The following is a 57671-nucleotide window of genomic DNA, read 5'->3' as shown; positions in this document are numbered from 1 at the left end:
GCTCCGGTCCCGCTGCTGCCGGACCTGCTCGCCGCGGTCGCAGCCATCGCGGTCGAGCACGACGTCGAGATCCCCACCGTCGCCCACGCCGGCGACGGCAACACCCATCCGATCATCGTCTACGACGCCGCGGACCCCGACTCCGAGCGGCGGGCGCGACTGGCCTTCGACGACATCCTGCGCGCGGCGATCCGGCTCGGCGGGACGATCACCGGCGAGCACGGCGTCGGCCGGACGAAGAAGGGCGCGCTGCCCGAGCAGCTCGGCGAGGACGTGATGGCGCTGAGCCGCCGGGTCAAGGACGCGCTCGACCCGGCCGGGATCCTCAACCCGGGTGCCGTCCTGTGAACCCCGGAGGCTTGGCTACCGTCGGTGCCATGATCCGCGAGCGCCACCTCTTCGGTCCCGGCCCGTCGAACCCCTACCCGGAGGCCACGCGAGCCCTGGCCTCGCCGCTGCTGGGGCACCTCGACCCGGAGTTCCTCCGGATCATGGACGAGACCTGCGAGATGCTCCGCACCGTCTGGGGCACCACCAACGCACGCACCCTGCCGCTCAGCGCGACCGGTTCGGCCGGCATGGAGGCGGCCTTCGTCAACACCGTCCACCCGGGCGACGTCGTGGTCGTCGCGGTCAACGGGCTCTTCGGCCAGCGGATGACTGACGTGGCGGCGCGCTGCGGGGCCGAGGTCGTCGCGGTGGAGCACGAGTGGGGGCAGCCGGTCGACGTCGACCGCGTTCTCTCGGCCCACCCGTCGCCGGCGATCATCGCGGCCGTCCACGCCGAGACCTCGACCGGCGTCCGCTCGGACGTCGCCGCGCTCGGCGCCGGCAAGGGCGACGCCCTCCTGCTCGTCGACGCGGTCACCTCGATCGCCGGCATCGAGCTGCGCGCCGACGACTGGGGCATCGACATCGGCTACGCGGGCACCCAGAAGTGCCTCGGCGTCGCCCCCGGCCTCGCGCCCTTCACGATCGACGACCGGGCGTTCGAGCGCCGCGTCGAGAAGCCGCGGTCGTGGTACCTCGACCTGGGCATGCTCGGTGGCTACGTCGGAGAGGCCAGCGCCAAGGGCGGACAGCGGACCTACCACCACACCGCGCCGACTGCGATGGTCGCGAGCCTGCACGCCGGGCTCACCCGGATCCTCGACGAGGGCCTCGACGCGGTGCACGCGCGCCACCAGGAGGCGGGCGACGCGCTCCAGGCCGGTCTGCAGGAGATGGGGCTCGAGCTGTTCGCCGCCGAGGGCAGCCGGCTTCCGGAGCTGACCACGGTCAAGGTGCCCGACGGGGTCGACTCGGCGGCCGTCCGCAAGGAGCTCCTGGAGCGCTTCGACCTCGAGATCGGCGCCGGCGCCGGGGCATACGCCGCCAGCGTCTGGCGGATCGGGCTGATGGGCCGCAACGCCCGCCCCGACGCCGTGCTCCTCGTGCTCGCCGCGCTGAAGGACGTCCTCGGCCGCTGAACGTCGGCCTCCCGCGCGGGACGGCCGCCCACGGGTAGGGTGGCCCGGACTGCGCTTCCCCAGTTGTCAGTGATCCCGTGCCTGATCCGGTGAGGAGCCCGCGTTGTACCTGAAGAGCCTGACCCTCAAGGGGTTCAAGTCCTTCGCGTCCTCGACGACGATGCAGCTCGAGCCGGGCATCACGTGCATCGTCGGGCCCAACGGCTCGGGCAAGTCCAACGTCGTCGACGCCCTCGCCTGGGTGATGGGTGAGCAGGGCGCCAAGAGCCTGCGCGGCGGCAAGATGGAGGACGTCATCTTCGCTGGCACGTCCGGGCGTCCGCCGCTGGGTCGCGCCGAGGTGCAGCTGACCATCGACAACTCCGACGGCGCGCTGCCGATCGACTACGCCGAGGTCACGATCAGCCGCACGATGTTCCGCAACGGCGGCTCGGAGTACGCCATCAACGGCAACGGCTGCCGCCTGCTCGACGTCCAGGAGCTGCTGAGCGACTCCGGCATCGGCCGCGAGATGCACGTGATCGTCGGCCAGGGCCAGCTCGACACGATCCTGCACGCCACCCCGGAGGACCGGCGCGGGTTCATCGAGGAGGCCGCCGGCGTCCTCAAGCACCGCAAGCGCAAGGAGAAGGCGCTCCGCAAGCTCGACGCCACCGACGGGAACCTCACCCGGCTGGCCGACCTGCTCTCCGAGATCCGGCGCCAGCTCAAGCCGCTCGGCCGCCAGGCCGAGGTCGCGCGCCAGGCACAGACCGTCCAGATGGACGTCCGCGACGCGCGGGCGCGGCTCCTCGCCGACGACCTCGTGACGGCGCGCACATCGCTCGAGTCGGAGATGGCCGACGAGACGCTCCTCAAGGAGCGTCGCGAGCAGGTCGAGGCCGAGGTCACCGCGGGTCGCGAGCAGGAGGCGCGGCTCGAGGCCACGCTGCGCGACGACCTCCCGCGGCTCGCCGCTGCGCAGGAGACGTGGTTCGCGCTCTCCGGCCTCAAGGAGCGGCTGCGCGGCACGGGATCGCTCGCCGACGAGCGCATCCGCAACGCGGCGGGCGCTGCCGACGGCGACACCGTCGACTCGGGGCGCGACCCCGACGACCTCGAGGCGCAGGCCGAGCGGGTGCGCCAGCAGGAGGCCGAGATCGCCGAGCAGGTCGAGCAGCACCGCGTGACACTCGACGAGGCCGTGGTCGCCAAGCGGGGTGCCGAGGAGGCAGCGGTCGCGGAGGACAAGCGGATCGTCGGGCTCCAGCGCGCCGCCGCCGACCGTCGCGAGGGCCTGGCCAGGCTGACCGGCCAGGTCAACGTCCTGAAGTCGCGTTCCGAGGCGGCCGACGCGGAGATCCAGCGCCTCACCGACGCCCGCGAGGACGCCCTCACCCGCGCCGAGCGCGCGCAGCGAGACTTCACCACCCTGGAGACCAAGGTCGCCGGCCTCGACGCGGGCGAGGAGGGCCTCGACTCCGAGCACGAGGAGGCCGTCGCCGCGCTCGACGAGGTCGAGGAGAGGCTGGCGAAGACCCGTGAGGACGCGCAGCAGGCCGACCGCGACCGCGCCGGGCTCGTCGCCCGCCGTGACGCCCTGGAGATCGGCCTCAACCGCAAGGACGGCGCCGGCGCCCTGCTGGCCGCGACCGACACGGTCGGCGGCCTCCTCGGCTCCGTCGCCGCGCTCCTCGACGTCGAGCACGGCTACGAGACCGCGGTCGCCGCCGCCCTCGGCACGGCCGCCGACGCCGTGGTCGTCGCCGACTCCCACGCGGCGGTGGCGGCGATCGGCCACCTCAAGGCCGACGACCTCGGTCGGGCCGGGCTGCTGCTCGGCGGCGCGCCCGCCGTCGACCGTGACTGGCCGACGCTGCCCGACGGCATCCGCTGGGCCGTCGACGCGGTGTCCGCGCCCGACGACGTACGACCGGCGCTGGTGCGGCTGCTCCACCAGGTCGCGGTCGTCGACGACCTCCCGGCCGCCCGCCGGCTGGTCGCAGACCTGCCCGGCGTCGTCGCCGTCACCCGCGAGGGCGACCTCCTCGGCTCGCACTTCGCCGCCGGTGGCTCCACCAGCCAGCCGAGCCTGATCGAGGTGCAGGCGGCCGTCGACGAGGCGACCGAGCAGCTCGCCGAGGCCACGTCCCGGACCGAGCGGCTCGGCTTCGAGATCTCCGGACTCGAGGCCGCCCGCCACGACGCCCTCAAGCGCGTCGACGTCGCGCTCGCCAAGCTGCACGAGTCCGACGCGACCCTGGCCGCGGTGGCCGAGGAGCTCGGCCAGTACGGCTCCCAGGCCCGGGCCGCCAAGGGCGAGGCGGAGCGGCTGGAGCGTTCGATCGCCACGGCAGGGGAGGCCCGCGAGGCCGACCTCGCCGGCCTCGCCGACCTCGAGGCCCGCCTCGCCGCGGCCGAGGACGTCACCGACGAGGAGCCCGACACCACTGAGCGTGAGCGGCTCGCCGAGGCGGCCCGCGAGGCCCGGCAGGGCGAGATGGACGCCCGCCTCGCGCTGCGCACCGCCGAGGAGCGCGCCCGCGCCCTCAACGGCCGCGCCGACTCCCTGCTGCGCGCCGCCCAGGCCGAGCGCGACTCCCGGGCGCGCGCGGCCGAGCGCCGCGAGCGGCTGATCCGGGAGGGTCGCGCCGCGCAGGCGGTCGGGGCCGCCGTCCGGGTCGTGCTCCACGAGCTCGAGCGCTCCGTCATGCAGGCCGCCGACGAGCGGGCCGCCGTCGAGGAGTCGCGCCGGGGCAGCGAGGAGCAGCTCATGAGGGTGCGCACCACGCTGCGCGACCTCGGCCGTGAGCTCGACGAGCTGGTCAGCTCCGTGCACCGCGACGAGATGGCCCGCACCCAGCAGAAGATGCGCATCGAGCAGCTCGAGGAGCGTGCGCTCGAGGAGCTCGGCATGGACCCCGACGGGCTGGTGTCCGACTACGGACCCGAGACGCTCGTCCCCTTCACCGGCGAGGTGCCCGACGGCGAGGAGGCGCCCGAGCCGACGGCCTACGTCCGCGAGGAGCAGGTCAAGCGGCTGCGCACCGCCGAGCGCGCCCTCTCGATGCTCGGGCGGGTCAACCCGCTCGCGCTCGAGGAGTTCTCCGCGATGGAGGAGCGGCACAAGTTCCTCACCGAGCAGCTCGAGGACCTCAAGCGCACCCGCAAGGACCTCCTCGACATCGTGCGCGAGGTCGACACGCGCGTCGAGCAGGTCTTCACCGAGGCCTACGCCGACGTCGAGAAGGCCTTCGACCAGACCTTCGCGCGCCTCTTCCCGGGCGGCGAGGGTCGGCTCGTGCTCACCAACCCGGGCGACATGCTCGCCACGGGCGTCGAGGTCGAGGCGCGTCCGCCCGGCAAGAAGGTCAAGCGGCTCTCCCTGCTCTCCGGCGGCGAGCGCTCGCTGGTGGCGGTGGCGTTCCTCGTCGCGCTCTTCAAGGCCCGGCCCTCGCCCTTCTACATCCTCGACGAGGTGGAGGCCGCGCTCGACGACACCAACCTCGGGCGCCTGCTGGAGATCTACGAGGAGCTGCGCGAGAACTCCCAGCTCCTGGTGATCACCCACCAGAAGCGCACGATGGAGGTGGGCGACGCGCTCTACGGCGTCACGATGCGTGGCGACGGCGTCTCTGCCGTCATCAGCCAGCGGCTGCGCGACGCCGAGTCGGCGTGACCTCGGGATCGTGACCGAGTCCCGCCGGCCCGCGGCCACGAGCCGGGCCGTGGCGATCGTCGGGCTGCTCGTGCTCGCGCCGCTCTGCGCCGAGCTCCTGTCGGCCTACCTCGCGGTCGCCGGCGACGTCGCCACCTCCGCGTTCCTCGTGCTCTTCCTCGGGCCGCTCTACGGCGGAGCGGCGCTGCTCATCCGTGAGGTGGCCGTGCGCACCGGCCGGGGCTGGACCGGCGTGGTCCTGATGGCAGCGGCCTTCGGGGTGGCGATGACGGCCCTGATCGACCTCAGCCTGTGGACGACCGACCGCACGGACGTCGCGGGGTGGTCGGACATCGTCGGAGCCGCACGCGTCCAGGGAGTCAGCGCCTTCGCCCTGGCGTCCTGGGTCGGCGGTCACGTGGCGCTGAGCATCGGCGCCCCGCTCCTGCTCGTCGACGCGGGGGTGCCTGCCGTGCGCGGTCGTCCGGTGCTGGGGCGCCTCGGGATCGGGATCACCCTGCTCGCGGCGCTCGCTGTCGCGGCGGCCGTGCACCTCGACCCCGAACGCAGCGGGATCCTGCACACGTCGCTCCCGCGCTACGCGCTCGCGGCCGCGGCCGTTCTTGCCCTCGTCGCGACCGCGCTCTCCCCGTTCGGGCGTCCACGGCCGCTCGTCGACGGACGGCGGGCGGGACGGCCCTGGCAGGTGTTCCTCGCCGGAGTCGTGCTCACCGCCCTGCTCGACCTCGCCCCGCCGGGCTGGGTCGGTGTCACGTGCATCGTCGTCGCCGCGGTGCTCGCCGTGGCGCTCGTCGGCCGGTCGGTGCGCTCACCGGGGTGGACCCGGAGGCACGCGGTGGCGCTCGCCCTGGGGGTCGTCCTCGAGCGCACCGCGGTCGGTGCGCTCGCGCCTCCGGCGCCGGGGGTCCCGGCCGGCGCCGTCGTCGCGCAGGCGGTCGTGCTGGCGCTGCTGCTCCTCGTCGTCGGCGGCTGGGCCTGGCGCGGTGCCGGACGTCCGGCCGCCGGGGCTGCAGGACCCGGTGCGGGGTCGGCGCCGGCGGTGGTGGAGGGTGGGCGGCGATGAGCACCTCGCGGACCCCTCCCACGCGCTCCGACTACGTCTCGTGGCGCACCGCCACCACCCGCTGGCGCGACGACGACGCCTACGGCCACCTCAACAACGCGACCTACTACGAGCTCTTCGACACCGCCGTCAACGCCTACCTCTACGAGGCGACCGGGCTCGACGTCCGCGCCCTCCCGCAGATCGGGGTCGTCGCCGAGACCGGGTGCCGCTACTTCCGCGAGATCGGCTTCCCCGAGCCGATCGAGATGGGCCTGGTCGTCGACAAGGTCGGGACGAGCTCGATCGTCTACCGGATCGGGTTGTTCCAGGGCTCGTCCGACCAGGCAGCGGCGGAGGGTCGCTTCGTCCACGTGTACGTCGACAACTCCCGCGGTGCCGGTGATCGGCCCGTGACTCCGATGCCCGACGTCGTCCGCGCGGCCGTCGTACGCCTCCTGCGTCCGGCCTGAGCCGACGCGCCCGGGATCACCGGGAGGCCGGGGACCCACCACGTCCGTGCCATGGTGGACGTTCCCCTGCACCGGAACCACCTCGGAGGACCACCGTGCTCGTGATCGTCTCGATGATGGCCCTCGGCCTGCTCGTCGCCGCCGGCGTCGCCGTCTACGTCGCCTACCCGCACCGCGGCCAGGACCTGCCCGTCGTGCCGCAGGTGGGCGAAGCCATGCGCAAGGGCGTGGACGCCCTCCCCGTGCTCGAGGACTCCGAGTCCCGGGTCTGACCACCCGACCTGATCACCCGACATGATCACTCCGGCCCGATCACCCGACTGGTGACCTCACGGCGCGCCGTCGCACGTGATGGTGGTCTCGCACTAGCGTGCGAGACGTGACCGGCGCCCGCCAGGACCTCGTGCGGGGCTACTGCGCGGCCTGCGGCAGCACCGTGTCACGGGCCTTCCGGCCGGGGCCCGACGGTCGGCCCGACGCCGTCTGCCCGCGCTGCGGGAGCCTGGAGCGGCACCGCTTCCTGTCCCTCCTCCTCGGCGTGCTGGCTCCGGACCTGCGTGACCTCGACACGGTCGTCGAGATCGCCCCGTCGCGGCAGTCGAAGGTGCTGCTCGACCGGGTCGAGGCGCGCCGGCGGATCAGCCTCGACGCCGGCTACGACGCCCGCGAGGTCGACGCCCTCGCCAGCCTGACCCAGCTCCCGCTGCGCGACGGCTCGGTGGACCTGCTGGTCTGCTACCACGTGCTGGAGCACGTGCCGGACGACTGCGCCGCGATGCGCGAGATCGCCCGCGTCCTCAGCCCGCGTGGCATCGCGCTGCTCGAGGTGCCGATCAGGACGGGCGTGGTGACCGAGGAGGACCCGTCGGCCACGCCCGACGAGCGCATCCGGCGCTTCGGCCAGCGCGACCACGTGCGGTGGTACGGCGACGACTTCGACACACGGCTCTCGGCGGCCGGGCTGTCCTCGTTGCGGGTGACGCCACCGGCGCTGGTGGGGGAGGCCGCCGTGGCGTGGTTCCGGCTCATGCCCCACGAGGTCGTCTGGGTGGTCCACCCGGGCAGCGTGTGCGTCTCCCCGATGCTGGCCGGCGGAAGCGGGTCGGGGCTCACGGCCGCCTTCGACGCCGTCCTGGCCGACCTCGACCGCACGCGCGACCTGCTCGGACGGGCGCGCGCCCGAGCCGACCGGCTGGCCGCCCAGCGCGACTCGCTCCGGGCGCGACTGGCCGAGGTGAGCGCGCCGCAGGGCCACCACGTGGCCGGGGTGCTCACCCGGCTTCGGCGCGCCACGCACCTGTGATGGGATTGCGCCATGGGTGACTGGATCTATCTCATCGTCGCGATCGCGGTCGTCGGCGTCATCACGCTCGCCGGACTGCTGACCGCCGGGCGCCGCCGCAAGACCGACCTGCCGTCGGGCGGAGCCGCCGACGTCATCGCGCCGCCCCCGACCGAGGGCGAGACCGCGACCGAGGTGGCCCCGGAGCCCGCCCTCGACACGGCCGAGCCCGTTGTCGAGGAGCCGCCGACGATCGAGAGGCCGGAGGGCACGGCGTCGCGGCTGGTGCGGCTGCGCCAGCGGCTCTCGCGCTCGCAGGGCGGCCTCGGCAAGGGCCTGCTGGCCCTCCTGAGCCGCGACCGGCTCGACGAGGACACCTGGGAGGCGATCGAGGACACCCTCCTCACGGCCGACATCGGGGTCGCGCCGACCCAGGCGCTGGTCGAGCAGCTGCGCACCCGGCTGCGGGTCGAGGGCGGCCAGACCCCCGACGCCCGCGCGGTGCTGCGCGAGGAGCTCGTGGCACTGGTCGGTCCCGACATGGACCGCCGCATCCAGGTCACCGGCACGGACGGCAAGCCGGGAGTCGTGCTCGTCGTCGGCGTCAACGGCGCCGGCAAGACCACTACCGTCGGCAAGATCGCGCGAATCCTCGTCGCCGAGGACCTCAAGGTCACCCTCGGTGCGGCCGACACCTTCCGGGCGGCCGCCGTCGACCAGCTCGCCACGTGGGGCGAGCGCGTCGGCGTCGAGGTCGTCCGCGGCCCCGAGGGCGGCGACCCGGCCAGCGTCGCGTTCGAGGCGGTCAAGCGCGGGATCGACGACGGTGTCGACACCGTCCTGGTCGACACGGCGGGACGCCTGCAGAACAAGGCCGGGCTGATGGACGAGCTCGGCAAGATCAAGCGCGTCGTGGAGAAGCAGGCCCCGGTCACCGAGGTGCTCCTCGTCCTCGACGCCACCACCGGTCAGAACGGCCTGATCCAGGCCCGCGTCTTCAGCGAGATCGTCGACGTCACCGGCATCGTGCTCACCAAGCTCGACGGGTCGGCCAAGGGCGGGATCGTGGTCCAGGTCCAGCGCGAGCTGGGCGTGCCGGTCAAGCTCGTCGGCCTCGGCGAGGGTGCCGACGACATGGCGCCCTTCGACGCGAACGCCTTCGTCGACGCGCTCCTCGGCTGACCGGGCACTCCGTCCCTGTCTTCAACCGCGACCGGGCACTTCCTGCCCGTCCTCAACCGCGACCGGGCACTTCCTGCCCGTCCTGAACCACGACCGGGCACTTCCTCTCCGTCCTGACGGGGACGGAGTGCCCGGTCGGCGCGGGTGACGGGGACGGAGTGCCCGGTCGGCGCGGGTGACGGGGACGGAGTGCCCGGTCGGCGAGTGTGACGGGGACGGAGTGCCCGGTCGGCGCGGGTGACGGGGACGGAGTGCCCGGTCAGCGGCGGGCGAGGAGGTGGCGTACGGCGTCGTCGATGAGCGTCTCGGCGCGCTTGTCGAAGCTGTGCTCGGCGATGATCCGGGTCGCGATCCGACGGCGCGCCTCGTTGTCGGGGAAGGCGTCGTAGGGAGGCTGGACCAGGCGCGCGAGCTCGTGCTCGTTGTCGAACGGCACCGCGAGGCCGGAGAAGATCTCCTCGAGGCCGTCGATGCGGTCGCTGAGGATCCGGGCCCCGCAGGCGGCGGCGTCGAAGAGCCGGTTGGAGGCGAAGCTGTCGCGCCGCATGTCGAGGTGGTGGTCGTTGAGGACGATCCCGGCGGAGGCGTAGAGCGCACCCACTTCCTGGTTGGCCACGCCGCTCGAGGTGATCTGGTCGCGCTCGACGAACTCGGTCCAGTCGTTGCCGTGGAGCGTGAGGTCGGCGCCGATGGCGAGGGCGCTGCGCACGGCGTAGCGGTAGACGCCGCGCGAGTTGCCGACGAACAGCAGCGCGGGCCCGGTGTCGGGCTCGGCGCGGTCGGGGTGGAACCACCGGGTGTCGGTGCACTGCAGCAGCGGCTCGACGGGGGTGCCCCACTCGCGGGTGACCCGCTCGGACCAGCTCGTGCTGGCGGCGTAGACCAGGTCGAAGGCGGCGACCTCCTCGGGCGTGATCATGTCGGGGTGGCTGATGATCCACTCGACGTTGAGGAGGCCGGGTCGGGGTGTCACGCGGTCGAGCCCGCGGAGCACGAGGAGCACGTCGTCCTGGTCGCGGGAGTCGCGCTCGCGGGCGTCGCGGCGGTCGATGGCGACGTGCTGGCCGCGTCGTTCGAGGGCCTCGGCGAGTGACCGCGCGAAGTAGGTGTCGCCCCACCGGTCTCCGCGCTGGGCGGCGGGCGCGGCGATGTCGACGGCCCACCGCAGTCGGGGCGGCGACTCGTGGATCCCCTCGATCGCGCGCAGCACGAGCTCGGGCACCAGCACCGACGGAGCAGCGCGGTCCTCGGGGTCGGCGGAGACCCGACGGTTGCGCTGGTCGGTGACCTCGAGGCCCGCCCTCAGGAGCAGCTCCGTCGACCGGTCCGTACCGGGGCGGGCGGTCGTGCCGCGCAGCGACGACATCGCCCCGATCAGCTCGTCGGGAGTGGCGTAGGGCGTGCGCGAGGTGATCACCGTGTCGGGCACGACCACCGAGTGCCCCAGGCCCGCCTGCGCCGCCCGCAGGCCGAGGTCGGTCTCGGCGAGGACCGAGTGGAAGCGCGGGTCGAGCCCGCGCAGCGCGACGACGGTCGACGTGCGCAGCGCGACCAGCGGGGTAGCGGGTGCGGCGACCTCGCAGGTCCCGATCCGGATGGCGTCGCTGGTCGGCAGGCCGGCGAGGAAGAGCTCGGGGTGGGGGTTGTCCGGTGAGAAGCGTGCGCCTGCGCTCAGGACCACGCCGTCGAGGTCGACGACCAGCGGCTGGGCGACCGCGACGCCCTCCTCGCGCACGACGCCGGCGAGCTGCTCGGCGATCGGCTGGCGGGGCGGCATCGCCTCCGGGCGTACGAGCAGCACGGTGGCGCCCGAGGCGACCGCGATGCCGGCGTTGGTGGCGGCCGAGGTCGACACGGTCGCCGGCACGGACACGAAGCGCGCCCCGGAGATGATGGCGGCGATCGACGCAGCAAGGACGTGGTGCGCCCGTCGGAGCCGTACGCCGACCAGGATCAGCTCCGAGCCCTCGCGGGGCACCGAGCTGAGCCACTCGACCGTGCGGCGGGGCTCGATGCCCAGGGGCATCACGTGGCTGACGAGGTCCTCCGAGAGCTCGCGCCCGGACGCGGCGTCCCAGTCGACCAGCTGCCGCTCGAGGACCACCGAGCCCCAGTCGTCGGCGAAGCCCGCGAGCGGGGCGTCGGGCCGCTTGAGCACGGGTACGTCGATGGCGACCGGCTCCTGCTCGCGGGTCAGCCGGAGCAGCAGGTCGCGCTCGGCCGCACCGCCCAGGCCCTCGTCGAACCCGCCGACGTCCTTGATCGCGTCGCGCCGGAGCAGGGCGGTGGTGAGGTCGACGGGTCGGCCGCCGAGGAGCTCGGCCCGCGACCGGCCGACGGAGCCGGCCCCGGCGAGGACCGCCGTCGCCCCGGACTCGTGCGCGTGGCCGAGGAGGTCGGCCAGCATCTCCGGCAGCCACTCGCGACCCAGCGGGAGGAACGCGACGTGCTCGGACGTGCCGTGCTCGAGGGCGACGTTGAGCGCGTGGGCGTGCCCGCAGCGCGACTCGCGCACGAGCGTGATGCGGTCGTCGAAGGCCGCCATGCCCTGGACCACGGCCGCGGTGTCGTCGAGGGACCCCCGGTCGACCGCGACCAGGTGCCAGTCGGTGAAGGTCTGCGCCTGCAGCGAGGCGACGGTCTCGTGGACGAGCGGACCGGCGTCCTGGGTGGCCATGACCACGGTGACGGCCGGGGAGGCGCCCAGGACCGGGACCTCGGGCGCCGGACCGACCAGCTCGGGGCGTTCCAGCACGACCTCGCGGCGCCAGCCGGCGGCCGCCTCGATCGCGGCCGAGCGGTAGGCGCCCCACGAGACCTTCTTGGGCAGGATCCGCGTCGGGAGCGCGGTGCCGGGACCGGTCACCGACAGCCAGTAGGACAGTGCGCCGTAGGGGTGCAACCGCGCCTCGGGGTAGGCGGCGAAGATGATCCGCGGGTCGACCAGGGGATGCGGGGCGATGCGGTTGCGGCGGCGCCGCTCGGAGAGGTACCAGAGGGCCGGGTGCTGGCCCAGCCGCTGCCACGAGCGCCGCCGGCCGATCCACTGCGCCTCGAACAGGGGGTGCGGGGACACGTCGCCGGCGTCGACGGCCGCGCGCGCAGCCTCCTGGACGGTGTCGAAGGTCGTGCCGAGCTGCGCGCCGACGTAGTCGGCGTCGACGAGGCCCGCCTCGACCAGCACCTCGGCCGCGTCGTCGTACCTCACCTGTCCGGGGCGGCGTCGCTCACCGCGCATCGGAGTACCTCACGCGCGGGAAGAGGGGCTCGAGGGCGAGCGGCGTCGGCAGGAGCCGCTCGGTGTCGCGCAGCGGGTAGTACTGAGCGGTCTCGTCGAGGAACTCGCGCACGCCGGCGAAGCGCTGGGGGAAGCGGCGCTCGCACAGCTCGAGCAGGCGCTTGGCGTCGAGGTTGTAGGGGTCGTATCGCAGGGTGTCGATCTTGACGTAGGGGAGCCTCGCATCGTCGAGCACGCGGTCGGCCAGGCTGCGGGCCGGGTTCCACGGCTCGTTGGCCCGCTCGCGCCACTCGCGCACCTCGGTGCGGTTGCGGGGGAACGTCGAGCGGTGCGCGGCCCACCAGCGCATCCGCTCGCGGGCGATCCGGCGGTCCTCGAGGGTCTCGACGAAGTAGGTGTCGGAGCTGAAGCCGGCGTCGTAGAGCTTGCGGGACATGCCGATCTCGTAGCGCCGGATGACCTGGCGCCGCTTGGAGATCGGCTCCATCTCCTCCCAGAACTGCGTGAACGCACGTGAGGCGACCACCCACGGCCGGAACGCGACGAAGAACGACTGGATGTGCGGGGCGAGCCGCTCGGCGCCGGTGAGGCCCCAGAAGTCGCACGGCCGGGTCGCCATCTCCTCGAACACGGGCTCGTAGGAGTCCATCGCGAAGACGTAGGTGTCGTTGCACACGACCACCTCGTCGTAGCGGGTCAGGTCGCCGGCGGCGTCGAGGCCGACCTTGTAGCTGAAGAAGTCGTAGCCGTAGTTGGCGCGCTCGACGACGACCGCGCGCTCGGACAGCCAGGCGCGGGCCGAGTCCTGCATCTGGGCGGTCGTGCAGACCAGCAGCGTGTCGACCGAGGCGGCGAGCGCCTCCACCTGACCCCGCACGTGGGGCCTGAGCTCCCCGGCGACGTCGTAGTGCGCCATCACGGCAAGTCTGGACACGGCCGAACACTAACAAGGGGCGTCCGGCGGCCGGTCCGTTCACACACCTGTAACACGAGGTGCCATTCCGTTGCCTGCCTGCAACATGACCCGTGACGTCGCGAAACCTCGCGCCCACAGGCTTCGGGCAACGCGTGAGCACCGTCATGACAACGCCGTCATGGGCACGGTGCCCACACCCACGCACGTTTCCTGGAGGTCCTGTGGACGGCTATTACGCCTTCATGCTGGTGGCGACTGCCTTCGTCCTGATGATGACGGTGCCCGCGCTGGCCCTGTTCTACGGCGGCATGTCGCGGTCGAAGTCCGTGCTCAACATGATGATGATGTCGTACATCGCAGCAGCGATCGTCGGCATCCTCTACGTCGCTGTCGGCTGGTCGATGGGCTTCGGCGGCGACGGCACCCTGTTCGCCAACCCCTTCGAGCTGCTCTGGCTCAAGGACGTCTCGACCGGTGACTACATCTTCGTGATGTTCCAGATGACCTTCGCGATCATCACCGTCGCGCTGATCAGCGGCGCGGTCGCCGACCGCATGAAGTTCTCCGCCTGGGTGCTCTTCGTCCCGGTGTGGGCGCTGGTCGTCTACTTCCCGATGGCCCACATGGTCTTCAGCTGCACCGACGACTCGCTCATCTGCGGCCGCATCGGCGCGCAGGACTACGCGGGTGGCACGGCCGTCCACATCAACGCCGGTGTCGCGGCCCTCGTCCTGGTCGTCCTGCTCGGCAAGCGCATCGGCTGGCCCAAGGAGCAGATGCGTCCGCACAACCTGACGCTCACCATGCTCGGCGCCGGCCTCCTCTGGATGGGCTGGTACGGCTTCAACGTCGGCTCGATCGTCTTCGGCGACGACCCGGAGACCCAGTTCCCGCTCGAGACCGGACGCACCTTCGCCAACACCACGCTCGCCACGATGGCCGCCATCCTCGGCTGGCTGCTCATCGAGCGGATGATCCACAAGAAGGCCACCTCGCTCGGCGCCGCCTCCGGCATCGTCGCGGGCCTCGTCGCGATCACCCCGGCCGCCGGTGCGGTCAACCTCTCCGGTGCCGTCGCCATCGGCCTCATCGCCGGTGCGGTCTGCGCCTGGGCCGTCGGCCTCAAGTACAAGCTCGGCTACGACGACTCGCTCGACGTGGTCGGCGTCCACCTGGTGGGTGGCATCGTGGGCACCGTGCTGATCGGTGTCTTCTCCACGGCCGAGGGCGCCGGTGGCGTCGACGGCCTGCTCTACGGTGGCGGCGCGGGTTCCCTGGTCGACCAGATCCTCGGTGTCCTCGTGGCCATCGTGTTCTCCGGCGTCCTGACCACCGTGATCGCGCTCGCCATCAAGTTCACGATCGGCCTCCGCCTCGACGAGGAGGACGAGGTCAACGGCATCGACCTCGCCGCCCACGGCGAGTCGGCGTACGACCTGCACAGCGGCACCAGCGGCGGCTCGTCCAGCGTCCTCGCTGCAGCCACCGCGAAGCCCGCCACCACCACTGAAGGAGCGAAGGCATGAAGCTCGTGACCGCGGTCATCAAGCCGCACAAGTGGGAGGACGTCCGCGAGGCGCTGGAGACCTTCGGCGTCGCCGGCATGACGGTCTCCGAGGTCAGCGGCTACGGCCGCCAGAAGGGCCACACCGAGGTCTACCGCGGTGCCGAGTACGACATCGCGCTGGTCCCCAAGATCCGGATCGAGATCGTCATCGACGACGCCGACGCGGAGGACGTGGTCGGCATCATCGTGAAGACCGCGCAGACGGGTCGGATCGGTGACGGCAAGGTCTGGGTCAGCCCGGTCGAGACCGTCGTCCGTGTCCGCACCGGCGAGCAGGACGCGTCGGCTCTCTGATGGCACTCCCTCTCGGGAACGCCGATGCGGACCCCGCATGACCGCAGCACAGCGACAGACCAGGGCCACCGTGGCCGACGAGCTCTGCCGGGAGGCATACGCTGCCTCCTCCGGGCCCGTCGCCGGGGTGGCCCTGGTCGCCGTCGGTGGCTACGGGCGGGGTGAGCTCGCCCCGCACTCCGACCTCGACGTGGTGCTCGTCCACGAGGACGACGTCGAGATCGGCGAGCTCGGCAGCACGCTCTGGTATCCGCTCTGGGACTCGGGCCGGCGGCTCGACCACTCGGTGCGCTCGATGGGCGAGATGCTCGACGCCGCCGCCGACCTACGGGTCGCGCTCGGCCTCCTCGACGCCCGTCACCTCGCCGGCGACCCCGGGCTGAGCCTGCGCCTGCGCACCACGATGCTGGCCGACTGGCGGCGCCAGGCGCGCACCCGGCTGCCCGACCTCAAGGCGATGACGCACAAGCGGCACGAGGTGACCGGCGAGCTGGCCCACGCCTCGGTGCCCGACGTCAAGGAGTCCGAGGGCGGGCTGCGCGACGCCAGCGTGCTCAAGGCGATCGAGGCGAGCTGGCTCGTCGACGCCTCGACGCCGGCGCTCGAGGCGGCCCGGCTGATGCTCCTCGACGTCCGCGACGAGGTGCAGGACCTCGCCGGGCGCCCCAGTGACCGGATCGCGCCGGAGATGTGGGCGCCGCTCGCCGAGCGCCTCGGCCTCGCCGGCGCCGAGGCCGCGCAGCGCCACGTGCGCTCCCTCGGCCGCCGGATCGGGCACCTGTCGCGCCTGGCGTGGCGGCGCACGGACGCCGTGACGGGCCGCAGCGCGAGCGACAAGGGGCGTCGTACGCCGGCCCTGTCCCGCGTCGCGCCCGGCATCGCCCTCTCCCGCGGGGAGGTCGTCCTCGACAAGGGCACCTCGCCCGGCGACGACCCGACCCTGCTGCTGCGCGCCGCCGCCGAGGCCGCGAGCCGCGACGCCGTGCTCGCCCCGACCACGGCCGCACGGCTGGTTCGGGAGGGTGCCGAGCTTCCGGTCCCGTGGCCGGCCAGCGCGCGCAACGCCCTCGTCCGCCTGCTCGCGAGCGGCCCCGGCCTGCTGCCGGTCTGGGAGACCCTGGACGAGATCGACGGCATCGAGACCTTCCTCCCCGAGTGGGAGCAGATCCGGCTGCTGCCGCACGCCTCGGCGATCCACCGCTTCACCGTCGACCGGCACGTCGTCGAGACCTGCGCAGCTGCGGGCTCGCTGATCCGCACGGTGCGGCGCCCGGACCTGCTGCTCGTCGCCGCCCTGCTGCACGACATCGGCAAGGGCTCGCTCCAGGACCACTCGGTCGCCGGTGAGCCGATGGCCCGCAAGATCGTCACCCGCATGGGGTTCACCGACCTCGACGCCGAGGTGGTCGCCTCGCTGGTGCGCTGGCACCTCCTGCTCGCCAACCTCGCCACCACGCGCGACCCCGACGACCCGGCCACGACGGCCGAGCTGCTCACCCACGTGCCCGACGCCGCCAGCCTCGAGCTGCTCCGCGCGCTCACCGAGGCCGACTCCCGCGCCGCCTCGGCGGCGGCCTGGACGACGTGGCGCGCCTCGCTCATCGACCGGCTCGTGTCCAACGCCGGCCACGCCCTCGGGGCGGAGCTCACCCACGACCTCCCGCCCACGTCGCTGCCCGTGCCCGACGTCGTACGACGCGACGCGGGCGCGGTCGCGGTCGACATCTCCCCGCACGAGGTCGGCGCGACCGTCACGGTGATCGCCGCCGACCGGGTCGGGCTCCTCGCCGACGTGGCCGGGGGACTGGCCGCCATGCGGGTGCCGGTCCACGCCGCGCGTGCCTGGGCCCAGGTCGACGCCGAGGGGGAGTGGGGCGTCAGCGCGTGGGAGGTGTCCGACGCCTACCTCGACCCGGCGATCGTCCGTGAGCGGATCCGGCGCGTCGTCGAGGGCACCCAGCGGATGCCCGACCTCCCGGCCCGGCGCGACGACGAGCTGCCGCCGATCGTCGAGGTCCGCCCCGACGCCTCGCGCGCCTCGCTCGTGCTCGAGATCCGCACCTCCGACCGGCCGGGGGTGGTGCACCGCGTGCTCACCACGCTCGCCGGCCTGGGGCTCACCGTCGCCTCGGCGCACGTCTCCACGCTCGGCCCCCAGGCCGTCGACGTGTTCTACGTGCAGGAGGTCGGCGGGGTGCGCCCCACCGAAGAACGTGCCGCGGCGGCCGCACACGCCGTGCGCACCGCCCTCGGCGGCTGAGCCACGGGAGTGTCTCGGCCGTCGAGGAAGGCTGGTCGGGCCTCGACGGTTAGGCTGGGCAGTCGCCACACCCATCGATGCGAGGGACAGCCCACACCGTGTTCGCCACACTCTCCGACCGCCTTGCCGACACCTTCAAGAACCTCCGGGGCAAGGGTCGGCTCTCCGAGGCCGACATCGACGCCACCGCGCGCGAGATCCGCATCGCGCTGCTCGAGGCCGACGTCGCGCTGCCGGTCGTCAAGGAGTTCGTCAACGCGGTGAAGGAGCGGGCCCGCACCGACGAGGTCAGCGGCGCCCTCAACCCCGCGCAGCAGATCATCAAGATCGTCCACGAGGAGCTCGTGACGATCCTCGGCGGCGAGACCCGCCGGCTGCGCTATGCCAAGTCCGGGCCGACCGTCATCATGCTGGCCGGCCTCCAGGGTGCCGGCAAGACGACCCTGGCCGCCAAGCTCGCGCTCTGGTTGAAGGACCAGGACAAGACGCCGATGCTCGTCGCGGCCGACCTGCAGCGCCCCAACGCGGTCCAGCAGCTCCAGGTCAACGGCGAGCGGGTCGGCGTGCCCGTGTTCGCCCCCGAGCCCGGCAACGGCACGGGCAACCCGGTCGACGTCGCACGGGCGTCGATCGAGGAGGCGAAGCGCAAGCTCCACGACGTCGTCATCATCGACACCGCGGGCCGCCTCGGTGTCGACGAGACGCTCATGCAGCAGGCCAAGGACATCCGCGACGCGGTCCAGCCCGACGAGGTGCTCTTCGTCGTCGACGCCATGATCGGCCAGGACGCCGTCACGACGGCGCAGGCGTTCCTCGACGGTGTCGGCTACGACGGCGTGGTGCTCACCAAGCTCGACGGTGACGCCCGCGGTGGTGCCGCCCTGTCGATCCGCCAGATCACCGGCAAGCCGGTCATGTTCGCCTCCAGCGGCGAGAAGATGACCGACTTCGACCTCTTCCACCCCGACCGGATGGCCTCGCGCATCCTCGACATGGGCGACATGCTCACCCTGATCGAGCAGGCCGAGAAGGCGTTCGACTCCGACCAGGCGATGAAGGCCGCGGAGAAGCTCGGCACCAAGGGCGGCTTCACCCTGGAGGACTTCCTCCAGCAGATGCAGCAGATCCGCAAGCTCGGCTCGATGACCAAGATCATGGGGATGCTGCCGGGCATGGGGCAGTTCCGCGACCAGCTCGAGAACTTCGACGAGAAGGAGATCGACCGGCTCCAGGCGATCATCCAGTCGATGACGCCGGCCGAGCGCGACAACCCGAAGATCATCGACGGCTCGCGCCGCGCCCGCATCGCCAAGGGCTCCGGCCGCCAGGTCTCCGACGTCAACCAGCTCGTCGACCGATTCTTCGAGGCGCGCAAGATGATGGAGTCGATGGCGCGTGGCGGCGGGATGCCGGGCATGCCCGGGCTGCCGGGCGCGGGCGGTGGCAAGCGCTCCGGCGCCCGCCAGCAGGCGCAGTCCAAGGGCAAGAAGGGCAAGCGCGTCTCCGGCAACCCGGCCAAGGCGGCCCAGCAGAAGGCAGCCCAGGACGCGGCGGCCAAGGAGAAGACCGGCAACCCCTTCGGCAACCCCGACGGCGCCGACATCGACTACGAGAAGGCCGCCGAGCAGCTCAACCTCCCGAAGGACTTCTCGCAGTTCCTGAAATAGCGTTGGCTGGGTCCATGACCGAACCGTTCGACCACCTCCTGGAGAAGTACGCCCGCCTCGTCGTCCGGGTCGGGGTCAACGTCCAGCCCGGGCAGGAAGTCGTCATCGGGGCCCTGCCGGAGCAGGCCGACGCAGCCCGTGCGATCGCCGAGGAGGCCTACCGGGTCGGCGCGTCCCGGGTGAGCATCGAGTACGGCGACCCCCACGTGACGCGGGCCGCCGTCGAGCACGGTCCCGAGGAGGCCCTCGGCTCCGTGCAGGAGCACCAGCTCGTGCAGGCCCGTGCGTGGCACGAGACCCGGCCGGCGATGATCAACCTCTCCGGCAACCCCCATCCCACGCTGATGGACGGGCTCGACCCGGCCCGGCTGGCGAAGTCGGCACCGATCGAGCTCATCCAGGAGCTGATGCCGCTCACGACGACCAACAAGGTGGCCTGGACCGTGGTCGGCGCGCCGACCAAGGGGTGGGCCGACAGCGTCGGGGTCGCCGACCTCGCCACGCTGTGGGACGCCGTGGCCACCTCCATGCGGCTCGACCAGGCCGACCCGGTCGCCGCCTGGCAGGCCCACGTGGCCAAGCTCGGCGCCCGCGCGGCCGTCCTCAACGGCCACCGGTTCGACCGGATCCGCTACCGCGGACCCGGCACCGACCTCACCCTCGGCCTCACCCCGCAGTCGCGGTGGGTGGGCGGCTCGGTCGAGAACGCCGCGGGCGTGGAGTTCGTGCCCAACATGCCCACCGAGGAGGTGTTCGTCTCCCCGGACTGGCGCCGCGTCGAGGGCCACGTGCAGACCTCGGCCCCGTTCTTCCTCGCCTCGATGGGCGCGCTGGTGGAGGATCTCGCCCTGGAGATCTCCGACGGCACGATCACCGGGGCGACCGCGGCACGCGGCGAGGAGGCCGTGCGCGCCCAGTTCGAGCTCATCCCCCGCTCGAGGCACTTCGGCGAGGTCGCGATCGTCGACAAGGACTCCGCCGTCGCGACGACCGGCCTCGTCTACAAGAACATGCTCTTCGACGAGAACGTCGGCTCCCACATCGCGTGGGGCAACGGCTACACCATCGGCATGGACGGCTCGCTCGACCGCACGCCCGAGCAGCGCATCGACGACGGCCTCAACCAGTCCAACACCCACGTCGACATCGTGATCGGCAGCCCCGAGGTGCAGATCGACGGCATCCACGCCGACGGCAGCGTCGTGCCCGTGACCCGCGGCGACGAGTTCGTGCTGCAGGACTGACGTGAGCACGCTCATCGTCGACGGCGCCAACGTCGTCGGGTCGGTCCCCGACGGCTGGTGGAAGGACCGCGCCGGTGCCGCGCGCCGCCTCCACGAGCGGCTCCTCGTGGCCGACACGTCCTACGACGAGATCGTGCTGGTGCTGGAGGGCGGGGCGAAGGCCGGCGTGAAGGCGGGCCGCGACGCGCACGTGCGCACCGTCCACGCACCGCGCGACGGCGACAGCGCCATCCGCGAGCAGGCGAGGCAGGCGCTCGCCGTCGGCGGCCGGGTCGTCGTGGTGACGGCCGACCGGATGCTCGCCGCCAACGTCTCGCCGGCCCAGGTGCTCAGCCCGTCGTGGCTGCTGGACCAGCTCTAGCCGGGCCGGGCGTGGTCAGTCACCCGCCGTCACCATCGCCACGGCCATCGTCACCGCTCCCATGATCTCCGCGCGCTCGCGCAGCTGTCCGGAGGTGACCTCGACCGCCTCCGCGGTCGCCGGCTGGGCGTAGCGGTCGACCGCGTGCCGCACGCCCCGGATGACCGAGCCGGAGCTGCCGAGGGGGCCGCCGATGACGATCATCGACGGGTTGAGGTGGTTGCAGAGGTCGGCCAGCGCGCGGCCGATCGTGGTGCCGGCGTCGGACAGCACTCGGCGTACGCCGGCGTCGCGGGCCTCGTCGAGCGCGAGCAACCGCGGGAGCGTCAGCTCCTCGTCGTGCGCGGGCTGGAGGGAGGCGAGCAGCTGCCGGGCCGAGACCCGGGTCTCGAGGCAGCCCCGGTTGCCGCAGCGGCACACGTCGCCGTCCTCGCCGATCTGCACGTGCCCGAGCTCGCCGGCCATGCCGGTCGCACCACGGTGCACCCGGCCGCCGAGCACCAGCCCGGAGCCGACCCCGCTGGCGAGCTTGACGTAGACCACGTCCTGGTGCCCGTGGGCCGCGCCGTGCCGGACCTCGGCGAGCGCACCGAGGTTGGCGTCGTTGTCCACGATCACCGGCGCCTGGATGCGCTGCTCGAGCTCGCGGGCGGGATTCACCCCGCGCCAGCCCGGCAGGATCCCGGTGCTCACCATGCTCGTCTCGCGGTCGATCGGCGCGGGCACGCACATCCCTGCGGCATGCACGTCGTCCGGGTCGAGGCCGGCGGCCGCGAGCGTCTCGCGGATCATCGTCGCCGCCACGTCGAGCGTGGACGGGCCGGCGGTGTCGACGTCGAAGCGGCGTACGTCCTCGGCGAGCACGCCGCCCGTCGGCCCGGCAGCAGCCACCCGGACGTGCCCGTGCCCGATGTCGACGCCCACCACCCCGCCCGGGGGCGTGGCGAGCTCGACCAGCACCGGCGGACGCCCGGAGCCGCCCTTGTGCGGGCGGCCGGTCGTCGTCTCGCGCACCTGGCCGCCGGCGATCATCTCGTTGACCAGGCTCGACACCGTGGTCGCCGACAGGCCGCTTGCGCGGGCGAGCTCGGCGCGGCTCTGCGGCCCGTCCGTGACGAGGTGGCCGAGGATCAGCCGACGGTTCGCGCGACGCAGGTCCTCCAGCGAACCACCGCGGGCCCGAGCGGGCGGGGGAGTCGGCACGAGCGCTCTTTTCTGCGGGAAGCGGATGAAAGTTCGGCGTGCGGGCCGGCATTCGACATTGACGCGCACGATAGCGGGTTCCTACGTTCGATTGTGACGGGCGTCACTCGACGCTCTCGACCTCGGGTAAGGGAGCACCGCCATGCCACGACCACGCCTCACCGATCGCACCAGCAGTCGCAGATCCGGCCACCGGCCCGGCCGGGCCGCCGTCGGCGCCCTCGCGGCCGCCGCCCTCTCCGCCGGCCTCCTCGCCGCGGTGACGGCCCCCTCCGGCGCCGACGTGCAGGAGACGTCCGCGGCGCCCACCGACGCGGCGTACCGCAACGCGAGGCTCCCGGTCGAGAAGCGGGTCCGCGACCTGCTCGGCCGGATGACGCTCGCCGAGAAGATCGGCCAGATGACGCAGGCCGAGCGGATCGACGTCGACGCCGACACCTCGCTCATCACCACCAACGGCCTCGGCAGCATCCTGTCCGGCGGCGGATCCACCCCCACGCCGAACACCGCGGAGGCCTGGGCCGACATGGTCGACCGCTACCAGCAGGCGGCGCTCGACAGCCGTCTCGGCATCCCGCTGCTCTACGGCGTGGACTCCGTTCACGGGCACGGCAACCTGGTGGGCGCCACGATCTTCCCGCACAACATCGGCCTCGGCGCCACCCGTGACCCCGGGCTCGTCGAGCGGGCCGCGGAGATCACCGCCGAGGAGACCCGTGCCTCCGGCCCGCAGTGGGCCTTCGCCCCGTGCCTGTGCGTCGCCCGCGACGACCGGTGGGGCCGCACCTACGAGTCCTTCGGTGAGGACCCGGACCTGGTGACCCGGATGACCACCGCGATCCGCGGCCTCCAGGGCAGGCCGGGCCAGCTCGACGACCCGACCCACGTGCTGGCCTCGGCCAAGCACTTCGCCGGCGACGGGCTCACGTCCTACGACGAGGAGGCCGTCGGCACCGGCGCCTACCCCATCGACCAGGGCATCACCGAGGTCGACCACGCGACGTTCGACGAGCTCGCGCTCGCGCCCTACTGGCCGGCGATCCGCAAGTACGACGTCGGGTCGGTCATGCCGTCGTACTCCAGCGTCGACTGGACCGAGGACGGCCTGGGCAACCCGACCAAGATGCACGCCAGCGAGGAGCTGCTCACCGGCGTGCTGAAGGGCGACATGCGCTTCGACGGCATCGTCATCTCCGACTGGCGCGCGATCCGGCAGCTGCCCGGTGACTACCGCGCGCAGGTCAAGGCGTCCGTGCTCGCCGGGGTCGACATGTTCATGGAGCCGATCCAGGCCCCGAACAACCCGTCGGGCTGGGACGAGTTCATCCCGACCCTGACCGACCTCGTCGACAGCGGTGAGGTCCCGGTCTCCCGGATCGACGACGCGGTGACCCGGATCCTGACCAAGAAGTTCGAGCTCGGTCTCTTCGAGCACCCCTTCACCGACCGCACGCACCTCGACGAGATCGGCAGCGCCCAGCACCGGAAGGTCGCTCGCGAGGCCGTCGCGAAGTCGCAGGTGCTGCTCAAGAACGAGCGCAAGGCCGTGCCGCTGGCACGCAGGAAGCCGGTCTACGTCGCCGGCGCCAAGGCCGACAGCATCGGCGACCAGGCCGGTGGCTGGACCGTCACGTGGCAGGGCGGCTCGACCAACCAGGTCCCCGGCAACACGATCCTCGACGGGGTGCGCGGCGAGGCCACGCGCGTGACGTGGAGCGCCGACGGCTCCGCGCCGGTGCCGAAGAACGCGTCCGCGGTCGTCGTGGTCGGCGAGACGCCCTACGCCGAGGGCTTTGGTGACGTCGGCGGCCCCCAGTGGGCCTACGACCCGGCCGACAACGGCACGCCGCGCCCGGCGCAGACCATGGAGCTGTCGCAGTCCGACCAGGACCTGGTCCGCACGGTCTGCACGAAGGTCGAGACGTGCGTCGTGGTCCTGCTGTCGGGCCGCCCGCTCGTGATCGAGCCGTCGCTCCTCTCGCAGGTCGACGCGCTGCAGGCCGCCTGGCTGCCCGGCAGCCAGGGTGAGGGCGTGACCGACGTGCTGTTCGGCCGCACGCCCTACACCGGCAAGCTGCCGGTGAGCTGGCCCCGCAGCGTCGCGCAGGAGCCGATCAACGTCGGTGACGCCGACTACGACCCGCTGTTCCGCTACGGCTGGGGCCTGCGCGCCAAGCGCTGACCCGCCACAGCCGGTCGTCCCCTAGGGTCGGGCCATGCGAGCCCAGCGCTTCCATGGCCCGGCCCTGCCCGACGGCGAGGTGGTCGACCTCTACGTCGTCGACGGGAGGATCACCTACGAGCCGCAGCCCGGCGCAGACACGGTCGCCGCGGGCTGGATCGTCCCGGGACTCGTCGACGCCCACTGCCACCTCGGCCTCGACGACTTCGGCGCCACCGACGACGAGGCGACCGAGCAGCAGGCGATCGACGATCGCGACGGGGGAGCGCTGCTCATCCGCGACGCCGGCTCGGCTGCCGACACGCGCTGGATCCACGACCGCGACGACCTGCCTCGGCTGATCCGCTGCGGACGCCACATCGCCGCCACCAGGCGCTACATCCGCGGCTACGCCCACGAGGTCGAGCCCGCCGACCTGGCGTCGTACGCCGCCCAGGAGGCCCGCAACGGCGACGGCTGGATCAAGCTGGTCGGCGACTGGATCTCGCGCGAGGAGGGCGACCTCGCCCCGTCGTTCCCGGCGCAGGCGTTCAAGGACGCCATCGACGCAGCCCACGCCGAGGGCGCGAAGGTCACCGCCCACTGCTTCGGCCACGGCGTCCTGCCGGGCCTGATCGAGGCGGGCATCGACTGCATCGAGCACGGCACCGGCCTCACCGAGGACGTCATCGACGCGATGGTCGCGCACGGCACCCGGCTGGTCCCGACCGTGATGCAGCTCGACAAGTTCCCCGAGCACGCGGCCGCCGGGCAGGAGCGCTTCCCCGCCTACGCCGCCACGATGACCGACCTCTACGCCCGGATGCCGGCCACGATCATGGCCGCCCACGAGGCGGGCGTGCCGATCTACGCCGGCTCCGACGGCGGCGGGATCAGCCGCCACGGCAACATCGCCGGCGAGGTCGAGGCGCTGGTGCGGATCGGGATGTCGGCCCACGACGCCCTGGGCGCCGCCAGCTGGCGCGCGCGGGAGTGGCTCGGTGCCGACGGGCTCGAGGAGGGCGCCTCGGCGGACTTCGTCGTCTACGACCGCAACCCGGTCGACGACCTGTCCGTGCTGCGTACGCCGTCCGCGATCGTGCTCCGCGGACAGCAGGTCAGTCCACGTCGATGACCTCGACGCCCGGTGCGGGCTCGTAGACGACCAGCGCGCAGTTGGTCTTCAGCAGCTCCTCGCCGACCTGGTCGCCCGTGCGGCGGTCGATCACCCGCCGCCAGACCTGGTTGCGGCGGAAGACCTGGCCGTCGCGCCGCAGGAACTGCTCCCCGCGGGCCTCGACCTTGTAGGACCGGGCCGGGCGCCGGTCGGTGCGCAGCTGGCCGTGCAGGTAGCGGTCGCCCACCCACGTCCGGAGCTGGAAGGGCTGGTCGGTGTCGTTGCGGACCACGAGGTCGACGTAGTTGTAGACGATCGAGCAGCCGACGCCCCACGGCAGCACCCGGCCCTTGTCGGGGAACGGGTCGAAGGAGTGCTCCGAGCGCTCGACCACGGTCAGAGGCGAGTGCAGCACCATCCAGTGCACGAGGTTGGCGATCTGGCAGATGCCGCCGCCGACGCCCGCCTCGGCCTCGCCGTTGGAGAGCTTCATCCCGTCGACGTAGCCCTTGCGCCTCGTGCAGTTGCCGACGACGCGGTTGAAGGAGAAGGTCTCGCCCGGCGCGATCACGATGCCGTCGATGCGGCGTGCCGCGAGCCGCAGGTTGGTCACCTTGTTGTGCTGCAGGTGCATCTGGTCGGCCGACAGCTCGCGCAGCAGCAGCGAGCCGTGCTGCTTGAGCCGCACCGGCAGGTCGTCGGTGGTGTGGTGGGACGCCCAGACGACGCGCCCCGACCACGCGTCGCGCACCCACTGCGTACGCCGTCTCGCCCGGTGCGCCGCCATCGCCGCGGGCAGCAGCCAGGGGTGCCGCTGGGTCAGGCGCGGGGGAGCGGTGAGCCGGGCCGGCAGCTCCAGCGGCTCGACGTGGACGGTCGTCATGCCCGTAGGACGCCGTGGCGCGACGGTCGGTTGCGCCGAAACCGGTTTGTGGTCGGCACGGCCGACGGGATGGGATGGCCTGCGTGAGCAGCCTCGTCGACCTCTACCCGCCCTTCGGCCTCCACGTGGTCGCCGGTCCGCTCGAGCTGCGCGGGCTGACCGACGACCTGCTGCTCGAGCTGTGCGACCTGGCCGAGCGCGGCATCCACGACCCCGGGGCGATGCCGTTCTTCTTCCCGTGGACCGACGCGCCCGCCGGGCAGCTGTCCCGCAACACCGCGGCCTACCACTGGGGCAAGCGCTCGACCTTCTCGCCCGACGACTTCGCCCTCGACCTCGCGGTGCTGCTCGACGGCAGGGTCGTCGGAGCGCAGGGCGTGGCGGCGAGCAACTTCCCGGTCACCCGCACCGGTGAGACCGGCTCGTGGCTGGGGCGGGAGTTCCAGGGGCGCGGCCTCGGCACCGAGATGCGGCGCGCCTTCTGCGCGCTGCTCTTCGACCACCTCGGCTTCGAGGAGATCACCTCCGCGGCGTTCGTCGACAACCCCGCCTCGCTCGGCGTCTCCCGCAAGGTCGGCTACGTGCCCACCGCCGTGCGGAGGCTGGAGCGCCGCGAGGGAGAGCTGGCGCTCAACCAGGGCCTCGTGCTGACGCCGGAGGCCTTCGTGCGAGGCACCCCGATCGAGGTCACCGGGGCGGCTGCGGTGCGCTCCTTCATCGGGCTCGACGACGCCTGACCGGGCCGGCGGCGCCTGCCCGGGTGCCGGATTGGTCGCACGGGTGCGGTGTCTGGCAGAATCTTCCCTCGTGTCCTGCGCGCCCGGACCCTCTCATCCGAGCGACGCAGAGCCCTTCGAGTGACCAGACCCGGTGACCCCACCTGGCGAAGGTCCCTCACCACGACAATTTCTGAGGAGACACCACAAACGTGGCCGTCAAGATTCGCTTGAAGCGCCTGGGCAAGATCCGGGTGCCGCAGTACCGCATCGTCGTCGTCGACTCGCGCAAGAAGCGCGACGGCAAGGTCCTCGAGGAGATCGGCAAGTACCACCCGAAGGAGGACCCGTCCTACATCGACGTCGTCTCCGACCGGGCGCAGTACTGGCTCGGCGTCGGCGCCCAGCCGTCCGAGGCCGTCGAGGCGATCCTCAAGGTGACCGGCGACTGGCAGAAGTTCAAGGGCCTGCCGGGCACCGAGGGCACCCTCAAGGTGAAGGAGCCCAAGCGCGCCAAGCTCGACATCTTCAACGAGGCCCTCAAGGAGGCCGCCTCGGAGCCCAAGGGCGCCGCGACGACCTCCAAGAAGAAGGCCGAGAAGAAGACCGAGGAGCCTGCCGCCGAGGCCCCCGCCGCCGAGGCCCCCGCCACGGTTCCCGCCGACGAGACCCCCGAGGTCGCTGCCGAGGCCGCTGAGGCTGCCGAGACCGTGACCGCCGAGGACGCCGGCAAGAGCGAGGCGTGACCGACGTGCTGGCCGAGGCACTCGAGCACCTGGTGCGCGGCATCGTCGACCACCCCGACGACGTCACCGTCCGCGACAAGCAGCTGCGTCGTGGCTCGATCCTCGAGGTCCGGGTCCACCCCGACGACCTCGGCAAGGTGATCGGCCGCAACGGCCGCACCGCGACCGCCTTCCGCACCGTCGTCTCGGCCCTCGCCGGCCGTGGCGGTGCGCGGGTCGACTTCGTGGACACCGACCGCCGCCGCTGAGCACTGCACCGTCCGACGGGCGCCACCCCACCGGGGTGGCGCCCGTCGTGCATTTCCGGGTGAGCCCGGGGGCGGCGATAACCTCACCCGGTGAGTGAGGACATCGAGGTCGTGGTCGGCCGCATCGGCAAGCCCCACGGCATCCGCGGCGAGGTCACCCTCGACGTACGCACCGACGAGCCCGACCGACGTTTCGCCCCCGGTACGACGCTGCGCGCGCAGGCCCCGGCCGGTGCGGACCGCCGTCCCACGGCCCTCACCGTCGCGCGCGCCCGCTGGCACCAGAGCACGCTGCTGGTCACCTTCGAGGAGCTCGGCGACCGCAACGCCGCCGAGGCCGCGCGGGGCACCGTCCTCCACGCCACCCTCGCCCACGACGAGGTCCCCGACGACCCGGACGAGTACTACGACCACCAGCTCGTCGGGCTGGCCGTCGTCGACGTCGACAACACCCCGCTGGGCACGGTGAAGGCGCTGGTCCACGGCTCGGCCCAGGACCTGCTGACCGTCCGGACCACCGACGGCCGCGACGCGCTCGTGCCGTTCGTGAGCGCGCTGGTGCCCGAGGTCGACCTCGGGGCCGGCCGCGTGGTCGTCGCCGACCGACCGGGCCTCGTCTCGCCCTTCCCGGACGAGCGCAGCGCCGACGGCGTCACGGAGGACGAGGCGTGAGGATCGACGTCGTCACGATCTTCCCCGACTACCTCGCCCCGCTCGAGCTCAGCCTGCCGGGCAAGGCGCGCGACAAGGGCCTGCTCGACGTCGCCGTGCACGACCTGCGGCGGTGGACGACGGATCGCCACCACACCGTCGACGACACGCCCTACGGGGGCGGTGCCGGCATGGTGATGAAGCCCGAGCCGTGGGGGCAGGCCCTCGACGAGGTGGCGCAGGGCGCCACCATCATCTTCACCACGCCCAGCGGCGAGCCGTTCACCCAGCGCACCGCGGAGGAGCTCAGCACCCACGAGCACCTCGTCTTCGCGTGCGGGCGCTACGAGGGCATCGACCAGCGGGTGGTCGAGCACGCGGCCACGATCGGCACCGTGCGGGAGATCAGCCTCGGTGACTACGTCCTCAACGGCGGCGAGGTCGCCGCGCTCGCGATCACCGAGGCGGTCGTGCGGCTGCTGCCCGGGTTCATGGGCAACGCCGAGTCGCTCGTCGAGGAGTCGCACGCGGACGGCCTCCTGGAGTACCCCGTCTACACCAAGCCCGCCTCGTGGCAGGGCCGCGACGTCCCCGACGTGCTGCTCTCGGGCGACCACGGCCGGATCGCCGCGTGGCGTCGCGCGCAGGCCGAGGCGCGCACAGCGGAGCGCCGGCCCGACCTGCTGCCGCGCACCGGCGTGGTCGCGGGCCTCGACGACCTCGACGTACGTCCCGCCGTGCCAGCCGACGCGGGCGAGGTCTTCACCCTGCAGAAGGCCTGCTGGCTCCAGGAGATGGAGGCCAACCCGGGCGTGGAGATCCCGGCGCTGCGCGAGTCGCTCGACGACGTACGACGCGGGCTGGGGGAGTGGACCGTCATGGTCGCTCGCGAGCCGTCGACCGGGCGCCTGGTCGGCGCCGTGCGCGGACGGGTGGATCACGGGGAGTGGGACATCGGCCGCATCATGGTGGCGCCCGACCTCCAGGGACGCGGGCTGGGTCGGGCCCTCCTCGAGCTCGTCCAGGAGCTCGCGCCCGACGACGTCGAGACCTTCGTCCTCTTCACGGGTGCGGCGTCGATCGACAACCAGCGGATGTACAAGAAGGCCGGCTTCCGGATGCGGCCGGACCGCAAGGCGCCTCCCGGAGCCGTCGTGCTCACCAAGAAGGTCCAGCGTCGGATTTCACCCTGACGGCACGCTCTGGCAGACTTCGTCCCTGGTCTGCTCGTGACCAGGGTCGCCCGGACGCACCGATGGTGCACCGCCCCGGGGTCCCGCCGAACCGCACCTGCCACAGGGGGCGCGCCGGCCCGGTCTCCCCGAGCTCAGACAGGCACGACCACCACCCGATCACCACCCGATCACCACCTATGTCCGCGGCTGACCTGTGGCACTCGCGAGGAGCATCATGAGCAACGTCATCGCCGACCTCGGCAACTCCCTCAAGCGCGACGACGTCCCGGACTTCCGCGCCGGTGACAACGTCAAGGTCCACGTGAAGGTCATCGAGGGCAGCCGCTCGCGTGTCCAGATCTTCCAGGGCGTCGTGATCCGCGTCCACGGCTCGGGCATCGGCCGCACCTTCACCGTCCGCAAGGTCTCCTTCGGCGTCGGCGTCGAGCGCACCTTCCCGGTCAACTCCCCGATCTTCGAGAAGATCGAGGTCGTGACCCGCGGTGACGTCCGCCGCGCCAAGCTCTACTACCTGCGCAACCTCCGCGGCAAGGCCGCGAAGATCAAGGAGCGCCGCGAGTTCTGATCCCGGCCCTTTCCAGTGGAGCGACCAGACACTGGTTAGTCTCTGCGGGTGACTTCCGATGACCGCGGTTCCTCGTCCCTCTCGATGGACGAGGAACCGCGGTCTTCGCGTTCCGGCGGCACCGGGGACGGCCGCAAGGCCGGCAAGGCGAAGCGCAAGCAGCTTCCGCTGTGGCAGGAGACGATCCTGCTGCTCGGCGTCGCGCTCGTGCTCGCGATCGTCATCAAGACCTTCTTCGTCCAGGCCTTCTACATCCCGTCGGAGTCGATGGAGCCGGGCCTGATCCTCAACGACCGGATCCTCATCCAGAAGGTCTCCTACTGGGGCGGGGGCGAGCCCGAGCGGGGCGACGTCGTCGTGTTCAAGGACCCGGGCGGCTGGCTGCCCCCGGAGGACTCCGCCGGACCCACCAACCCCGTCGCCCAGGTTATGGCCAAGATCGGGCTCTACCCGACGGGCGGCCACCTCGTGAAGCGCGTCATCGGCGTCGCGGGCGACACGATCGAGTGCTGTGACGACCAGGGCCGGCTGATGGTCAACGGCAAGGCGATCGACGAGACCGCCTTCGTGCGCCGCGGCACCGGCAAGTGCGACGGACCGATGCCCACCGACGGCAGGTGCGACGAGGAGTGGAAGACCGGTCCGATCCCCGAGGGCCACATCTTCGTGATGGGCGACAACCGCTCCCGCTCGGCCGACTCCTCGCAGAAGATGTGCCGCCCCGACGAGACCGAGTGCGTGCCGGGCGACGAGTTCGTCCCCGTCGACCTCGTCGTCGGCAAGGTCTTCGTCCTGCTCTGGCCCGCCGACCGGTTCCGCTGGAACACCCGCCCGGACGTGTTCGAGGACATCCCGGACCCGTCGTGACGCTCCCGCCCCAACCCGTGCCGGGCGGCGTGACCGTACGCCGTGACGCCGGGATCTACGGCTACGAGCGCGCCCTGCGCCGGGCGGGTCTCGATCCCATCGCCGGGGTCGACGAGGCGGGTCGCGGCGCCTGCGCCGGTCCCCTCGTGGCCGGCGCGGTCGTGCTGCCTCCCGGCAAGGCCGGCATCGTTCCCGGCCTCGCCGACAGCAAGCTGCTCACCGAGGCCGCGCGCGAGCGCGTCTACACCCAGGTCGTGCGCCGCGCCCTCGCGTGGTCGGTCGTGGTCATCGACAACGACGAGTGCGACCGGCTCGGGATGCACGTGGCCAACCTCGAGGCGCTGCGGCGGGCCGTGGCCCGGCTCGCGACGCGGCCGTCGTACGTCCTCACCGACGGGTTCCCCGTCGACGGCCTCGGCGTGCCCGGCCTCGCGGTGTGGAAGGGCGACCGCGTCGCCGCCTGCATCGCCGCGGCGTCGGTGATCGCCAAGGTGACGCGCGACCGGCTGATGGTCGCGATGGACGGCGACTGGCCGGCCTACGACTTCAAGACCCACAAGGGCTACATCACCGACGTCCACGAGGCGGCGCTGGCCGAGCACGGTCCCTCGCCGGTGCACCGGATGCGCTTCGTCAACGTCCGGCGCGCCGCGGGCCTCGAGCCGGTGCCCGAGGTGGAGCCGGCCACTAGTGTCGGCGCAGGAGCAGACGGCACTGGGCTCGATCGGCACGACGGCACGGAGGAGGGCGCATGAGCGCGGAGGATCTCGAGAAGTACGAGACCGAGATGGAGCTCACCCTCTATCGCGAGTACCGCGACGTCGTCGGCATCTTCAAGTACGTCGTGGAGACCGACCGCCGCTTCTACCTCTGCAACCAGGTCGACGTGAAGGCGCGCTCGGAGAGCGGGGACGTCTTCTTCGAGGTGTCGATGACCGACGCCTGGGTCTGGGACATGTACCGCCCCGCCCGCTTCGCCAAGAACGTGAAGGTGCTGACGTTCAAGGACGTCAACGTCGAGGAGCTCGCGCCGCAGGAGATCGACCCCCTCAAGGACTGACCCGGCCGCGTTCGCGGGCCACTTTCCGTCCACAGGCGACCCGTTCCGACCGCTCTCCACAGGCGGTACGACGACCCGGTCCGCGCCGTCGGTGGACCGCGGTGTGCTGGTGCTTCCCGATCCAGCACCTCCGGAAGGCCAGCGCCGTGACCCGACCGACCGCACCACCCGTCGTCCCTGATCCGTTGGCCGAGCACAACCGTCGCCTCGGCCGCCGGGGCGAGGCCATCGCCGCGCGCCACCTGAGCGGGCTCGGGATGGTCGTGCTCGACCGCAACTGGCGCTGCGACGCGGGCGAGATCGACCTCGTCCTGCGCGACGGCCGGGTGCTGGTGATCTGTGAGGTGAAGACCCGCACCTCGACCGACTTCGGCGCGCCCCTCGAGGCGATCGACCGGCGCAAGGCCGACCGGCTGCGACGCCTGGGCGCCCGCTGGCTCCGGGTCCACGACTGCCACCCCGACGACGTGCGCGTCGACCTGGTCGGGGTGCTAGCGCCGCGCGGTGGCCCGGTCGAGATCGAGCACGTCGAGGGGGCCGGCTGATGGCGTTCTCGACAGCGCGCTCATTGGCGCTCAAGGGGGCGGACGGCCACGTCATCGACGTCCAGGTCGACGTGTCGCCCGGCGTGCCCGGCACCGCGATCATCGGCCGGGTCGACAAGGGCTTGTCCGAGGCCCGCGACCGGGTGCGGATGGCGATCAACAACGACTGCGGCCGGTGGCCGGCCACCAAGCGGGTCACGATCCTGCTCGCGCCGGCCGACCTGCCCAAGGGCGGCACCCACTACGACGTGGCCATCGCGGTCGCGGTGCTGGCCGCCGACAAGCAGCACCAGGACCTCCAGCCCGAGCACCTCGCCGGGTGGGCGTTCATCGGGGAGCTGTCGGTCTCCGGTGGGCTGCGCCCCGTGCCGGGCATCCTGCCGATGGTCATCGCGGCCGCTGCGCACGGCATCGACCGGGTCTTCGTCCCGGAGCCGCAGGCAGCCGAGGCAGCGCTCGTGCCCGGCATGACCGTCTTCGGTGTCCGCTCCCTGGCCCAGGTCTCGGCCGTGCTCCGCGACGTCGAGGTGCCCGAGGCCGACCCGGTGGTCGCACCGTCCGCCAGCCCGCTCGCCACCTGGCGAGGGGAGGACCGGCTGGCCGAGCTCGACCTCGCCGACCTCGACGGCCTGGACGACGTCCGCTACGCGGTCGAGGTCGCCGCGGCGGGCGGGCACCCGACGATGCTCATCGGACCGCGCGGGACCGGCAAGACGTCCGTCGCCGAGCGGATCCCGTCGATCCTGCCCGACCTCACCACCGAGCAGGCGCTCGAGGTGACCGCCCTCCACTCCGTCGCCGGCACCCTGCCCGAGGGCAGCGGGCTGCTCCATCGGCCGCCGTGGTTCGCCCCGCACCACTCCGCGACCGCCGCGAGCGTGCTCGGTGGCGGCACCGGGCGGGTGCGGCCGGGGCAGGTGAGCCTGGCCCACCACGGCGTGCTGTTCCTCGACGAGTTCCCGCACTTCCGCGCGGACGTGATCGAGGCGATGCGCCAGCCGATGGAGTCGGGGGAGGTGACCATCGCCCGCGGCGAGGAGTCCGCGACCTACCCGGCGCGCTCGCTCGTGGTGCTCGCGGCCAACCCCTGCCCGTGCGGCAACTTCCACGGCCTGTCCGGTGGCGGCTGCGACTGCACCGAGCAGCAGCGCGCCCACTACCGGCGCAAGCTCACCGGACCGATCCTCGACCGCGTCGACATCTGGATGGAGGTGCGGCCCCAGGAACACCGCCGCTCGACGTTCCTCCCCGAGCCGGAGACCTCCGCCGACGTCCGCCTCCGCGTGGCCGAGGCCCGCCTGCGGCAGGCTCGCCGCTACCGCCACTGCCCCTGGCTGCTCAACGCCTCGTGCCCCGGCCCGGTCCTGGCGGAGCACTGGCCGCTGGAGCCCGACGGCCAGCGCCTCGTCGACGAGGCGCTCTCCGCGGGCACCCTCACCCGGCGTGGCATGACCCGCGTCCAGCGCCTCGCGTGGACGGTCGCCGACTGCGCCGGCGTCGATTGCCCGGGCGTGCGCGAGGCCGACATCGCCCTCACCCTGAGGTCCGACGACTCCTCGCGCTCGCTCCCCGCCCACGTCGTCCGGATGGCGTCGTGAGCGCCGCACACCTGCGGTCGGGGTCGCCGGTGGGAGACCCGGCGCACCCGGTCCCGGAGGCGGACCGGCTCGCCCGGGTGGCGTTGAGCTGTGCGGTCGAGCCGGGCGACGGCACGACCTCGGCGCTCGTGCTCGCGATGGGAGCCGAGCGCGCGCTGGAGAAGTCCCTGTCCGCAGGCCCGGGCGACGTCGGCGAGATGCTGGCGCAGCGACTGGCCGAGGTCGACCCCGCCCGCCAGCTCGACCAGGCCGCGCGGTGCGGCATCCGGTTCCTGGTGCCGGGCGACCCCGAGTGGCCGACCGGCCTCGACGCGCTCGACGACTGCATCACCGCCGACGGGTTCGGCGGCACGCCACCCGGGTTGTGGGTGAGGGGGCCGATGCCGCTCACCGAGCTCGCGACCTCCGTGGCCGTGGTCGGCTCGCGCGCTGCCTCCGTCTACGGCGTCGAGATGACGCGGTCGGTCTGTGAGCACCTCGCGCTCGCCGGTGTGCCGGTGGTGTCGGGCGGTGCGCTGGGGATCGACTTCGAGGCGCACGACGCGACCCTCTCGGCCGACGGCGTCACCGCAGCGGTGCTGGCCTGCGGCGTCGACCGGGTCTATCCCGCCCAGAACCGGCTCCTCCTCCAGCACCTCGCGGCCGAGTTCGCCGTCGTGTCCGAGCAGCCGCCCGGGTCGGCGCCGACGCGTCCCCGGTTCCTGGCCCGCAACCGGCTGATCGCCGCGATGACCGCCGGCACGGTCGTGGTCGAGGCCGCCCTGCGCAGCGGCGCCCTCAACACGGCCGGCTGGGCCGAGAGCCTCAGCCGCCGGGTGATGTGCGTGCCGGGACCCGTCACGAGCTACACCTCGAAGGGCGTCAACAACTTCCTGCGCGAGGGTCGCGGCACGGTGGTGACCCACGGCGCCGAGGTCCTCGAGCAGGTCGGTGCGGCGGGGGAGCACCTCCTCGATCCGCCGCGCGGCGAGTCGCGTCCGCGCGACGACCTCACGCCGACCGAGCGGCAGGTCGTGGAGTGGGTGCCCGTGAGCGAGCCGGCGCCCGTCGACTCGATCGCACGGCGGTGCGGGCTCCCGCTCCGCACGACGCAGGGTGCGCTGCGCCGGCTCGAGGCGAAGGAGTTCGTCCGCCAGACCGACGAGGGGTGGCGCCTCGTGCCTGACGGATGACGGCCCTCCGGCCCTCTACGCTCGGTCGGGTGAGTGAGGCAGCGAGCGACCCGGGTCCTCCGGAGGCGGGTCTGTCCGAGCCGATGGTCCGGCTGCTGGGTGACTACGAGCGTCACCTCGTCTCCGAGCGCGACCTCGCCCCGCACACGGTGCGCGCCTACCTCGGCGACGTCTCGTGCCTCCTCGACCACTGCGGCCGGCTCGGGATCCACGACGTCGCCGAGCTCGACCTCCGCACCCTGCGCAGCTGGTTGGCGAAGATGCAGACCACCGGCCGGAGCCGTACGACGATCGCGCGCCGCGCCACGGCAGCCCGGGTCTTCACCGCGTGGCTGCACCGCACCGGCCGCATCCCGACCGACCCGGGCGCGGCGCTGGGCTCGCCGAAGAAGCACAAGACCCTGCCGCCGGTGCTGCGGGCCGACGAGGCGGAGGCGCTGATCCGCTCGGCGGCCGACCTGGCCGACGACGGCACCCCCGTCGGCATTCGTGACGTCGCGATGCTCGAGCTGCTCTACGCCACCGGGATCCGGGTGGGTGAGCTCGTCGGCCTCGATGTCGACGACATCGACGACGGCCGCCGCGTGGTCCGGGTGCTCGGCAAGGGACGCAAGGAGCGGTCGGTGCCCTACGGCACCCCGGCCGGCCGCGCGCTCGACCGCTGGCTGGACGTCGGGCGGCCCGGCCTGCGGGTCGAGGGGTCCGGTCCGGCGCTCTTCCTCGGCGTCCGCGGGAGGCGGATCGACCAGCGGGCCGTCCGCGACCTCGTCCACCGCCGGATCGCCGACGTCCCCGGCGCCCCCGACATCGGACCGCACGGCCTGCGCCACACCGCTGCCACCCACCTGCTCGAGGGCGGCGCCGACCTCCGCTCGGTCCAGGAGCTCCTCGGTCACGCCTCGCTCGCGACCACGCAGCTCTACACCCACGTCACCACCGACCGGCTCCGCAAGGCCTACCAGCAGGCCCACCCCCGGGCGTGACTCAGGCGAGGAAGTCCACCGGCCGTGTCCAGCGCGAGAGCGGGGGAGCCCACTCCTCGAGCAACGGCAGCCGACCGGTGGCCGGCTCGTCGCGCCACAGCGGCAGCAGCCGGACCGGGCCGCCGCCGACCAGCGTGAGCGGGTCGACGTACACCTGGTCGTCGCCGGTTCCCACGATCAGGCCCCAGTGCAGGCAGGCCGCCGGGAAGCAGTGGCTGTCGGTCACGACCAGCCGGCCGAGCACCGTGCCGGCCGCGACCTCCTGGCCGACCTCGACCGAAGCCACCACCGGTTCGTAGGTCGTGCGGCGCCCGCCGTGGCGGATGGTGACGACCGGCTTGCCGCCGATCGACCCGGCGAAGGCGACCGTGCCGGGCAGCGCGGAGCGGACGGCCTGACCGGGTGAGCCGGCGAGGTCGACGCCGCGATGCCCGGAGGCGTACGGCGAGGGCGGCGGCTCGAAGCCCCGGACGACCTCCGGCTCGGGGTCGAGCGGCCAGACGCCCGTCGGCTCGTCCGGCGCGGAGGCGGGTGCGGGGGTGCCGACGGACAGGCTCACGAAGCAGGCCAGGAGGACGACGAGGAGGGCTCGCATCCCGCGAGGGTCCCTGCGCCGGAGGCGTCCGCGCGAACGGCGTGCGACGGCCCTGTGGACGACGGCCCCCGGCGGCCGGTTGTGGACGGTTCGCGGCCCGCGATCGACGGGTGGTGGCCACGCCCGGTCCATGCCCGGTCCACGCTCGCAGCGATTCGCCCGCGTGGGCCGTCTGGCCTACGATGTGCGGAGCAGCCCTCATGGGCTGACTTCGCACGCTCGAAGACCGCGTCGGAATGCATCCCTGGTTCCGAGTCGTCCGTGGGCGTCGGTCCTCAGTTCCCACCAGCCCCAGGTCGATCGGGGTGGGTGCGGATCGGACCGGCGTGCGAGCGTCAGGGCACCCGGCACCCGCCGGGCGCAGCAACTGAAAATCAACAGGAGTCACGCTCCCGGCCCGACCTGCTGAAGGTCGGGCACGTCGGCCAGTGCCGTCGAAGAGCGGGCCTCCGCCACAACAGGAGAAAACATGGCAGTCGTCACCATGCGCCAGCTGCTCGAGAGCGGCGTCCACTTCGGTCACCAGACCCGTCGCTGGAACCCGAAGATGAAGCGCTTCATCATGACCGAGCGCAACGGCATCTACATCATCGACCTGCAGCAGTCGCTCGCCTACATCGACCGCTCCTACGCCTTCGTCAAGGAGACCGTCGCCAAGGGTGGTGTCGTGATGTTCGTCGGCACCAAGAAGCAGGCCCAGGAGGCCATCGCCGAGCAGGCGACCCGCGTCGGCATGCCCTACGTCAATCAGCGCTGGCTCGGCGGCATGCTCACCAACTTCCAGACCGTGCACCAGCGGATCAACCGCCTCAAGGAGCTCGACGAGATCGACTTCGACGACGTCGCCGGCTCCAACCGCACGAAGAAGGAGCTCCTGCAGATGAAGCGGGAGCGCACCAAGCTCGACAAGACCCTCGGCGGCATCCGCGACATGACGAAGGTTCCTTCGGCCGTGTGGATCGTGGACACCAACAAGGAGCACCTGGCCGTCGAGGAGGCCCGCAAGCTGCGGATCCCGATCATCGGCATCCTCGACTCCAACTGCGACCCCGACGTCGTCGACTTCCCGATCCCGGGCAACGACGACGCCATCCGCGCGGTCGGCCTGCTGACCCGCGTCGTCGCCGACGCCGTCGCCGAGGGCCTCATCGCCCGCTCCGGCGTGAAGGCCGGCGAGGCCGTCGGCGCCGAGGAGCCCCTCGCCGAGTGGGAGCGCGAGCTCCTCGCCGGTGACGCCGAGAAGACCGCTGCTGCCGCCACCGGCGACGCGGCCGCCGAGACCCCGGCCTCCGAGGCCACGGGTGCTGCGTCCGAGGCCCCCCAGGCCGAGGCAGCTGCCGAGGCCGCGACCGAGATCAAGCCGCTCGCTGCCGTGGCGACCGAGGAGAAGCCCGACGCCGAGCTCGGCGAGGACTCCGCCCCGGCCAACGAGGACGGCTCGGCCCCCGAGGGCTTCGAGATCAAGGGCAACAAGGACTCGATGAAGTTCCACGCCCCGAGCAGCCCCTGGTACGACCGCACCAAGGCCGAGGTCTGGTTCCGCACCGCCGACGCCGCCGAGGCCGCCGGCTTCGTCAACGCGGAGACCAAGAAGGACTGATCGCGTGACGCCGGTCGCGGGCACCAGCTCGCGGCCGGCGCTCCGTGCTGTCCCACCCCCTGCACAACCGCCCGCCTGGCCCCCTCGCGACGGCCAGGCCACCTGAACCGAAGGAAGAAGGACATGGCCGACTTCACCGCCGCCGACGTCAAGAAGCTCCGCGACCTGACCCAGGCCGGGATGATGGACTGCAAGAAGGCGCTCACCGAGACGGACGGCGACTTCGACAAGGCTGTCGAGCTGCTCCGCGTCAAGGGTGCCGCCAAGGCTGCCGCCCGCGGCGCCGAGCGCGAGACCGCCGCCGGTCTCGTCGCCACCTCCGGCAACGCGCTGGTCGAGCTCAAGAGCGAGACCGACTTCGTCGCCAAGAACGAGGACTTCATCGCCAAGGCGCAGCAGATCGCCGACGTCGCGAACGCCGTCAAGGCCACCGACACTGAGTCCCTCAAGGCTGCCGAGCTCGACGGCAAGACCGTCGGCGAGGTCGTCGAGGACCTCGCGATCACCATCGGCGAGAAGATCGAGCTCGGCGAGGTCGCGTACTTCGAGGGCACCACGGTCACCTACATGCACAAGCGTGCCGCCGACCTGCCGCCCGCCGTCGGCGTGCTCGTCGAGTTCGAGGGTGACGAGGCTGCCGCCCGCGCCGCCGCGATGCAGATCGCCGCGATGAGGGCCCAGTACCTCACCCGCGACGAGGTCCCCGCCGACGTCGTCGAGTCCGAGCGCTCGATCGCCGAGCAGAAGACCCGCGAGGAGGGCAAGCCCGAGCAGGCGATCGCGAAGATCGTCGAGGGTCGCCTGGGCGGCTTCTACAAGGAGATCGTCCTGCTCGAGCAGGAGTCGGTCACCGAGTCCAAGAAGACCGTCAAGGCCGTCCTGGACGCCGCCGGCACCACCGTCACCCGCTTCGCCCGCTTCGAGGTCGGCGCCTGACGCATCCCGGATCGCCGGGAGACCGAGCGACCCGCAGCACGCAGACCGGGGCCCGTACGCGTCGTCGTACGGGCCCCGGCCGCATTTCGTCGCGGGTCGCCCGGGGCGCACCCCTCGCAAGGGTGTCCGGGTTCGACCGGCGACCCCGCTGCCGGTAGGTTTCTCAGGACCCACCCAGCCGTGTGAAGGGATCAACGTGACGGCCTACAACCGTGTCCTCCTCAAGCTCTCGGGTGAAGTGTTCGGTGGTGGCGAGGTCGGGCTCGACCTCGACGTGATCAACGCACTGGCGGGCGAGGTCGCCGAGGTCGCCAAGTCGGGCGTGCAGATCGCGATCGTCGTCGGCGGGGGCAACTTCTTCCGCGGCGCCGAGCTGCAGCAGCGCGGCATGGAGCGCGCGCGGGCCGACTACATGGGCATGCTCGGCACCGTCATGAACTGCCTCGCCCTCCAGGACCTCATCGAGAAGCACGGGGTCGAGACCCGCGTGCAGACCGCGATCACGATGGGCCAGGTCGCCGAGCCCTACATCCCGCGCCGCGCGATCCGCCACATGGAGAAGGGCCGCGTCGTGATCTTCGGAGCCGGCGCCGGCATGCCGTTCTTCTCGACCGACACGGTCGCGGCGCAGCGTGCGCTGGAGACCCGGTGCGAGGTGATCCTCATGGGCAAGCAGGGGGTCGACGGCGTCTACGACTCCGACCCGAAGCAGAACCCCGACGCGGTGAAGTTCGATCGGCTGACCTACGACGAGTACCTCGCCCGCGACCTCAAGGTCGCCGACGCCACCGGCATCGCGATGGCCCGCGACAACCAGATGGACATGGTCTTCTTCAACCTCTCCACGCCCGGCACGATCGGGCTCGCGGTGCGGGGTGAGAGGATCGGCACGCTGGTGACCAGCTCGGTCTGAACTGCTCCGAGCCCCAGCCCCACTCCGTACGAAAGAGAGCAACTCGTGATCAACGACGTCCTGAACGATGCCGACTCGAAGATGAGCAAGTCGGTCGAGGCGACCCGTGAGGAGTTCGCCGCGATCCGCGCCGGACGCGCGAACCCGGCCATGTTCTCCAAGATCACGGCCGAGTACTACGGCACCCAGACCCCGCTCCAGCAGCTCGCGAGCTTCACCTCGCAGGACGCCCAGACCATCCTGATCGCTCCGTTCGACGTCACGGCCATGGGCAGCATCGAGCGCGCGATCCGCGACTCCGACCTGGGCGTCAACCCGGCCAACGACGGCAAGGTGCTGCGCTGCGTCTTCCCCGCGCTGACCGAGGAGCGTCGCAAGGAGTACATCAAGCTCGCCCGGGGCAAGTCCGAGGACGGCCGCGTCTCGGTGCGCAACGTGCGCCGCACGGCCAAGCAGGCGCTCGAGAAGCTCGAGAAGGACGGCGAGGTCGGCAAGGACGACGTCACCGGTGCCGAGAAGCGTCTCGACGCGATGACCAAGACCCACACCGACAAGATCGACGAGCTCCTCAAGCACAAGGAAGCCGAGCTCCTCGAGGTCTGAGCGCCCCTTCATGACGACCCCTGACAGTCCGCCGGCCCCCGAGCCTGTCCAGCCGAAGGACCACGGCCGCGCGGGCCGCGACCTGCCGGCCGCCATCGGCTCGGCCGTCGTCCTCATCGGCGCGATCCTGCTGTCGCTCTTCTTCTGGAAGACCGCCTTCATGGGCATCGTCGCCGCCGCCGTGGCGGTGGCGGTGTGGGAGCTCCACCGCGGGTTGTCGGCCAAGGAGGTCGACATCCCCGAGCAGCCGCTGATGCTCGGCGGGGTCGTGATGGTGGTCGTCGCCTACTTCTGGGGTGCGCCTGCGCTCGTCACCGCCACGGCGGTCACCGCCCTGGTCGTGATGCTCTGGCTGCTGCGACGCGGCGTCGACGGCTACGTCAAGAACGCGACCGCGTCGGTCTTCACGCTCGTCTACGTCCCGTTCCTCGCCTCCTTCGTCGCGCTCCTGCTCGGCGAGGGCGGCACGAACCCGGCGCTGGGCTTCAGCACCGACGACCCGGGCGTGCGCGGCGTCATCACCTTCATCGCGATCACCGTCGCCTCCGACACCGGCGGCTACATCGCCGGCGTGCTCTTCGGCAGGCACCCGATGGCTCCGGTGATCTCGCCGAAGAAGTCCTGGGAGGGCTTCGCCGGGTCGGTCGTGGCCACGGTCGCGGTCGGCGTCTTCCTGGTGACCTCGTTCCTCGACGGCGACTGGTGGGTCGGCGTGATCCTCGGCCTGATCGCCGCCGCGATGGCCACGCTCGGCGACCTGTGCGAGTCGGTCATGAAGCGCGACCTCGGCATCAAGGACATGAGCCAGGTCATCCCCGGCCACGGCGGCCTGATGGACCGGCTCGACTCGCTCCTCGCCACGGTCGCCCCGATCTGGCTGGTGCTCTACTACCTCGTCTTCTGACAGGGCCCCGTACGTCGCCGTGGCTGGCACCCCGACGGAAATTCCGCAGACCGCGTGCCGACCGCCATGGTGGCGCCCCCAACGCCTACTCTGGTGCCGTGGAGACGGACGAGATGCGGCACGACGAGGTGGAGCAGGACTCCCCGCTCGGGTGGTGGCACCACAGCCACCCGACGTTCGCCGGGATCACCGGGTTCTTCGCTGGGATGCTCTTCGTCACCGCGGTCCCGGGAGCGTTCATCGGCGTGCTGAGGCTGCTGTTCAGCTACGAGACGGCGAGCAACCTGTTCCCGCTCGTCCTCATCGCGCTGGCGGTCCCGATCACGATGCTGGTCAAGCGCAAGACCCGTCGGTTCGCGCAGTTCATGTTCGTCGGCATGCTCGTCACCGCGCTCGCCACGCTGGGCGTCGCGTCGCTGGTGCTCTACTTCATGGTCGACGCCTGATCCGCTGAATCGCCCCGCAGCCGCCGGGATGGGAGAATCGGCTCACCATGTCCGAGACCGTTGAGCCCATCAAGACCCTGCCCCTCGTCATGAAGGAGCCGCGCGGGCGCAAGAAGCCGCCCGCGCACCTCGCCGACCTCGACGAGCCGGGTCGCAAGGTGCTCCTCGAGGAGATGGGACTGCCGGGCTTCCGCGCCAAGCAGCTCTCGACGCACTACTTCGGCCGGCTCGTCGACGACCCGGCCGAGATGACCGATCTCCCCGCCGGTCAGCGCGACGACCTGGTGAAGGCGCTGCTGCCCGACCTGATGACGCCGCTGCGGACGATGGAGGCCGACAAGGGCACCACCCGCAAGACGCTCTGGAAGCTCTTCGACGGCGCGCTCGTCGAGTCGGTGCTGATGCGCTACCCCGACCGCGCCACGGTCTGCGTCTCCAGCCAGGCGGGCTGCGGCATGGCCTGCCCGTTCTGCGCCACCGGCATGGGCGGTCTCGAGCGCAACATGTCGACCGCCGAGATCGTCGAGCAGGTCGTCGCCGGAGCCCGGTCGATGGCCCGCGGCGAGGTCCCCGGCGGACCGGGACGCGTGTCCAACGTCGTCTTCATGGGCATGGGCGAGCCGCTCGCCAACTACAAGGCCGTCATTGGCGCCGTGCGCCGCCTCACCGACCCCGCCCCCGCGGGGCTCGGCATGAGCGCCCGCGGGATCACCGTCTCCACGGTCGGCCTCGTGCCGCGCATCAACCAGCTCGCCGACGAGGGCATCCCGGTCACGCTGGCCCTGAGCCTGCACGCGCCCGACGACGAGCTGCGCAACGAGCTGGTCCCGATCAACACGCGCTTCTCCGTCGCCGAGACCGTCGAGGCGGCGTGGAACTACGCGTCGAAGACCAAGCGTCGCGTCTCGATCGAGTACGCCATGATGCGCGGGATCAACGACCAGGCGCACCGCGCCGACCTGCTGGCCGACGTGCTGAACTCCTACGGCGACTGGGGCTGGGTCCACGTCAACCTGATCCCGCTCAACCCGATCGAGGGCTCGAAGTGGACCGCCTCCGACCCGGCCGACGAGCGCGAGTTCGTGCGCCGGCTCGAGGCGAAGGGGATCCCGACCACGGTCCGCGACACCCGCGGTCGCGAGATCGACGGTGCCTGCGGCCAGCTGGCCGCCAAGGAGTAGGCGGATGGCAGCGGTCGCCGACGAGGGATGGCCCGCCGACCTCGTCGGTCGGGTCGACGAGCTCATCGACGACTACCGCGCCGCCCTCCGCGCCAGCCTCGACGGCCTCACCGAGGAGCAGGCACGCGCGCGGCTCGTGCCGTCGAAGACGACGCTGCTCGGCCTCCTCAAGCACGTGACCTACGTCGAGGGCGTCTGGTTCGACCAGGCCGTCACCGGGCACACCGCGAAGGAGGCCGGGATCGCGACCGGTCCGGACCGCTCCTTCACGTTGCGGAAGTCCGACACCATCGAGTCCGTGCTGGCCACGCACGCCGACCGCGTCGAGCAGTCGCGGCGGGCGATGGCCGGGCTCGACCCCGGCGCCACGGTCACCGGCAGGGGCGAGCGTGCCGTCTGGGCGCTCAAGCTCCAGGTGCTGCGCGAGTTGGCCCACCACGCGGGCCACGCCGACATCCTGCGCGAGCAGCTGCTGGCAGGGGCCGACCCCGCTCCCTGAGCGTCGGGGACCGTTCACGTGTCCTTTGCATGGACCTGTGCGTCCGTTGCGGCGCGATTCCTAGCGTCCGTGCCATGGACCTGCTCGAGAGGCGGCGTCGCAGCCGCACCGTTCCGGCACACCGTCGATCCTCGGTCGTCCCCCTCCCGCTGACCCGTCCCGGAGGCGCCCGCCGCCTCCGCGTCCTGGTCGTCACCGAGTCGTTCCTCCCCCAGGTCAACGGTGTCACCAACTCGGTGCGCCGGGTCCTCGAGCACCTCGCCGCCGAGGGGCACGAGGCCGAGCTGATCGCCCCCACCGGCCCCGCGACGTACGCAGGCTTCCCGGTCACCCACGCCCGTGGCGCGAACCTGCCGTTCTACGCCGACTTCCGGATCGGCCTGGAGACGCGCCGCCGGCTCCGTGCCACGATGGAGCGCTTCCGTCCCGACGTCGTGCACATCGCCTCGCCCGCGACGCTCGGCTACCAGGCCGCCAGGGCCGCCCGCTCCCTCGGCATCCCGACCGTCGCGATCTACCAGACAGACCTCGTCGGCTTCGCCGACCGCTACGCCATCCCCGGCGGCGCCCGCGCGATGGAGTCGCTCACCCGCCGCATCCACCTCGGGGTCGACCGCACCCTCGCGCCCTCGAGTGCGAGCATCCAGCAGCTCGACCGCCTCGGCATCGACGCGGTGGCCCGCTGGCCGCGAGGCGTCGACCAGGTGCTCTTCGAGCCGGCCAGGCGCGACGAGGCGTTCCACGCCGAGCTCGCGCCGCACGGCGAGCTGCTCGTCGGGTACGTCGGCAGGCTCGCGCCCGAGAAGGAGCTCGAGCTCCTGACCCACGTCGGCCGGCTCCCGGGCGTCCGCCTCGTGCTGGTCGGCGGCGGGCCGGAGGAGGAGCGGCTCCGGGCCCTGCTGCCCGATGCCGCGTTCCTCGGCGTGCTGCACAGCGTCGAGCTCGCCCGCGCCTACGCCACCCTCGACGTCTTCGTGCACACCGGCCGGCACGAGACGTACTGCCAGTCCGCGCAGGAGGCGCTGGCCAGCGGGGTGCCCGTGGTCGCGCCCCGGGCCGGGGGTCCGATCGACGTCGTGGACGACACGGTGGCGGGCTACCTCTACGAGCCCGGCGATGCCGGCGAGCTGGTCGCGCACGTCGAGCGGCTCCTCACCCAGCCGGTCCTGCGCCGCCGGATGTCGCAGGCCGCGCGTGCGAGCGTGCGCGACCGGACGTGGCAGGCGGTCAACGAGCTGCTGGTGTCGCACTACCTCGACGTCAGCGCGCCCGCGGTCAGCCGCCGTCGGGCCGGCTGAGCAACGCCACCACCTCGTCGACGGTGTCGACGAGGTGCAGGTGGCCCTCCATGGCCCGGCCTCGGGCGAGGGACTGGAGCAACGGCCAGACCGGGAGCTCCTCGGTCCAGTGCCGACGTCCGACGAGCACCATCGGCGCCACGGAGGACTCGTCGGCGTAGTAGTTCTCGCACGCCTCCTGGAAGACCTCCTGCACGGTTCCGCCCGCGCCCGGCAGGAACACGATCCCGGCGTCGCACACCTCCAGCAGCACGGCCTCGCGGGGCGCGTTGCGGAAGAACTTCGCGATCGCGGTGGCGAACGGGTTCGGCGGCTCGTGGCCGTAGTGCCAGGTGGGGATGCCGAGCGACTCGCGTCCATCGGACGTCGACGCGACCTCGTCGAGGGCCACCCGCGCCCACGCCCCGATGTCGGGCCGGAACGACGGCACCCGCGCGACCGCGGCCAGCGCGGCGTCGAGGTCGCCCGGCACGAACGCGCCGAGGTTGGCCGCCTCCATCGCGCCCGGCCCGCCGCCGGTCGCGACCGTCAGCCGTGCCCCGAGCGCGTGCCCGAGCCGGGCGGCGTCGTCGTACGCCTCACTGCCGCGCTCGACCGCGTGGCCGCCCATCACCCCGACCAACCGACGGCCGTCGACCCACTCGGCGAGCGCGGCGTCGACGTGGTGGTCGTGCAGGGCCTTGGCCAGCGAGTCCTCGGGCGTGGCGGGTCGACGCGACCAGGCGTACGCCCGGGCGTCGAGGCTGTCGACGTAGTCCTCGGTGTCGTAGAGGTCGGTGGGGGAGTAGAGCCGCGAGCGGTAGGGGTCGACGGGGATCCCGGGGATCTCGTGCAGCACGATCCCGCCCGCCCGGCGCACGGCGTCGTCCTCGCCGTCGGCGAACGTGCAGCCCAGGAACAGCGACTGCGCCAGCGAGCACCGCAGCAGGGCGTCGCCGCGCCCGGTGAGGTCGAGCCCGAGGACCCGCCAGCCCGCGAGCGAGCGCACGCCGCTGGCGAGGCGGCGGTCGAGGTCGGCGAGCGAGGTGACGTCGAGGACGCGTCCGCGGGTGTGCTTCACGTCCCCAACCTAGGGTGCGAGAGTGGGCTCCATGGCGCCGACGGACCATGAGCACGTCTACGCAGCGGCCACGCGCAACCGGCTGCTCGCGGCCGACATGTTCGCCGGGCTGACCGCCGAGCAGTGGACCACCCCGAGCCTGTGCGAGGGCTGGACGGTGCGTGAGGTGTGCGCACACATGGTCCCGCGCGACGGCGGGTTCGAGGTGCTGCCCCTGCTGCGCATGGTCGTCAAGCACCGCGGCAACCTCGCACGGATGGTCGACGTCACGGCGCGCGAGGATGCGCAGCGGCCCACGGGCGAGCTCGTCACGGCCCTGCGCGACCGGGCCGGTGAGCGCTTGAAGGCACCGGTCGTCGGACCCCACGGACCGATGGTCGACACCGCGATCCACCTGCGCGACGCGGCCCGACCCCTGGGCCTCGACGTCTGTCCGCCACCGGACGACTGGGACCCGGTGCTCGACTTCCTCCTCACCCGGCCGGCCGAGCGCGGCTTCGTCGGCCGCGGACGCACGGCCGGACTCCGGCTCGAGGCGACCGACTCCGGCTGGTCGCACGGCGACGGCGACCTCGTGCGAGGCCCGGCCGAGGCGCTCGCACTCGGGATCGCCGGTCGCCCGGTGGCCTACGACGACCTCGCGGGCGCCGGTGTCGAGGTGCTGCGGTCGCGCGACCGGTGAGCGCCGCTGGGCCTTGAGTCTCCAGGAGACTCAAGACCCAGTGCCCGCTCAGTGCCCGCTCAGTGCCCGCTCAGTGCCCGCTCAGTGCCCGCTCAGTGCCCGCTCAGTGCCCGCTCAGTGCCCGCTCAGAAGGCGTGCGCCATGAGCTCCCCGAAGAGCTCCTGCTCGTCCACCTCGAGCCCGCGCGAGCGGAACCAGGCGCACATGTTGGCGCAGTCGCGCAGCAGGAAGTCCATGCCGCGCGGGTTGCCGACCAGGTCGACCACCTGCGGGAGGTCGATGATCACCAGCCGGTCGCCGGCCGCGAGGGTGTTGTAGGGCGAGAGGTCGCCGTGCACGATCCCGGCCTGGACGAGCGTGGCGAGCGCGTCGCGGAGCTGCTCGTAGTAGCCCTCGACGACCTCGCGCGAGGGTCGTACCTGGGCCACTCGCGGCGCCGTCTCGAGCTGCCCGTCGACGGTGACGGTGATCCACTCCATCAGGATCTCGGTCTCGTCGATCTGGACCGGGTAGGGGACCGGCAGGCCGAGCTCCCAGCAGCGCCGCAGGGCGCTCCACTCCGAGATCGCCCACTCGCCGGCGGCGACCTGGCGCCCCCAGGTGGACTTCCGCTTGAGGGCACGCTCGTCGCGCGAGCGCTTCATCGAGCGGCCCTCGGTGTAGGCGGCCGCGCGGTGGAAGGTGCGGTGGTCGGTGTCGCGGTAGCGCTTGGCGGCCATCACGACGGCGGACTCGGGCCGGTGCGGGTCCTCGCGCTCGAGCAGGAAGACGTCGGCCTCCTTGCCCGTCTTGAGGATGCCGAGCTCGGTGTCGATGGCGCCGCTGGAGGTCACGACCCAGTCGGGGCGCGGCTCGGGCCCCCGCATCAGGGCCTCGAGGTCCTCCCAGCGCGACCAGCGCTGACCCTCGCCGAGCTCGTCGGCGTAGGTGTCGTAGGTGAAGACGAACGACTCGTCGATGCCCTCGACGGGCGAACGGTCGTCAGGCCGGAGGAAGTCCTCGGGGAAGGCAGGTTCGAACGGGTGAGTCAACGTGGGTGCTCCGTGTGTGCGAAAGGTGGTCGGCGGGCAGGCCGAGGACAGTGATGGACATGTCACGGCTCCTTTCGGGACGGGCACCGGAGTGCTGGCAGCACCCAGTGTGGCGGAAGGCCGCGCCCATGGTGGGACACGCGAGCCGCCGGGTGCAACGGATTTAGCCGGCGCAGTGGACCGCGTGCTCCGCGTGGGCCAGCGGAGCGCGGTCGAGGTCGTCGTCGACGTGCACGACCGAGCGTCCGGCGCGCGCGAGCAGCCCGGCGGCGACCGCTGCGCGGTAGCCGCTGCGGCAGTGCACCCACACCTCGCCCGGCGGCACCTCGGAGATCCGGGACGCCAGCTCGGGCAGGGGGATCGCCAGGGAGCCGGGCACGCGGTCCTCGGCCACCTCGTGCGCGTGGCGCACGTCGAGCAGCACGCGCGGTCCGCGGGGCCACGGCAGCTCGTCCCACCGGGCGCGTCGGTAGGTCACGTTCGGCTCGGTCGCGGCCGATGGAGCGAGCACGTGCACCGCGACCTCCTCCACCCCGATCTGGGCGAGGTCCGAGGCCGCCGTCTCGAGGGTGACCGGGTCCTCGCCCAGCAGCACCAGGCGTCCTCCCCACGGCGTGACCCAGGCGGCCCACAGCGCGAACTGGTCGCCGTGCTCGACGTTGATGCTGCCGGGCACGTGGGCGGCGGCGAACTTCTCGCGCGGACGCAGGTCGAGGAGCCAGGCGCCGTGGGTGCGGGCGTGCTCGAGACCCTCGTCGTCGAGCTCCACGGGATCGGCGGGCCGCCGCGCCCCCGCGCCCGAGCGGTTGAGCGAGGCCATGAACCGGTAGTGCCTCGGGATCGGCCCGAAGCCCGCGACGAGCTGGTCGACGAAGGCGTCGCGCTCGGTGGTGAGCGCCGGGTTGAGCACCGCCTGCTCGCCGATGGTGAGCCCGCTGTCGCTCGGCGCGCCGCCGGCGCAGAAGCTGCCGAAGCCGTGGGTGGGGTGGACGGTGGTGGCGGGCGGGAGCAGCCCCAGGTGCCGCACGCTCGCCCACTGGGCTCGGGCGAGGTGCCGCGCGAGCGCGGGGTCGACGAGATCGGTGCGCCCGACGGTGCCGGCGAGCAGGCTGCCGCCGGTGAGGACCGCGCCGGTCCCCGAGCCGGGGTCCTCGGGGGTCACGTGGAAGGCCTGGTGGTGGAACGTGTGACCGGGGGTGGCGACCACCTCGACGCGCAGCCCGCCGACGTCCACGGTGTCGCCGGGACGGGTCGCGACGTGCTCGAAGGACACCCGCTCCTCGGCCGCCACGAGGTAGTCGGCCCGGTGGCGACGCGACAGCGCCAGGCCGCCCGACACGTAGTCGTTGTGCACGTGGGTCTCCGCCACCGCGACGATGCGGACACCCGCGGCGTCGGCCGCGGCCTCCACCTCGACGAGCGACCGGGGCGGGTCCACCACCAGCGCGGAGCGGCCGTCGTGGACGAGGTGGGTCCGGTTGCCGAGAAGCGGCAGGTCGAGCGCGATGATGTCCAAGGATTCCCCCAAGCAACCAATGACTACTGACTTACTTGAGTATTGCAGACACGCTAGGTTCGACCGGTGACCACACCTGCCATCTCTCGGACCCTTCTCGTCGGCGCGCTGAGCGCCACCCTCGCCGTCGGCGTCGCCGGCGCGAGTGCCACCGCGGAGGCGCCCGCCTCGGCCCCGGTCGACGGGTCCTCGGGGATCGGAGACCCCTACTGGCCGCTCGACGGCAACGGCGGCATCGACGTGTCGTCGTACCGGATCGACAACGACTACGCGCTCGGGTCCAAGCGGCTCAGCGGGAGCACCACCGTGCGGCTGACCGCCACGGAGGACCTCGCGAGCTTCTCCCTCGACTTCCTGCTCAAGGTCGCGAAGGTGACCGTCGACGGGCAGAAGGCGACCTTCAGCAAGACCGGCGGCGGCCACGAGCTGCGGATCACTCCGGCGGAGCCGCTCGCCGCGGGCACGAAGCACTCCGTCGAGGTGACCTACGACGACCACCCGGCGAAGTACTCCTACGCCGGCGAGAGCAACTGGCTGGCCAACCGGTCCGAGGTCGTCGCGATGAACGAGCCGCACATGGCGCCGTGGTGGTTCCCCTCCAACGACCACCCGCTCGACAAGGCGATCGTCGACGTGAAGGTCACCGTCCCGAAGGGCCGCGAGGTGATCTCCAACGGAGAGCTCAAGGGGCGTACGACGGGCAAGCGCGGCACGACGTGGCACTGGCGCGCCGACGAGCCGATGGTGCCCTACCTCGCCTTCTTCGCCGCCGGTGACTTCACCATCGCGAAGGGCAAGGAGCGCGGGCTGCCGTGGCTGGTCGCGGTCTCGCAGCAGCTCAGCGACGCCGACCAGGCCTCGAGCATGCGGCTGATGAAGAAGACCCCGACCGTGATCAACGCGCTGGAGAAGGACCTCGGCGACTACCCGTTCTCCGTCGTCGGCGGCCTCACCACCGGACTCGACCCGGGCTTCGCGCTGGAGAACCAGACCCGCCCGACCTACCCGTCGGTCGGCGGCAGCTACACCAGCCTCGTCGTCCACGAGCTCGCCCACCAGTGGTTCGGCGACGACATCGCCGTGCACCACTGGAGCGACATCTGGCTCAACGAGGGCTTCGCGAGCTTCATGGAGTGGCGCTGGTCCGAGACCCACGGCGGACGCTCGGCCGACGCGACCCTGCGCAGCTACTACGGCAACGTCGCCGCCTCGGCCGACCTCTGGAAGGTCGTGGTCAGCGACCCGGGCGCGGCGAAGGTGTTCGACTCCGCCGTCTACGGCCGTGGCTCGATGACGCTGCAGGCGCTGCGCAACCGCGTGGGCGACGACGTCTTCTGGAAGATCCTGCGCACCTGGATCGCCGAGCAGAAGGGCGGCAACGGCTCGACCGACGAGTTCGAGTCGATGGCCTCGCGCGTCAGCGGCCAGGACCTCTCGGGCTTCTTCCAGGTCTGGCTGCGCACGCCGTCGAAGCCGGCGAACACGGTCGAGAACGGGCTCGGCTGATCGCAGCGATGGCTGGTCCCACCTGGTTCCGGGCGCCCGCGGACGACGATCCCGGCACCCTCAACGCCTGCTACGACGCGCTCGACCTCCACGTCATCCGCGGCCGCGCCGACGAGGTCGCCCTGTCGCTCGACGGCGCCGACCACACCTTCGCGTGGCTGCTCACCGAGGTCGCCGCGTGCGCCGGGGTGATGCGTGCCTTCGGGGTCGCGCTGGGTGACCAGGTCGCCCTGGGCGCGGTCCCGCGCCAGGAGGGGGCACTCGTCGTGCTCGCCGCTGCCCGCATCGGCGCCGTGGTGCAGCACGACGACTCGGCGGGCGCCGAGGGCAAGGTCGTCGTCCGCACGGGACCCGACGGCGTCGTCTTCAGCTCCGACGGCCAGGACGTGCCGTGGGACGTCGCGATGCGGGCCGGCCGCACGGACCCCGCCGGCACGGTCGACGTACCCGGCGACGCGGTCCTGGCCCGGCACGCGGGCGAGGAGCTGACGGTCCTGGCCGCCCTCGGCGCGTCGGAGGTCCACAAGCCTCCGACGCCGGACGGCGCGACCGTCGTCGAGGTAGGCGGGCTCGCGTTCTGGTCGTTCGGCGCTCCGTAGCCGTGCCGACACCACCTGAGAGACTGCTCCGGTGACCGTCCGCGACATCGTGATCCTCGGCTCGACCGGGTCGATCGGCACCCAGGCCATCGACCTGGTGCGAGCCAACCCCGACCGGTTCCGGGTGGTCGGGCTGACCGCCGGGGGATCCAACCCCGAGCTCTTCGAGGCGCAGGTCGCCGAGTTCGCACCGGCGTTCTCCGGCCTCGGCGAGGAGGCCTCCACCGAGGCCGCCGGCCGGGAGTGCGACGTCGTCCTCAACGGCATCACCGGCGCCGTCGGCCTGCGCCCCACGCTCGCCGCGCTCGACGCCGGCAACACGCTGGCGCTGGCCAACAAGGAGTCGCTGATCATGGGCGGCGCGCTGGTCACCGGTCGCGCCAAGCCCGGCCAGGTGGTGCCCGTCGACTCCGAGCACTCCGCCCTGGCCCAGTGCCTGCGCGCCGGCACCCAGGCCGAGGTACGCCGGCTGGTGCTGACCGCGTCCGGAGGACCGTTCCGGGGGCGCAGCCGCGACGACCTCGCCGAGGTCACCGTCGAGGAGGCGCTCGACCACCCGACGTGGTCGATGGGGCCGGTGATCACGATCAACTCCGCGACCCTGGTCAACAAAGGACTCGAGGTGATCGAGGCGCACCTGCTCTTCGACATCCCCTTCGACCGGATCGAGGTCGTGGTCCACCCGACCAGCGACGTCCACTCGATGGTCGAGTTCACCGACGGCTCCACGGTGCTCCAGGCGAGCCCGCCGACCATGATGATCCCGATCGCGCTGGGCCTCTCGTGGCCCGACCGGGTCCCCGACTCGGCGCCGGCCTACGACTGGTCGAAGGCACGCTCGTGGGACTTCTTCCCCCTCGACGACGAGGCGTTCCCGGCCGTCTCCCTCGCCCGGACGGCGGGGGAGCAGGGTGGCACGGCGCCGGCCGTCTACAACGCCGCCAACGAGGAGTGCGTCGAGGCGTTCCGCACCGGACGCCTCCGGTTCGTCGACATCATCCCCACAGTTGCCGCCGTCCTTGCCGCCCACGACGTACGCTCGTCTGAGCACCTGACGGTGGACGACGTCCTCGCGGCCGACGCGTGGGCCCGCGCGGAGACCGCCTCCCGCATCCAACCCTCCTGAGCCCAGCAAGGACCCCCTCGTGACCCCGATCCTCTACACCCTGGGCGTCGTCACCTTCGTGGTGGCGATCCTCGTGTCCATCGGGTTGCACGAGTTCGGCCACCTCCTCCCGGCCAAGAAGTTCGGGTGCAAGGTGCCGCAGTGGTTCATCGGCTTCGGGCCGACGGTCTGGAGCAAGCAGATCGGCGACACGGAGTACGGCGTCAAGGCCATCCCGCTCGGCGGCTACGTCAAGATCGTCGGGATGCTGCCCCCGGGCGCGGAGGACCTCGTCGAGGAGACGACCTACGACGAGGACGGCGAGCCGGTCCACCGGATTCGCCGCTCCAACACCGGGATGTTCACCCAGCTCATCTCCGACGCCCGCGCCGCCGAGTGGGAGTACGTCAAGCAGCACGACACCGACCGGCTCTTCTACCGCCTCCCGTGGTGGAAGAAGGCGATCGTGATGGCGGGCGGCCCGATGGTGAACCTCGCCATCGCGTTCGGCCTCTTCGTGCTCCTCTTCGCGACCTACGGCAACCCGCGCGACGAGGTCGTCGAGCCCACTGTCGCCGCCATCCCGTCCTGCGTCATCCCGGTCGAGGAGACCGGTCGCGCCTGCACCGCCGACGACCCGGTGTCGCCGGCCGCGGAGGCCGGGATCCAGCCCGGCGACGAGATCCTGAGCTTCAACGGCACGCCGTTCCGCGACTGGGACAGCTTCCAGCAGCTCATCCGCGACAACGCCGACGGCGACGCGGTGATCGAGGTCCGGCGTGGCGACCAGACGCTGACGCTCGAGACCAACACCACCGTCACGCTGCGCCAGACGTCCGTCGAGGACCAGACGATGACCGAGGTCGGCTTCCTCGGCGTGCAGCCCGAGACCCACCTCGCCACCGGCGGCCCCATCTACACCCTGGACCAGATGGGCACGATGACCGCCGAGACGGTGAAGGCCCTCGCCCAGCTGCCGGTGAAGGTCTACGAGGTCGGCCGTGCGATTGTCGGTCTCCAGGAGCGCGACCCCGAGAGCCCGGTCTCGATCGTCGGCGGCGGCCGCTTCGCCGGCGAGGCCGCGGCCAGCGACGCCTTCCCCCTCACCGAGAAGCTCGTGACGTTGCTCTTCCTGATCGCGAGCTTCAACTTCTTCATCGGCATGTTCAACTTCGTGCCGCTCCTCCCGCTCGACGGCGGCCACATCGCCGGCGCGCTCTACGAGGGCCTCAAGCGCGGCGTCGCCCGCCTGCGCGGCCGCCCGGACCCCGGGCACGTGGACGTCGCCAAGCTGTTGCCGATCGCCTACGTCGTGGGTCTCGCGATGCTGGTGATGGGCGTGGTCCTGATCGTGGCCGACATCGTCGTACCCCTCCGCCTGAGCTGAGCATCGCCGAGCGGTGGGTGAGCCACGTCCGGCGGCGCCCGAAGGTGGCTCACGCCCCGCCCCGAGCCGGTCGCACCGGAGCGAGGATCCGACACCTCGGCCCGTACGATGGAGACATGACTTCCGTCGGTCTGGGCATGCCCGCGCTCCCGCCCCCCGTCCTGGCCCCGCGCCGCAAGACCCGCCAGATCAAGGTGGGCTCCGTCGGGGTCGGCAGCGAGTCGCCGATCTCGGTGCAGTCGATGACCACGACCCTCACGTCCGACATCAACGCCACGCTCCAGCAGATCGCCGAGCTGACCGCGTCGGGCTGCGACATCGTGCGGGTGGCGTGCCCGAGCCAGGACGACGCCGACGCCCTGCCGGCGATCGCGACCAAGTCGCAGATCCCGGTCATCGCCGACATCCACTTCCAACCGAAGTACGTCTTCGCGGCGATCGACGCCGGCTGTGCGGCCGTCCGGGTCAACCCGGGCAACATCCGCAAGTTCGACGACCAGGTCAAGGAGATCGCGAAGGCCGCCAAGGACCGCGGCACCTCGATCCGCATCGGCGTCAACGCGGGCTCGCTCGACAAGCGGATCCTCGACAAGTACGGCAAGGCCACGCCCGAGGCGCTCGTCGAGTCCGCGGTCTGGGAGGCCAGCCTCTTCGAGGAGCACGACTTCCACGACTTCAAGATCTCGGTCAAGCACAACGACCCGGTCGTCATGGTCCGCGCCTACGAGCTGCTCGCCGAGGCCGGCGACTGGCCGCTGCACCTCGGCGTCACCGAGGCCGGCCCGGCGTTCCAGGGCACGATCAAGTCGTCGGTCGCCTTCGGCCACCTGCTGAGCCAGGGCATCGGCGACACGATCCGCGTCTCGCTCTCGGCCCCGCCGGTCGAGGAGGTCAAGGTCGGCATCCAGATCCTGGAGTCGCTCAACCTCAAGCCGCGCCGCCTCGAGATCGTCTCGTGCCCCTCCTGCGGTCGCGCGCAGGTCGACGTCTACACCCTCGCCGAGCAGGTCACGGCCGGCCTCGAGGGCATGGAGGTGCCGCTGCGCGTCGCCGTCATGGGCTGCGTCGTCAACGGTCCGGGCGAGGCCCGCGAGGCCGACCTCGGCGTCGCCTCGGGCAACGGCAAGGGCCAGATCTTCGTCAAGGGAGAGGTCATCAAGACCGTCCCCGAGTCGCAGATCGTGGAGACCCTCATCGAGGAGGCCCTGCGCATCGCCGAGGGCATGGAGCCGGTCGACGGCGCCGAGGCCACGGTCAGCGTCAGCTGATGGCGGACCCGGCCCTCGACGACCTCACCCGCACCGTCACGAGCACGATCCGCCTGCAGGTCACCGAGCCCGCCGACCTCGTCCTCTCGATCGCGGTCTCGGCCGACCGGTCGCCGACGTCGGAGTCGCTCACGGTGACGTCCGACGCCGGTCCCGTCGAGCCGACCGAGCTCCTGGCCGACGACGGGACCCGCCTGCACCGCATCCCGTCCGCCCCGGTGGGCACCCTCGTCGTGCAGTACGACGCGGTGGTCCCGCTGGGCGCGCCGCCCGAGCCCGTCACCGAGGTCGAGTCGATCGAGCTGACCCGGCCCAGCCGCTACGGCGACTCCGACCGCCTGGCTCCGATCGCGCACGACCTCTTCGGCGACCTCGCCGGCCAGGAGCTCGTGCAGGCCGTCGTGCAGTGGACGCTGACCCACATCACCTACGCGCCCGGCAGCAGCGGCCCCCTCGACGGCGCCCTCGACACCTACCTCAGCCGCCGCGGCGTGTGCCGCGACACCGCGCACGTCGTCATCGCGATGCTGCGTGCCCTCGACGTGCCGGCTCGCCTCGTCTCCGTCTACGCGCCCGGTCTCGCACCGATGGACTTCCACGCGGTGGCGGAGGTGGCCATCGACGGTCAGTGGTACGTCGTCGACGGCACCGGCCTGGCCCCGCGCGGGTCGCTCGTGCGCATCGCCACCGGTCGCGACGCGGCCGACACCGCGTTCTTGTCGGTCCTCGGCGGACGTGCCGCGCTGCTGTCGGTGCAGGTCGGCGCAACCGTCGACCCGCGGCTCCCCGCCGACGACGGGCTGGCGCTGACCCAGATCCGCTGAGCCGGACGGGCGCTCAGAGCTCGGGCAGGCGGGTCACGTCGACGCCGACGTCGAGGGTCGAGCTCGTCGACTCGGTGTAGATCACGCCCTTGAGCGGCGAGACGTCGCGGAAGTCGCGGCCCCAGGCGGTGACGACGTAGCGGCTGTCCGCGAGGTGGTCGTTGGTCGGGTCGAGGTCCACCCACGACCCGCCCGGCACCAGCACCGAGGCCCACGCGTGCGACGCGTCGGCGCCCTCGAGCTTCTCCTTCCCGGGCGGGGGAGCGGTCTCGAGGTAGCCGCTGACGTAGCGGCCGGGCAGCCCGGCCGCGCGCAGGCAGCCGAGGGCGAGGTGGGTGAAGTCCTGGCACACCCCGCGCCGCTCCTCGAGCAGCTCCTGCAACGTGGTGCGGACGTTGGTGGTCCCGGGCCGGTAGTCGAAGTCGCCGAAGATCGCGTGGGTGAGCCCGACCAGCGCCTCGCCCAGCGGGCGCTCCGGCGCGAGGTGCAGCGCGGCGTACGCCCGGACGGCGTCGTCGACCTCCACCAGCGGCGACGGCAGGAGGTGGTCGGACACCGCGACCGGGTCACCGGTGCGGGCGACCTCCGCGGCCGCGGACCCGACGGTCCATCGGTCGAGCGCGTCCAGGTCGACCTCGGGCCAGTCGACGTGCACGACGCTCGTCTTGGTCACCTCGAGCACCTGGTGCGGCGAGCGGACCTCGACGTAGAAGCTGCGGTTGCCGAAGTGGTCGGTGTGCTCGCTGACCAGGTGCGGCTCGGGAGAGATGCGGACCTCGTTGCCGACGACCCGCTGCGAGGGCGTCTCGCGCGGTCGCAGGAACCCCCGCTCATAGCAGGTCGTGACGTCGCCGGAGTAGGTGTACGTCGTCCGATGCCGCACCTCGTAGCTGCGGGGGACGAAGTCCTCGGGCCCCTGGCGGCTCATCCGCGCGTCCTCGCCCAGTCGCCGAGCAGCACCCGCTGGGTGGGCTTGCGCCGGAAGTGGCGCGTGGTGAGGTCGGTCGAGATCGAGCGCAGCGTCTCCTCGACGGTGCCGAGCACCGTCCGGAGGCCCGCCCGGTCGCCCGCGCACACCTCGACGAGGTCGAGGCCCGCGAGGTGCGCGCCGAGCTCGTCGGCCCGGTGGACGAGCAGGTCGTCGTCGGCCAGCCGCAACGCCTCGCCCAGGCGCGCCACCTGGAACGCCACCGACCGCGGGTTGCCCACGTCGACGAGCAGCAGCGAGATCGCGGAGTGGATCGGCCACGCCGGGCCCTCGCCCGACGCCGTCCGCCGCCGGTGGGTGAGGATGCTCTCGCACGCCTCCAGCACCGACTCGGTGACCTGGCCGTCGATGACCGGCGGCCGCTCC

Annotated in this window: 55 protein-coding genes (2 of these 55 running past the window's edge); 45 read left to right on the top strand and 10 right to left on the bottom strand. The window is 72.3% G+C overall.

The genetic code is table 11. The features are described 5' to 3' along the window. The 8 genes from BLV76_RS21655 to ftsY all read left to right on the top strand — a co-directional run. Positions 1-348, top strand: the 3' portion of a protein-coding gene (locus tag BLV76_RS21655; protein WP_090972053.1) for an FAD-binding oxidoreductase. It extends 1014 nt beyond the left edge of the window; 348 of the gene's 1362 nt are visible here — the last part of the coding sequence; its start codon lies beyond the left edge, outside the window; its stop codon occupies positions 346-348. Between the two features lie 29 nt (positions 349-377). After that, the gene (locus BLV76_RS21650; protein ID WP_090972052.1) at positions 378-1469 is read left to right on the top strand and encodes a pyridoxal-phosphate-dependent aminotransferase family protein; all 1092 of its coding nucleotides are present in this window, start codon (positions 378-380) and stop codon (positions 1467-1469) included. A 103-nt stretch (positions 1470-1572) separates the two neighbouring features. Next, a complete protein-coding gene (gene smc / locus BLV76_RS21645) occupies positions 1573-5127 on the top strand; it encodes a chromosome segregation protein SMC (RefSeq protein ID WP_090972050.1) in 3555 nt (1184 codons plus the stop codon). 10 nt (positions 5128-5137) lie between these two features. Continuing rightward, the gene (locus tag BLV76_RS21640) at positions 5138-6190 is read left to right on the top strand and encodes a hypothetical protein (RefSeq protein ID WP_139306665.1); all 1053 of its coding nucleotides are present in this window, start codon (positions 5138-5140) and stop codon (positions 6188-6190) included. Next, on the top strand, positions 6187-6642 hold the full coding sequence (locus tag BLV76_RS21635) for an acyl-CoA thioesterase (RefSeq protein ID WP_090972047.1): 456 nt from the start codon (positions 6187-6189) through the stop codon (positions 6640-6642). The genes BLV76_RS21640 and BLV76_RS21635 overlap by 4 nt, the downstream gene beginning before the upstream one ends. Before the next feature lie 95 nt (positions 6643-6737). After that, positions 6738-6914 carry a hypothetical protein gene (locus BLV76_RS22740; RefSeq protein ID WP_175539782.1) on the top strand — a complete coding sequence of 59 codons (177 nt, stop codon included), beginning with the start codon at positions 6738-6740 and terminating at the stop codon, positions 6912-6914. 107 nt (positions 6915-7021) lie between these two features. Beyond that, positions 7022-7945: a methyltransferase domain-containing protein gene (locus BLV76_RS21630; protein WP_175539781.1), complete on the top strand. Its 924-nt coding sequence runs from the start codon at positions 7022-7024 to the stop codon at positions 7943-7945. Between the two features lie 12 nt (positions 7946-7957). After that, positions 7958-9106 carry a signal recognition particle-docking protein FtsY gene (ftsY, locus tag BLV76_RS21625; RefSeq protein ID WP_090972043.1) on the top strand — a complete coding sequence of 383 codons (1149 nt, stop codon included), beginning with the start codon at positions 7958-7960 and terminating at the stop codon, positions 9104-9106. A 259-nt stretch (positions 9107-9365) separates the two neighbouring features. On the opposite strand, the gene BLV76_RS21620 is transcribed toward ftsY, so the two are convergent. Both BLV76_RS21620 and BLV76_RS21615 read right to left on the bottom strand, forming a co-directional pair. Next, positions 9366-12344, bottom strand: coding sequence for a glycosyltransferase family protein (locus BLV76_RS21620; RefSeq protein WP_090972041.1), 2979 nt, complete (start codon positions 12342-12344; stop codon positions 9366-9368). Continuing rightward, positions 12334-13278, bottom strand: coding sequence for a rhamnan synthesis F family protein (locus BLV76_RS21615; RefSeq protein WP_139306664.1), 945 nt, complete (start codon positions 13276-13278; stop codon positions 12334-12336). The genes BLV76_RS21620 and BLV76_RS21615 overlap by 11 nt, the downstream gene beginning before the upstream one ends. A 203-nt stretch (positions 13279-13481) precedes the next feature. On the opposite strand from BLV76_RS21615, the gene BLV76_RS21610 reads away from it, so the two are divergent. The 6 genes from BLV76_RS21610 (at position 13482) to BLV76_RS21585 (ending at position 20653) form a co-directional block, all read left to right on the top strand. Continuing rightward, entirely contained in the window at positions 13482-14786 is a 1305-nt protein-coding gene (locus BLV76_RS21610) for an ammonium transporter (RefSeq protein WP_245734843.1), read from the top strand. Further along, positions 14783-15121, top strand: coding sequence for a P-II family nitrogen regulator (locus BLV76_RS21605; RefSeq protein WP_090972037.1), 339 nt, complete (start codon positions 14783-14785; stop codon positions 15119-15121). The genes BLV76_RS21610 and BLV76_RS21605 overlap by 4 nt, the downstream gene beginning before the upstream one ends. Positions 15122-15158: 37 nt before the next feature. Continuing rightward, a complete protein-coding gene (locus BLV76_RS21600) occupies positions 15159-17381 on the top strand; it encodes a [protein-PII] uridylyltransferase (RefSeq protein WP_090972036.1) in 2223 nt (740 codons plus the stop codon). A gap of 98 nt (positions 17382-17479) precedes the next feature. After that, positions 17480-19048: a signal recognition particle protein gene (gene ffh / locus BLV76_RS21595; protein ID WP_090972034.1), complete on the top strand. Its 1569-nt coding sequence runs from the start codon at positions 17480-17482 to the stop codon at positions 19046-19048. Between the two features lie 14 nt (positions 19049-19062). Continuing rightward, positions 19063-20292: an aminopeptidase gene (locus BLV76_RS21590; RefSeq protein ID WP_090972031.1), complete on the top strand. Its 1230-nt coding sequence runs from the start codon at positions 19063-19065 to the stop codon at positions 20290-20292. A gap of 1 nt (position 20293) precedes the next feature. Next, positions 20294-20653, top strand: a complete 360-nt coding sequence (locus tag BLV76_RS21585; RefSeq protein ID WP_090972029.1) for a hypothetical protein — start codon at positions 20294-20296, stop codon at positions 20651-20653. A 15-nt stretch (positions 20654-20668) separates the two neighbouring features. Here BLV76_RS21585 and BLV76_RS21580 read toward each other — a convergent pair whose 3' ends face one another. Continuing rightward, a complete protein-coding gene (locus tag BLV76_RS21580; protein WP_090972027.1) occupies positions 20669-21856 on the bottom strand; it encodes an ROK family transcriptional regulator in 1188 nt (395 codons plus the stop codon). Between the two features lie 142 nt (positions 21857-21998). Here BLV76_RS21580 and BLV76_RS21575 point away from each other — a divergent pair, with 142 nt between their 5' ends. Both BLV76_RS21575 and BLV76_RS21570 read left to right on the top strand, forming a co-directional pair. Continuing rightward, on the top strand, positions 21999-24038 hold the full coding sequence (locus BLV76_RS21575) for a glycoside hydrolase family 3 protein (protein ID WP_090972025.1): 2040 nt from the start codon (positions 21999-22001) through the stop codon (positions 24036-24038). A gap of 34 nt (positions 24039-24072) precedes the next feature. Further along, the gene (locus BLV76_RS21570) at positions 24073-25152 is read left to right on the top strand and encodes an amidohydrolase family protein (protein WP_090972023.1); all 1080 of its coding nucleotides are present in this window, start codon (positions 24073-24075) and stop codon (positions 25150-25152) included. Here the strand turns inward: BLV76_RS21570 and BLV76_RS21565 are convergent. Further along, positions 25136-26017, bottom strand: a complete 882-nt coding sequence (locus BLV76_RS21565) for a VanW family protein (protein ID WP_090972021.1) — start codon at positions 26015-26017, stop codon at positions 25136-25138. The genes BLV76_RS21570 and BLV76_RS21565 overlap by 17 nt on opposite strands. Positions 26018-26091: 74 nt before the next feature. Between BLV76_RS21565 and BLV76_RS21560 the strand changes: the two genes are divergently transcribed. From BLV76_RS21560 to BLV76_RS21500, 13 genes are all read left to right on the top strand, one after another. Further along, a complete protein-coding gene (locus BLV76_RS21560) occupies positions 26092-26754 on the top strand; it encodes a GNAT family N-acetyltransferase (protein ID WP_090972020.1) in 663 nt (220 codons plus the stop codon). A gap of 191 nt (positions 26755-26945) precedes the next feature. Further along, a complete protein-coding gene (gene rpsP, locus BLV76_RS21555) occupies positions 26946-27479 on the top strand; it encodes a 30S ribosomal protein S16 (RefSeq protein WP_090972018.1) in 534 nt (177 codons plus the stop codon). Between the two features lie 5 nt (positions 27480-27484). Continuing rightward, positions 27485-27727 carry an RNA-binding protein gene (locus tag BLV76_RS21550; RefSeq protein ID WP_090973096.1) on the top strand — a complete coding sequence of 81 codons (243 nt, stop codon included), beginning with the start codon at positions 27485-27487 and terminating at the stop codon, positions 27725-27727. Between the two features lie 90 nt (positions 27728-27817). Continuing rightward, positions 27818-28399, top strand: coding sequence for a ribosome maturation factor RimM (rimM, locus tag BLV76_RS21545; protein WP_245734839.1), 582 nt, complete (start codon positions 27818-27820; stop codon positions 28397-28399). Further along, on the top strand, positions 28396-29571 hold the full coding sequence (gene trmD, locus BLV76_RS21540; protein ID WP_090972016.1) for a tRNA (guanosine(37)-N1)-methyltransferase TrmD: 1176 nt from the start codon (positions 28396-28398) through the stop codon (positions 29569-29571). Before rimM ends, trmD begins: the two co-directional genes overlap by 4 nt. Before the next feature lie 217 nt (positions 29572-29788). Further along, positions 29789-30139, top strand: a complete 351-nt coding sequence (gene rplS / locus BLV76_RS21535; protein WP_090972014.1) for a 50S ribosomal protein L19 — start codon at positions 29789-29791, stop codon at positions 30137-30139. A gap of 48 nt (positions 30140-30187) precedes the next feature. Further along, positions 30188-31006 carry a signal peptidase I gene (gene lepB / locus BLV76_RS21530; protein ID WP_090972012.1) on the top strand — a complete coding sequence of 273 codons (819 nt, stop codon included), beginning with the start codon at positions 30188-30190 and terminating at the stop codon, positions 31004-31006. A 29-nt stretch (positions 31007-31035) separates the two neighbouring features. Then, positions 31036-31761 carry a ribonuclease HII gene (locus BLV76_RS21525; RefSeq protein WP_175539826.1) on the top strand — a complete coding sequence of 242 codons (726 nt, stop codon included), beginning with the start codon at positions 31036-31038 and terminating at the stop codon, positions 31759-31761. Continuing rightward, positions 31758-32066, top strand: a complete 309-nt coding sequence (locus BLV76_RS21520; RefSeq protein ID WP_090972010.1) for a DUF2469 domain-containing protein — start codon at positions 31758-31760, stop codon at positions 32064-32066. The genes BLV76_RS21525 and BLV76_RS21520 overlap by 4 nt, the downstream gene beginning before the upstream one ends. Positions 32067-32212: 146 nt before the next feature. Next, positions 32213-32611 (top strand): YraN family protein, encoded by a 399-nt coding sequence (locus BLV76_RS21515; RefSeq protein ID WP_245734837.1) that lies wholly within the window; start codon positions 32213-32215, stop codon positions 32609-32611. Further along, entirely contained in the window at positions 32611-34209 is a 1599-nt protein-coding gene (locus tag BLV76_RS21510) for a YifB family Mg chelatase-like AAA ATPase (protein ID WP_090972008.1), read from the top strand. Before BLV76_RS21515 ends, BLV76_RS21510 begins: the two co-directional genes overlap by 1 nt. Continuing rightward, positions 34206-35381: a DNA-processing protein DprA gene (gene dprA / locus BLV76_RS21505; RefSeq protein WP_139306663.1), complete on the top strand. Its 1176-nt coding sequence runs from the start codon at positions 34206-34208 to the stop codon at positions 35379-35381. The genes BLV76_RS21510 and dprA overlap by 4 nt, the downstream gene beginning before the upstream one ends. 83 nt (positions 35382-35464) lie before the next feature. Beyond that, complete coding sequence (locus tag BLV76_RS21500) at positions 35465-36364, top strand: tyrosine recombinase XerC (protein WP_175539825.1); 900 nt, start codon at positions 35465-35467, stop codon at positions 36362-36364. A gap of 1 nt (position 36365) precedes the next feature. On the opposite strand, the gene BLV76_RS21495 is transcribed toward BLV76_RS21500, so the two are convergent. Then, positions 36366-36959, bottom strand: a complete 594-nt coding sequence (locus tag BLV76_RS21495) for a M23 family metallopeptidase (RefSeq protein ID WP_090972003.1) — start codon at positions 36957-36959, stop codon at positions 36366-36368. A gap of 469 nt (positions 36960-37428) precedes the next feature. Between BLV76_RS21495 and rpsB the strand changes: the two genes are divergently transcribed. From rpsB to BLV76_RS21450, 9 genes are all read left to right on the top strand, one after another. Then, entirely contained in the window at positions 37429-38559 is a 1131-nt protein-coding gene (gene rpsB, locus BLV76_RS21490; RefSeq protein WP_175539780.1) for a 30S ribosomal protein S2, sunset domain variant, read from the top strand. Between the two features lie 123 nt (positions 38560-38682). After that, positions 38683-39495 carry a translation elongation factor Ts gene (gene tsf, locus BLV76_RS21485; protein ID WP_090972002.1) on the top strand — a complete coding sequence of 271 codons (813 nt, stop codon included), beginning with the start codon at positions 38683-38685 and terminating at the stop codon, positions 39493-39495. A gap of 196 nt (positions 39496-39691) precedes the next feature. Beyond that, a complete protein-coding gene (pyrH, locus tag BLV76_RS21480; protein ID WP_090972000.1) occupies positions 39692-40408 on the top strand; it encodes a UMP kinase in 717 nt (238 codons plus the stop codon). A gap of 48 nt (positions 40409-40456) precedes the next feature. Then, positions 40457-41011 (top strand): ribosome recycling factor, encoded by a 555-nt coding sequence (gene frr, locus BLV76_RS21475; RefSeq protein WP_175539824.1) that lies wholly within the window; start codon positions 40457-40459, stop codon positions 41009-41011. Positions 41012-41021: 10 nt separating this feature from the next. Then, a complete protein-coding gene (locus tag BLV76_RS21470) occupies positions 41022-41915 on the top strand; it encodes a phosphatidate cytidylyltransferase (protein WP_090971997.1) in 894 nt (297 codons plus the stop codon). Positions 41916-42013: 98 nt separating this feature from the next. Beyond that, positions 42014-42361, top strand: coding sequence for a hypothetical protein (locus tag BLV76_RS21465; RefSeq protein WP_245734835.1), 348 nt, complete (start codon positions 42014-42016; stop codon positions 42359-42361). Positions 42362-42408: 47 nt separating this feature from the next. Next, positions 42409-43542, top strand: a complete 1134-nt coding sequence (gene rlmN / locus BLV76_RS21460; protein ID WP_090971995.1) for a dual-specificity RNA methyltransferase RlmN — start codon at positions 42409-42411, stop codon at positions 43540-43542. Positions 43543-43546: 4 nt separating this feature from the next. Next, the gene (locus tag BLV76_RS21455) at positions 43547-44041 is read left to right on the top strand and encodes a DinB family protein (protein WP_090971994.1); all 495 of its coding nucleotides are present in this window, start codon (positions 43547-43549) and stop codon (positions 44039-44041) included. Between the two features lie 74 nt (positions 44042-44115). Continuing rightward, positions 44116-45339, top strand: coding sequence for a glycosyltransferase family 4 protein (locus BLV76_RS21450; RefSeq protein WP_090971992.1), 1224 nt, complete (start codon positions 44116-44118; stop codon positions 45337-45339). Here BLV76_RS21450 and BLV76_RS21445 read toward each other — a convergent pair. Then, entirely contained in the window at positions 45317-46399 is a 1083-nt protein-coding gene (locus tag BLV76_RS21445) for an LOG family protein (RefSeq protein WP_090971990.1), read from the bottom strand. The genes BLV76_RS21450 and BLV76_RS21445 overlap by 23 nt on opposite strands. A 31-nt stretch (positions 46400-46430) precedes the next feature. Here BLV76_RS21445 and BLV76_RS21440 point away from each other — a divergent pair, with 31 nt between their 5' ends. After that, positions 46431-47081 (top strand): maleylpyruvate isomerase family mycothiol-dependent enzyme, encoded by a 651-nt coding sequence (locus BLV76_RS21440; protein WP_090971987.1) that lies wholly within the window; start codon positions 46431-46433, stop codon positions 47079-47081. A 125-nt stretch (positions 47082-47206) separates the two neighbouring features. Here the strand turns inward: BLV76_RS21440 and BLV76_RS21435 are convergent, their stop codons facing one another. Together BLV76_RS21435 and BLV76_RS21430 are read right to left on the bottom strand one after the other, a co-directional pair. After that, entirely contained in the window at positions 47207-48112 is a 906-nt protein-coding gene (locus tag BLV76_RS21435; RefSeq protein WP_090971985.1) for a serine protein kinase RIO, read from the bottom strand. 163 nt (positions 48113-48275) lie between these two features. Next, positions 48276-49628, bottom strand: a complete 1353-nt coding sequence (locus BLV76_RS21430) for a rhodanese-like domain-containing protein (protein WP_090971983.1) — start codon at positions 49626-49628, stop codon at positions 48276-48278. Positions 49629-49694: 66 nt separating this feature from the next. Here BLV76_RS21430 and BLV76_RS21425 point away from each other — a divergent pair, with 66 nt between their 5' ends. From BLV76_RS21425 to BLV76_RS21400, 6 genes are all read left to right on the top strand, one after another. Continuing rightward, positions 49695-51134, top strand: coding sequence for a M1 family metallopeptidase (locus BLV76_RS21425; RefSeq protein ID WP_090971981.1), 1440 nt, complete (start codon positions 49695-49697; stop codon positions 51132-51134). Positions 51135-51142: 8 nt separating this feature from the next. Then, a complete protein-coding gene (locus BLV76_RS21420) occupies positions 51143-51733 on the top strand; it encodes a hypothetical protein (protein WP_090971979.1) in 591 nt (196 codons plus the stop codon). Between the two features lie 31 nt (positions 51734-51764). Continuing rightward, complete coding sequence (locus BLV76_RS21415; protein WP_090971977.1) at positions 51765-52859, top strand: 1-deoxy-D-xylulose-5-phosphate reductoisomerase; 1095 nt, start codon at positions 51765-51767, stop codon at positions 52857-52859. 19 nt (positions 52860-52878) lie between these two features. Continuing rightward, a complete protein-coding gene (locus tag BLV76_RS21410) occupies positions 52879-54225 on the top strand; it encodes a M50 family metallopeptidase (RefSeq protein WP_090971975.1) in 1347 nt (448 codons plus the stop codon). 116 nt (positions 54226-54341) lie between these two features. Continuing rightward, a complete protein-coding gene (ispG, locus tag BLV76_RS21405; RefSeq protein ID WP_090971973.1) occupies positions 54342-55493 on the top strand; it encodes a flavodoxin-dependent (E)-4-hydroxy-3-methylbut-2-enyl-diphosphate synthase in 1152 nt (383 codons plus the stop codon). Next, the gene (locus BLV76_RS21400; RefSeq protein ID WP_090971971.1) at positions 55493-56317 is read left to right on the top strand and encodes a transglutaminase-like domain-containing protein; all 825 of its coding nucleotides are present in this window, start codon (positions 55493-55495) and stop codon (positions 56315-56317) included. Before ispG ends, BLV76_RS21400 begins: the two co-directional genes overlap by 1 nt. Before the next feature lie 13 nt (positions 56318-56330). Here the strand turns inward: BLV76_RS21400 and BLV76_RS21395 are convergent, their stop codons facing one another. Together BLV76_RS21395 and BLV76_RS21390 are read right to left on the bottom strand one after the other, a co-directional pair. Then, a complete protein-coding gene (locus tag BLV76_RS21395; protein WP_090971968.1) occupies positions 56331-57245 on the bottom strand; it encodes a transglutaminase family protein in 915 nt (304 codons plus the stop codon). Further along, positions 57242-57671, bottom strand: partial view of a circularly permuted type 2 ATP-grasp protein gene (locus BLV76_RS21390; protein ID WP_175539779.1) — the 3' end only. Its footprint extends 2096 nt past the window's final position; only the last 430 of its 2526 coding nucleotides appear in the window; the start codon falls outside the window, past its right edge — the gene reads right to left on this strand; its stop codon occupies positions 57242-57244. Before BLV76_RS21390 ends, BLV76_RS21395 begins: the two co-directional genes overlap by 4 nt.

It is taken from the genome of Nocardioides exalbidus (genome assembly GCF_900105585.1).
GTDB classification, from domain to species: Bacteria; Actinomycetota; Actinomycetes; order Propionibacteriales; family Nocardioidaceae; genus Nocardioides; species Nocardioides exalbidus.
The sequence above is the reverse complement of the archived record's forward strand: the minus strand, read 5'-3'. Positions and strand labels throughout refer to the sequence as shown.

Coding starts and splice junctions, on each gene's coding strand:
- BLV76_RS21650 (WP_090972052.1), top strand. CDS start 378: ATGATCCGCGAGCGCCACCTCTTCGGTCCCGGCCCGTCGAACCCCTAC.
- BLV76_RS21635 (WP_090972047.1), top strand. CDS start 6,187: ATGAGCACCTCGCGGACCCCTCCCACGCGCTCCGACTACGTCTCGTGG.
- ftsY (WP_090972043.1), top strand. CDS start 7,958: ATGGGTGACTGGATCTATCTCATCGTCGCGATCGCGGTCGTCGGCGTC.
- BLV76_RS21620 (WP_090972041.1), bottom strand. CDS start 12,344: ATGCGCGGTGAGCGACGCCGCCCCGGACAGGTGAGGTACGACGACGCG.
- BLV76_RS21605 (WP_090972037.1), top strand. CDS start 14,783: ATGAAGCTCGTGACCGCGGTCATCAAGCCGCACAAGTGGGAGGACGTC.
- BLV76_RS21600 (WP_090972036.1), top strand. CDS start 15,159: ATGACCGCAGCACAGCGACAGACCAGGGCCACCGTGGCCGACGAGCTC.
- BLV76_RS21590 (WP_090972031.1), top strand. CDS start 19,063: ATGACCGAACCGTTCGACCACCTCCTGGAGAAGTACGCCCGCCTCGTC.
- BLV76_RS21575 (WP_090972025.1), top strand. CDS start 21,999: ATGCCACGACCACGCCTCACCGATCGCACCAGCAGTCGCAGATCCGGC.
- BLV76_RS21570 (WP_090972023.1), top strand. CDS start 24,073: ATGCGAGCCCAGCGCTTCCATGGCCCGGCCCTGCCCGACGGCGAGGTG.
- BLV76_RS21565 (WP_090972021.1), bottom strand. CDS start 26,017: ATGACGACCGTCCACGTCGAGCCGCTGGAGCTGCCGGCCCGGCTCACC.
- BLV76_RS21560 (WP_090972020.1), top strand. CDS start 26,092: ATGGCCTGCGTGAGCAGCCTCGTCGACCTCTACCCGCCCTTCGGCCTC.
- rplS (WP_090972014.1), top strand. CDS start 29,789: ATGAGCAACGTCATCGCCGACCTCGGCAACTCCCTCAAGCGCGACGAC.
- BLV76_RS21520 (WP_090972010.1), top strand. CDS start 31,758: ATGAGCGCGGAGGATCTCGAGAAGTACGAGACCGAGATGGAGCTCACC.
- BLV76_RS21510 (WP_090972008.1), top strand. CDS start 32,611: ATGGCGTTCTCGACAGCGCGCTCATTGGCGCTCAAGGGGGCGGACGGC.
- BLV76_RS21500 (WP_175539825.1), top strand. CDS start 35,465: ATGGTCCGGCTGCTGGGTGACTACGAGCGTCACCTCGTCTCCGAGCGC.
- BLV76_RS21495 (WP_090972003.1), bottom strand. CDS start 36,959: ATGCGAGCCCTCCTCGTCGTCCTCCTGGCCTGCTTCGTGAGCCTGTCC.
- rpsB (WP_175539780.1), top strand. CDS start 37,429: ATGGCAGTCGTCACCATGCGCCAGCTGCTCGAGAGCGGCGTCCACTTC.
- tsf (WP_090972002.1), top strand. CDS start 38,683: ATGGCCGACTTCACCGCCGCCGACGTCAAGAAGCTCCGCGACCTGACC.
- BLV76_RS21470 (WP_090971997.1), top strand. CDS start 41,022: ATGACGACCCCTGACAGTCCGCCGGCCCCCGAGCCTGTCCAGCCGAAG.
- rlmN (WP_090971995.1), top strand. CDS start 42,409: ATGTCCGAGACCGTTGAGCCCATCAAGACCCTGCCCCTCGTCATGAAG.
- BLV76_RS21455 (WP_090971994.1), top strand. CDS start 43,547: ATGGCAGCGGTCGCCGACGAGGGATGGCCCGCCGACCTCGTCGGTCGG.
- BLV76_RS21450 (WP_090971992.1), top strand. CDS start 44,116: ATGGACCTGCTCGAGAGGCGGCGTCGCAGCCGCACCGTTCCGGCACAC.
- BLV76_RS21440 (WP_090971987.1), top strand. CDS start 46,431: ATGGCGCCGACGGACCATGAGCACGTCTACGCAGCGGCCACGCGCAAC.
- BLV76_RS21420 (WP_090971979.1), top strand. CDS start 51,143: ATGGCTGGTCCCACCTGGTTCCGGGCGCCCGCGGACGACGATCCCGGC.
- ispG (WP_090971973.1), top strand. CDS start 54,342: ATGACTTCCGTCGGTCTGGGCATGCCCGCGCTCCCGCCCCCCGTCCTG.
- BLV76_RS21400 (WP_090971971.1), top strand. CDS start 55,493: ATGGCGGACCCGGCCCTCGACGACCTCACCCGCACCGTCACGAGCACG.
- BLV76_RS21395 (WP_090971968.1), bottom strand. CDS start 57,245: ATGAGCCGCCAGGGGCCCGAGGACTTCGTCCCCCGCAGCTACGAGGTG.